56 protein-coding genes (2 of these 56 cut by a window edge) are annotated in these 57,239 nt (G+C 53.8%); 20 read left to right on the plus strand and 36 right to left on the minus strand.

The window, feature by feature from the left end; all coding sequences use genetic code 11:
• Both cmoA and cmoB read left to right on the plus strand, forming a co-directional pair.
• Positions 1-151, plus strand: partial view of a carboxy-S-adenosyl-L-methionine synthase CmoA gene (cmoA, locus tag ACQG2G_RS13265; protein ID WP_045292481.1) — the 3' end only. Its footprint begins 593 nt before the window's first position; only the last 151 of its 744 coding nucleotides appear in the window; its start codon lies beyond the left edge, outside the window; its stop codon occupies positions 149-151.
• Positions 148-1,119: a tRNA 5-methoxyuridine(34)/uridine 5-oxyacetic acid(34) synthase CmoB gene (cmoB, locus tag ACQG2G_RS13270; protein ID WP_061772746.1), complete on the plus strand. Its 972-nt coding sequence runs from the start codon at positions 148-150 to the stop codon at positions 1,117-1,119. Before cmoA ends, cmoB begins: the two co-directional genes overlap by 4 nt.
• A 262-nt stretch (positions 1,120-1,381) precedes the next feature.
• Here cmoB and cutC read toward each other — a convergent pair whose 3' ends face one another.
• Entirely contained in the window at positions 1,382-2,125 is a 744-nt protein-coding gene (cutC, locus tag ACQG2G_RS13275) for a copper homeostasis protein CutC (RefSeq protein ID WP_029882316.1), read from the minus strand.
• A gap of 77 nt (positions 2,126-2,202) precedes the next feature.
• On the minus strand, positions 2,203-2,763 hold the full coding sequence (locus ACQG2G_RS13280) for a VOC family protein (protein WP_061771653.1): 561 nt from the start codon (positions 2,761-2,763) through the stop codon (positions 2,203-2,205).
• A 238-nt stretch (positions 2,764-3,001) separates the two neighbouring features.
• Here ACQG2G_RS13280 and argS point away from each other — a divergent pair, with 238 nt between their 5' ends.
• Positions 3,002-4,735, plus strand: coding sequence for an arginine--tRNA ligase (gene argS / locus ACQG2G_RS13285; RefSeq protein ID WP_029882318.1), 1,734 nt, complete (start codon positions 3,002-3,004; stop codon positions 4,733-4,735).
• Between the two features lie 39 nt (positions 4,736-4,774).
• On the opposite strand, the gene ACQG2G_RS13290 is transcribed toward argS, so the two are convergent.
• The 5 genes from ACQG2G_RS13290 to flhB form a co-directional block, all read right to left on the minus strand.
• Complete coding sequence (locus tag ACQG2G_RS13290; protein ID WP_061773041.1) at positions 4,775-5,914, minus strand: glycoside hydrolase family 88/105 protein; 1,140 nt, start codon at positions 5,912-5,914, stop codon at positions 4,775-4,777.
• A gap of 4 nt (positions 5,915-5,918) precedes the next feature.
• The gene (locus tag ACQG2G_RS13295; protein WP_061771654.1) at positions 5,919-7,502 is read right to left on the minus strand and encodes an MFS transporter; all 1,584 of its coding nucleotides are present in this window, start codon (positions 7,500-7,502) and stop codon (positions 5,919-5,921) included.
• A 260-nt stretch (positions 7,503-7,762) separates the two neighbouring features.
• On the minus strand, positions 7,763-8,155 hold the full coding sequence (gene flhE / locus ACQG2G_RS13300) for a flagellar protein FlhE (RefSeq protein ID WP_061771655.1): 393 nt from the start codon (positions 8,153-8,155) through the stop codon (positions 7,763-7,765).
• Entirely contained in the window at positions 8,155-10,233 is a 2,079-nt protein-coding gene (flhA, locus tag ACQG2G_RS13305; protein ID WP_020687642.1) for a flagellar biosynthesis protein FlhA, read from the minus strand. The genes flhE and flhA overlap by 1 nt, the downstream gene beginning before the upstream one ends.
• Positions 10,226-11,374: a flagellar biosynthesis protein FlhB gene (flhB, locus tag ACQG2G_RS13310; protein ID WP_013096066.1), complete on the minus strand. Its 1,149-nt coding sequence runs from the start codon at positions 11,372-11,374 to the stop codon at positions 10,226-10,228. Before flhB ends, flhA begins: the two co-directional genes overlap by 8 nt.
• Positions 11,375-11,609: 235 nt before the next feature.
• Between flhB and dgt the strand changes: the two genes are divergently transcribed.
• Both dgt and ACQG2G_RS13320 read left to right on the plus strand, forming a co-directional pair.
• Entirely contained in the window at positions 11,610-13,058 is a 1,449-nt protein-coding gene (gene dgt, locus ACQG2G_RS13315) for a dGTP triphosphohydrolase (RefSeq protein ID WP_061771656.1), read from the plus strand.
• Positions 13,021-13,773 carry a hypothetical protein gene (locus ACQG2G_RS13320; protein WP_236276431.1) on the plus strand — a complete coding sequence of 251 codons (753 nt, stop codon included), beginning with the start codon at positions 13,021-13,023 and terminating at the stop codon, positions 13,771-13,773. The genes dgt and ACQG2G_RS13320 overlap by 38 nt, the downstream gene beginning before the upstream one ends.
• A 38-nt stretch (positions 13,774-13,811) precedes the next feature.
• Here ACQG2G_RS13320 and cheZ read toward each other — a convergent pair whose 3' ends face one another.
• From cheZ to ACQG2G_RS13375, 11 genes are all read right to left on the minus strand, one after another.
• The gene (gene cheZ / locus ACQG2G_RS13325) at positions 13,812-14,456 is read right to left on the minus strand and encodes a protein phosphatase CheZ (RefSeq protein ID WP_013096065.1); all 645 of its coding nucleotides are present in this window, start codon (positions 14,454-14,456) and stop codon (positions 13,812-13,814) included.
• A 10-nt stretch (positions 14,457-14,466) separates the two neighbouring features.
• Entirely contained in the window at positions 14,467-14,856 is a 390-nt protein-coding gene (gene cheY / locus ACQG2G_RS13330; RefSeq protein WP_008500431.1) for a chemotaxis response regulator CheY, read from the minus strand.
• Positions 14,857-14,873: 17 nt separating this feature from the next.
• Positions 14,874-15,923 carry a protein-glutamate methylesterase/protein-glutamine glutaminase gene (locus tag ACQG2G_RS13335; protein ID WP_003859716.1) on the minus strand — a complete coding sequence of 350 codons (1,050 nt, stop codon included), beginning with the start codon at positions 15,921-15,923 and terminating at the stop codon, positions 14,874-14,876.
• Positions 15,920-16,786, minus strand: a complete 867-nt coding sequence (gene cheR, locus ACQG2G_RS13340) for a protein-glutamate O-methyltransferase CheR (RefSeq protein ID WP_008500429.1) — start codon at positions 16,784-16,786, stop codon at positions 15,920-15,922. The genes ACQG2G_RS13335 and cheR overlap by 4 nt, the downstream gene beginning before the upstream one ends.
• A gap of 19 nt (positions 16,787-16,805) precedes the next feature.
• Positions 16,806-18,407, minus strand: a complete 1,602-nt coding sequence (gene tap / locus ACQG2G_RS13345; RefSeq protein ID WP_029882322.1) for a methyl-accepting chemotaxis protein IV — start codon at positions 18,405-18,407, stop codon at positions 16,806-16,808.
• A gap of 44 nt (positions 18,408-18,451) precedes the next feature.
• Positions 18,452-20,119 carry a methyl-accepting chemotaxis protein II gene (gene tar / locus ACQG2G_RS13350; protein WP_248766550.1) on the minus strand — a complete coding sequence of 556 codons (1,668 nt, stop codon included), beginning with the start codon at positions 20,117-20,119 and terminating at the stop codon, positions 18,452-18,454.
• A gap of 85 nt (positions 20,120-20,204) precedes the next feature.
• A complete protein-coding gene (locus ACQG2G_RS13355; protein WP_248066031.1) occupies positions 20,205-21,167 on the minus strand; it encodes a Csu type fimbrial protein in 963 nt (320 codons plus the stop codon).
• The gene (locus ACQG2G_RS13360) at positions 21,164-23,548 is read right to left on the minus strand and encodes a fimbria/pilus outer membrane usher protein (protein ID WP_248766551.1); all 2,385 of its coding nucleotides are present in this window, start codon (positions 23,546-23,548) and stop codon (positions 21,164-21,166) included. Before ACQG2G_RS13360 ends, ACQG2G_RS13355 begins: the two co-directional genes overlap by 4 nt.
• Entirely contained in the window at positions 23,524-24,285 is a 762-nt protein-coding gene (locus tag ACQG2G_RS13365) for a molecular chaperone (protein ID WP_348595898.1), read from the minus strand. Before ACQG2G_RS13365 ends, ACQG2G_RS13360 begins: the two co-directional genes overlap by 25 nt.
• A gap of 16 nt (positions 24,286-24,301) precedes the next feature.
• Entirely contained in the window at positions 24,302-24,850 is a 549-nt protein-coding gene (locus tag ACQG2G_RS13370; RefSeq protein ID WP_028027938.1) for a Csu type fimbrial protein, read from the minus strand.
• Between the two features lie 12 nt (positions 24,851-24,862).
• The gene (locus ACQG2G_RS13375; protein ID WP_013096056.1) at positions 24,863-25,435 is read right to left on the minus strand and encodes a spore coat protein U domain-containing protein; all 573 of its coding nucleotides are present in this window, start codon (positions 25,433-25,435) and stop codon (positions 24,863-24,865) included.
• A gap of 428 nt (positions 25,436-25,863) precedes the next feature.
• On the opposite strand from ACQG2G_RS13375, the gene ACQG2G_RS13380 reads away from it, so the two are divergent.
• Entirely contained in the window at positions 25,864-27,123 is a 1,260-nt protein-coding gene (locus ACQG2G_RS13380; protein WP_426769272.1) for a dicarboxylate/amino acid:cation symporter, read from the plus strand.
• 104 nt (positions 27,124-27,227) lie between these two features.
• Here ACQG2G_RS13380 and cheW read toward each other — a convergent pair whose 3' ends face one another.
• The 6 genes from cheW to flhD form a co-directional block, all read right to left on the minus strand.
• Entirely contained in the window at positions 27,228-27,731 is a 504-nt protein-coding gene (gene cheW, locus ACQG2G_RS13385; protein WP_013096054.1) for a chemotaxis protein CheW, read from the minus strand.
• A 19-nt stretch (positions 27,732-27,750) separates the two neighbouring features.
• Entirely contained in the window at positions 27,751-29,787 is a 2,037-nt protein-coding gene (gene cheA / locus ACQG2G_RS13390; RefSeq protein ID WP_028027937.1) for a chemotaxis protein CheA, read from the minus strand.
• Between the two features lie 4 nt (positions 29,788-29,791).
• Entirely contained in the window at positions 29,792-30,721 is a 930-nt protein-coding gene (motB, locus tag ACQG2G_RS13395) for a flagellar motor protein MotB (protein WP_038419941.1), read from the minus strand.
• Positions 30,718-31,605 carry a flagellar motor stator protein MotA gene (gene motA / locus ACQG2G_RS13400; RefSeq protein ID WP_008500417.1) on the minus strand — a complete coding sequence of 296 codons (888 nt, stop codon included), beginning with the start codon at positions 31,603-31,605 and terminating at the stop codon, positions 30,718-30,720. The genes motB and motA overlap by 4 nt, the downstream gene beginning before the upstream one ends.
• Positions 31,606-31,728: 123 nt before the next feature.
• Positions 31,729-32,307, minus strand: coding sequence for a flagellar transcriptional regulator FlhC (gene flhC, locus ACQG2G_RS13405; RefSeq protein ID WP_013096051.1), 579 nt, complete (start codon positions 32,305-32,307; stop codon positions 31,729-31,731).
• A 2-nt stretch (positions 32,308-32,309) separates the two neighbouring features.
• Positions 32,310-32,660 carry a flagellar transcriptional regulator FlhD gene (gene flhD / locus ACQG2G_RS13410; RefSeq protein WP_013096050.1) on the minus strand — a complete coding sequence of 117 codons (351 nt, stop codon included), beginning with the start codon at positions 32,658-32,660 and terminating at the stop codon, positions 32,310-32,312.
• Between the two features lie 794 nt (positions 32,661-33,454).
• On the opposite strand from flhD, the gene uspC reads away from it, so the two are divergent.
• On the plus strand, positions 33,455-33,883 hold the full coding sequence (gene uspC, locus ACQG2G_RS13415; RefSeq protein WP_038419943.1) for a universal stress protein UspC: 429 nt from the start codon (positions 33,455-33,457) through the stop codon (positions 33,881-33,883).
• 15 nt (positions 33,884-33,898) lie between these two features.
• On the opposite strand, the gene otsA is transcribed toward uspC, so the two are convergent.
• The 5 genes from otsA to araF all read right to left on the minus strand — a co-directional run bounded on the left by otsA (position 33,899) and on the right by araF (position 39,854).
• Positions 33,899-35,323, minus strand: coding sequence for an alpha,alpha-trehalose-phosphate synthase (gene otsA / locus ACQG2G_RS13420; protein ID WP_013096048.1), 1,425 nt, complete (start codon positions 35,321-35,323; stop codon positions 33,899-33,901).
• Entirely contained in the window at positions 35,298-36,101 is an 804-nt protein-coding gene (gene otsB, locus ACQG2G_RS13425; protein ID WP_020687626.1) for a trehalose-phosphatase, read from the minus strand. The genes otsA and otsB overlap by 26 nt, the downstream gene beginning before the upstream one ends.
• 176 nt (positions 36,102-36,277) lie before the next feature.
• Positions 36,278-37,264: an L-arabinose ABC transporter permease AraH gene (gene araH, locus ACQG2G_RS13430; RefSeq protein ID WP_013096046.1), complete on the minus strand. Its 987-nt coding sequence runs from the start codon at positions 37,262-37,264 to the stop codon at positions 36,278-36,280.
• A 14-nt stretch (positions 37,265-37,278) separates the two neighbouring features.
• Complete coding sequence (gene araG, locus ACQG2G_RS13435; protein ID WP_058682892.1) at positions 37,279-38,793, minus strand: L-arabinose ABC transporter ATP-binding protein AraG; 1,515 nt, start codon at positions 38,791-38,793, stop codon at positions 37,279-37,281.
• 71 nt (positions 38,794-38,864) lie between these two features.
• Complete coding sequence (gene araF, locus ACQG2G_RS13440; RefSeq protein WP_028027935.1) at positions 38,865-39,854, minus strand: arabinose ABC transporter substrate-binding protein AraF; 990 nt, start codon at positions 39,852-39,854, stop codon at positions 38,865-38,867.
• Between the two features lie 799 nt (positions 39,855-40,653).
• On the opposite strand from araF, the gene ACQG2G_RS13445 reads away from it, so the two are divergent.
• Complete coding sequence (locus ACQG2G_RS13445; RefSeq protein ID WP_061772217.1) at positions 40,654-41,157, plus strand: non-heme ferritin-like protein; 504 nt, start codon at positions 40,654-40,656, stop codon at positions 41,155-41,157.
• A gap of 156 nt (positions 41,158-41,313) precedes the next feature.
• A complete protein-coding gene (locus tag ACQG2G_RS13450; RefSeq protein ID WP_061772216.1) occupies positions 41,314-42,657 on the plus strand; it encodes an anaerobic C4-dicarboxylate transporter in 1,344 nt (447 codons plus the stop codon).
• Between the two features lie 47 nt (positions 42,658-42,704).
• Here ACQG2G_RS13450 and ACQG2G_RS13455 read toward each other — a convergent pair whose 3' ends face one another.
• The 3 genes from ACQG2G_RS13455 to ACQG2G_RS13465 form a co-directional block, all read right to left on the minus strand.
• Entirely contained in the window at positions 42,705-42,956 is a 252-nt protein-coding gene (locus tag ACQG2G_RS13455) for a DUF2766 family protein (protein ID WP_020687624.1), read from the minus strand.
• 107 nt (positions 42,957-43,063) lie between these two features.
• Positions 43,064-43,147 carry a stress response protein AzuC gene (azuC, locus tag ACQG2G_RS13460; protein ID WP_014832437.1) on the minus strand — a complete coding sequence of 28 codons (84 nt, stop codon included), beginning with the start codon at positions 43,145-43,147 and terminating at the stop codon, positions 43,064-43,066.
• Positions 43,148-43,270: 123 nt separating this feature from the next.
• Positions 43,271-43,909 carry an RpiB/LacA/LacB family sugar-phosphate isomerase gene (locus ACQG2G_RS13465; RefSeq protein WP_013096040.1) on the minus strand — a complete coding sequence of 213 codons (639 nt, stop codon included), beginning with the start codon at positions 43,907-43,909 and terminating at the stop codon, positions 43,271-43,273.
• A gap of 254 nt (positions 43,910-44,163) precedes the next feature.
• Here ACQG2G_RS13465 and yecR point away from each other — a divergent pair, with 254 nt between their 5' ends.
• Positions 44,164-44,502 (plus strand): YecR family lipoprotein, encoded by a 339-nt coding sequence (gene yecR / locus ACQG2G_RS13470; protein WP_013096039.1) that lies wholly within the window; start codon positions 44,164-44,166, stop codon positions 44,500-44,502.
• Between the two features lie 195 nt (positions 44,503-44,697).
• Positions 44,698-45,195 (plus strand): non-heme ferritin, encoded by a 498-nt coding sequence (ftnA, locus tag ACQG2G_RS13475; protein WP_013096038.1) that lies wholly within the window; start codon positions 44,698-44,700, stop codon positions 45,193-45,195.
• Between the two features lie 36 nt (positions 45,196-45,231).
• Here the strand turns inward: ftnA and ACQG2G_RS13480 are convergent, their stop codons facing one another.
• The gene (locus tag ACQG2G_RS13480; RefSeq protein ID WP_061772215.1) at positions 45,232-45,573 is read right to left on the minus strand and encodes a hypothetical protein; all 342 of its coding nucleotides are present in this window, start codon (positions 45,571-45,573) and stop codon (positions 45,232-45,234) included.
• Positions 45,574-45,822: 249 nt separating this feature from the next.
• Here ACQG2G_RS13480 and tyrP point away from each other — a divergent pair, with 249 nt between their 5' ends.
• Positions 45,823-47,034 carry a tyrosine transporter TyrP gene (gene tyrP / locus ACQG2G_RS13485; protein ID WP_029882588.1) on the plus strand — a complete coding sequence of 404 codons (1,212 nt, stop codon included), beginning with the start codon at positions 45,823-45,825 and terminating at the stop codon, positions 47,032-47,034.
• A gap of 31 nt (positions 47,035-47,065) precedes the next feature.
• On the opposite strand, the gene ACQG2G_RS13490 is transcribed toward tyrP, so the two are convergent.
• Positions 47,066-47,734: a YecA family protein gene (locus ACQG2G_RS13490; RefSeq protein WP_029882587.1), complete on the minus strand. Its 669-nt coding sequence runs from the start codon at positions 47,732-47,734 to the stop codon at positions 47,066-47,068.
• A gap of 422 nt (positions 47,735-48,156) precedes the next feature.
• Here ACQG2G_RS13490 and ACQG2G_RS13495 point away from each other — a divergent pair, with 422 nt between their 5' ends.
• The 5 genes from ACQG2G_RS13495 to ACQG2G_RS13515 all read left to right on the plus strand — a co-directional run bounded on the left by ACQG2G_RS13495 (position 48,157) and on the right by ACQG2G_RS13515 (position 53,163).
• Positions 48,157-49,278: a branched-chain amino acid ABC transporter substrate-binding protein gene (locus ACQG2G_RS13495; protein ID WP_029882586.1), complete on the plus strand. Its 1,122-nt coding sequence runs from the start codon at positions 48,157-48,159 to the stop codon at positions 49,276-49,278.
• 99 nt (positions 49,279-49,377) lie between these two features.
• Positions 49,378-50,292 (plus strand): ABC transporter permease subunit, encoded by a 915-nt coding sequence (locus tag ACQG2G_RS13500; protein WP_020687620.1) that lies wholly within the window; start codon positions 49,378-49,380, stop codon positions 50,290-50,292.
• Positions 50,293-50,303: 11 nt separating this feature from the next.
• Positions 50,304-51,578: a high-affinity branched-chain amino acid ABC transporter permease LivM gene (gene livM / locus ACQG2G_RS13505; RefSeq protein WP_248078757.1), complete on the plus strand. Its 1,275-nt coding sequence runs from the start codon at positions 50,304-50,306 to the stop codon at positions 51,576-51,578.
• Positions 51,575-52,450, plus strand: a complete 876-nt coding sequence (locus tag ACQG2G_RS13510; RefSeq protein ID WP_061772266.1) for an ATP-binding cassette domain-containing protein — start codon at positions 51,575-51,577, stop codon at positions 52,448-52,450. The genes livM and ACQG2G_RS13510 overlap by 4 nt, the downstream gene beginning before the upstream one ends.
• The gene (locus ACQG2G_RS13515) at positions 52,447-53,163 is read left to right on the plus strand and encodes an ABC transporter ATP-binding protein (protein ID WP_061772267.1); all 717 of its coding nucleotides are present in this window, start codon (positions 52,447-52,449) and stop codon (positions 53,161-53,163) included. Before ACQG2G_RS13510 ends, ACQG2G_RS13515 begins: the two co-directional genes overlap by 4 nt.
• 51 nt (positions 53,164-53,214) lie before the next feature.
• On the opposite strand, the gene ACQG2G_RS13520 is transcribed toward ACQG2G_RS13515, so the two are convergent.
• Together ACQG2G_RS13520 and ACQG2G_RS13525 are read right to left on the minus strand one after the other, a co-directional pair.
• Positions 53,215-53,610 carry a hypothetical protein gene (locus ACQG2G_RS13520; RefSeq protein ID WP_248078754.1) on the minus strand — a complete coding sequence of 132 codons (396 nt, stop codon included), beginning with the start codon at positions 53,608-53,610 and terminating at the stop codon, positions 53,215-53,217.
• 145 nt (positions 53,611-53,755) lie between these two features.
• Positions 53,756-53,851: a DUF1367 family protein gene (locus ACQG2G_RS13525; protein WP_248031297.1), complete on the minus strand. Its 96-nt coding sequence runs from the start codon at positions 53,849-53,851 to the stop codon at positions 53,756-53,758.
• A 294-nt stretch (positions 53,852-54,145) separates the two neighbouring features.
• On the opposite strand from ACQG2G_RS13525, the gene ACQG2G_RS13530 reads away from it, so the two are divergent.
• The 3 genes from ACQG2G_RS13530 to ACQG2G_RS13540 form a co-directional block, all read left to right on the plus strand.
• On the plus strand, positions 54,146-56,191 hold the full coding sequence (locus ACQG2G_RS13530) for an NERD domain-containing protein (protein WP_214453095.1): 2,046 nt from the start codon (positions 54,146-54,148) through the stop codon (positions 56,189-56,191).
• A 561-nt stretch (positions 56,192-56,752) separates the two neighbouring features.
• Positions 56,753-56,953, plus strand: coding sequence for a hypothetical protein (locus ACQG2G_RS13535; RefSeq protein WP_061771550.1), 201 nt, complete (start codon positions 56,753-56,755; stop codon positions 56,951-56,953).
• 116 nt (positions 56,954-57,069) lie between these two features.
• Positions 57,070-57,239 carry the 5' portion of a hypothetical protein gene (locus tag ACQG2G_RS13540; protein WP_248105119.1) on the plus strand. The gene runs 133 nt beyond the window's last position, so only the first 170 of its 303 coding nucleotides appear in the window; its start codon is at positions 57,070-57,072; the stop codon falls past the right edge of the window.

Below are 57,239 nucleotides of genomic sequence, written 5' to 3' on the forward strand. Positions count from 1 at the left end.
ACGCAGCATGCTGGAAAACGTGATGCTGACGGACTCCGTGGAAACCCATAAAGCGCGTCTGCGCCAGGCAGGCTTTGAGCACAGCGAACTGTGGTTCCAGTGCTTTAACTTTGGCTCCCTGGTGGCGCTGAAAGCTGAGGACGCGGCATGATTGAGTTCGGTAACTTCTATCAGCTGATTGCAAAAAACCATCTCTCCCACTGGCTGGAGACGCTGCCTGCGCAGATTGCCACCTGGCAGCGCGATCAGCAGCATGGGCTGTTGAAGCAGTGGTCAAATGCGGTGGAGTTTCTGCCGGAGCTGACGCCTCACCGTCTGGATCTGCTGCACAGCGTCACGGCCGAAAGCGCAGAGCCGCTGCCCGCAGGGCAGATTAATCGCATCGAAACGCTGATGCGTAACCTGATGCCGTGGCGCAAAGGACCGTTTTCGCTCTACGGGGTGAATATCAATACTGAATGGCGCTCCGACTGGAAATGGGATCGCGTGCTGCCGCACCTCTCCGACCTGGCCGGGCGTACCATTCTGGACGTCGGCTGCGGTAGCGGTTATCACATGTGGCGGATGATTGGCGCGGGCGCGCATTTAGCCGTTGGCATCGACCCGATGCAGCTGTTCCTGTGCCAGTTCGAAGCCGTGCGTAAGCTGCTGGGTAACGACCAGCGCGCGCATTTGCTGCCGCTGGGCATTGAGCAACTGCCCGCGCTGAAAGCGTTTGATACCGTCTTCTCCATGGGCGTGCTTTACCACCGCCGTTCCCCACTGGAGCATTTATGGCAGCTGAAAGATCAGCTGGTCAGCGGCGGTGAACTGGTGCTGGAAACGCTGGTGGTCGAAGGCGATGAAAATACCGTTCTGGTTCCCGGCGATCGTTACGCGCAAATGCGCAACGTCTACTTCATTCCTTCCGCGCTGGCGCTGAAAAACTGGCTGGAGAAGTGCGGATTTGTGGATGTGCGCATCGCCGACGTCTGCGTGACCTCCATCGAGGAGCAACGCCGCACGGAGTGGATGGTGACCGAATCGCTGGAGCAGTTCCTTGACCCAACCGACCACAGCAAAACCGTTGAAGGCTATCCGGCGCCAATGCGTGCGGTGTTGATTGCCACGAAGCCGTAGCCTTTTAGCCGGGTGGCGGCTGCGCCTTACCCGGCCTGGTCATCGCAGGTTTGCTCCAAAATATTTCAAGTTGCAGCAAGGCGGCAACGCAGCGAATCCCCAGGAGCTTACATCAGTAAGTGACTGGGGGGAGCGAGGCAGCCAACGCAGCTGCGGCTTGAAATATGAAGGAGAAAAAAAGGCCCCTGTGTAATTGGCAGGGGCCTGGTACAAGCAAGCATCATATTGGGCGACATGATGCGCGGTAAAAATCGGTACGTTGCTACACGTGATGACGTTCAATCAGCGATTTCATTTCCGCAACCGACTCTCCATCTACACCGTAGCGTGAGTACTCATCCGCTTCAGCATCCGTCGACATAGACAACCCTGTATTGCGATAACGCATGGGCGACGGTATCCATTTCCCGGCAGAGCTGTGCAGCTCTTCCACCCCGGCGTTTAAAAACAGTTCCAGATTGCTGGCACGGACTCCCGCACCCGCCATTATTATTGGAACACCGGAATGTGCTTTTAGTTCCGTAATTAATTGCAGTCCTTTTTCAGCCGACGACTGCTGGCCCGATGTCAGCACACGCGCCACGCCAAGTTCCGCAAGGGTATCAAAGGCTTGCAATGGGTTTTTACACATATCGAACGCGCGATGAAATGTTACCGCCATCCCCTTTGCGGCCGCCATTACCTGGCGCATCCGCGGTACATCGACGTTACCTTCTTCATTGAGCAGTCCCGTCACCAGCCCCGGAAAACCCAGATCGCGAACAAGGGCGATATCGTCAAGCATGGCATTGAACTCGCCTGCCGTGTAACAAAAATCACCGCCCCGAGGACGAATGATAGGGTGTACCGGAACGGTGACAGCCTGACGGGCAGACTTCAACACACCGTACGAGGGCGTTAACCCCCCTTCTTTCGGTGCCGCGCACAGTTCAATGCGGTCAGCCCCCCGCTGTTGCGCCGTCACGGCACACTCCACGCTGTAACAGCAAATCTCCAGCAGCGCCATCCACTCCTCCTTAATTTCGCGTAATGCACCATCATGACACGCCGCTCCCGGTCGGTCTTCGCGTGTCGTCACAACGCTTACTCTTCGCTGGCAACAATCTGTTCTATCGTCCAGGGGTGGAACTTCACCGTCACCTGTCCGTCAGTCACGGCCAGCGTAGGGTTCGGTAAACGCTCGCGCTCGCCTTTTGGTGAACTCGTTTTCACAAAGATACCCGGCTTGGTCAACCCCTCATCAGACAGCAGCGCCAGCGCGCGCGCATTCAGCGTGTCGGGCTCGCCTGGCAGCACGATTTCGATGTGCTCCCAGCCTTCATGCGGGTAACGTTTTTCTCCCGGCCACGGCAGCTCAACAACGCTAAATTGCCAGTGCGCTACGCAGACCGGCTCATGCAGTTTAAACAGACAGATAGGACGGCCGTTGATGATGTTCTCAGAGAGCAGTTCCCCGCACTGTTCAAACCCGCGACGCCAGCGCTCGGCGGTGGCGTTCTGATGACAGCGCAAGGAGATGTGATCGGCCTCAAGCGGTGCGATGTCCAGACCAAGACGGGTGGCAAGTTCTGTGAACGCCTGGGTGAAGCGCGGTAAATCTGCGGAAATATCATGCAGTTCGTCAATGGATTGCCAGTTCGCCATAAGTCAGTCTCTTATCGTGTCGCAAAGCCGCTAATTTACTCTGTTGCCCCCTTTTGACCAACCGCGGAATGACGCTTTTTATGACTGCATGATTATGCATGCTTTCTTAGCCTGGATTCTGCGCAATCTTCGCCCCCCGCAATGCTGACGCCAGAAGGCATTTGCAGTATACTCCCGCCCTCATTCTTTAACTGGCGCGGGTGGCAGTCAGCCCGCATCAAAAACGTAAGGTATCCAGGTGAATATTCAGGCTCTTCTCTCAGAAAAAGTCAGTCAGGCACTGATTGCCGCAGGTGCGCCTGCGGATTGCGAACCGCAGGTTCGTCAGTCAGCGAAAGTACAGTTTGGCGACTATCAGGCTAATGGCGTGATGGCAGTGGCTAAAAAACTGGGCATGCCGCCGCGACAACTGGCTGAGCAGGTGCTGACTCACCTGGATCTCACCGGCATTGCCAGCAAAACCGAAATCGCTGGTCCGGGCTTTATCAACATTTTCCTTGAGCCGGCCTTCCTGGCAAGCCACGTTGACGCAGCGCTGAAATCTGACCGTCTGGGCGTAACCCAGCCAGAGCCACAGACCGTGGTGATTGACTACTCCGCGCCAAACGTCGCGAAAGAGATGCACGTTGGCCACCTGCGCTCCACCATCATCGGTGACGCGGCAGTACGCACCCTTGAGTTCCTCGGTCACAAGGTGATCCGCGCGAACCACGTTGGCGACTGGGGTACCCAGTTCGGTATGCTGATTGCTTACCTGGAAAAACAGCAGCAGGAAAACGCGGGTGAAATGGCGCTGGCGGACCTGGAAGGGTTCTACCGTGAAGCCAAAAAACACTACGACGAAGATGAAGCCTTCGCCGAGCGCGCGCGTAGCTATGTGGTGAAACTGCAGGGCGGCGACCCGTACTTCCTGGAGATGTGGCGCAAGCTGGTGGACATCACCATGTCCCAGAACCAGCTCACCTATAACCGTCTGAACGTCACCCTGACCCGCGACGACGTGATGGGTGAAAGCCTCTATAACCCAATGCTGCCGGGCATTGTGGCCGACCTGAAGGCCAAACACCTGGCGGTTGAGAGCGAAGGCGCAACGGTCGTATTCCTTGATGAGTACAAAAACAAGGAAGGCGAACCGATGGGCGTGATCATCCAGAAAAAGGATGGCGGCTACCTCTACACCACCACCGATATCGCCTGCGCGAAGTACCGTTACGAAACGCTGCATGCTGACCGCGTGCTGTACTACATCGACTCCCGTCAGCACCAGCACCTGATGCAGGCGTGGACTATCGTGCGTAAAGCCGGTTATGTTCCCGATTGCGTGCCGCTGGAACACCACATGTTCGGCATGATGCTGGGTAAAGACGGCAAGCCGTTCAAAACCCGTGCGGGCGGTACGGTGAAGCTGTCCGACCTGCTGGATGAAGCGCTGGAACGCGCCCGTCGCCTGGTGGCAGAGAAGAACCCGGATATGCCAGCCGAGGAGCTGGAAAAACTGGCGAACGCCGTGGGTATCGGTGCGGTGAAATACGCGGATCTCTCCAAGAACCGTACCACCGACTATATCTTCGACTGGGACAACATGCTGGCGTTTGAAGGTAACACCGCGCCGTACATGCAGTATGCCTACACCCGCGTGCTCTCGGTGTTCCGTAAAGCGAATATCGATGAAAGCGTGCTGGCGAATGCGACCGTCACCATTACCGAAGATCGCGAAGCCCAGCTGGCGGCCCGTCTGCTGCAGTTTGAAGAGACGCTGTCCGTGGTTGCACGCGACGGTACGCCGCACGTGATGTGTGCTTACCTGTACGATCTGGCCGGTCTGTTCTCCGGCTTCTACGAGCACTGCCCTATTCTGTCTGCGGAAAATGAATCGGTCCGCAACAGCCGCCTGAAGCTGGCGCAGCTGACGGCGAAGACCCTGAAGCTGGGTCTGGATACCCTGGGTATCGAAACCGTAGAACGTATGTAATACAAAAAACCCGGCCATCATCGCCGGGTTTTTTTATGATCAGAAGTACTTCCGCAAATACTCCGTCAAACAGAGGATTGCCATTGCCTGACCGTACGGCATCGACGTCAACGGGATCTGGCGGTAAAACTCCAGATCGCTCCCCATCCCGGTTCCGAACGACGTTTGCAGCAGCTCCCCTTCCGGCGAGATGTTTTTCACAATCCCTCTGATGGCTTTCTCCGCGACATCAGCGTATTCCGCCGCCACATAGCGTTTACGCACGGCCTTAAGAATACCGTAGGCAAAGCCTGCCGTGGCCGATGCCTCCAGGTATGAGTCTGGGTCGTCGAGCAGCGTATGCCACAGGCCACTGTCGTCCTGACATGTCGCCAGCGCGGCAATCTGCGCATTGAGCACCTGCGTCAGATAGCGGCGCACGGCGTTGTTTTCCGGCAGATCGACCAGTTCGAGGAAGTCCGGGATCACAATGGTGAGCCAGCTGTTGCCACGCGCCCAGCGGGCATGGGCAAAGTTATGGTTGCCGTCATAGTTCCAGCCGTGGAACCACAGCCCGGTCTCCCGGTCCATCAGGTTCTGCACATGCAGCAGGAACTGGTACACGGCCTCCTCAACGTATTCCGGTTTGTTCAGCAGCTTGCCAATTTTGGCTAGCGGCAGGACCGTCATCATCAGCGTGTCATCCCACATCTGCTGCGCGTTCTCTTCCGCCAGGGTAATGTGCTGCATGCCGCCGTGTTCGGTACGCGGCATCTCATGCATCGCCCACTCCGCCCAGCTCTCCAGCCACGGCAGCCAGGCCGGATTTCGGGTCTCTTCATAGCGGTACGCCAGCGTCAGGAACGGCGACATGGTATTCACGTTTTTGGTGGTTGCCCCTTCCGCAAAACGGTCCGCAAACCAGCTGTCGATAATGTCGCGCATCCCGTCGTCGCCGGTCTGGCAGTAGTACTGCCAGATACCGTACAACCCGACGCCGTGCGTCCACTCCCACCCTGCCCAGCCTTTGGTATCTATGACGCGCCCGTCGTCCAGCCGCAGCAAAAATTCACCCGTTTTGTCGTGGATATTGACCAGGTTATGCGTCACCTTCTGAATCAGCGATTTCAGCTCGTCCCTGGCGATAAAACGCTCTGGCTGACGCAGCAAGGGGCTATGTTTGACAGGCCAAACTTTCATCATCTTAACCTCTGTTGTATGTCGAATTCAGTACCGCACGTCCCTTCAGCGAAGGGGCCACTGGTTTATTGCGATTGAGATAACCAATGTTGTTATTCCCCCACAAGGATTCGAACGGCATACCGGCCAGCATTTCTACGGTGGCGCGGGCGTGCGGGGTGGCCGCTTCAGGCATGGCGCGGCCCGATTCGCGCATTTTCGCGGTCTCTTCGCGCAGCGTGCTGTGGGTTTGTAGATTGAGCCTGAAGCGCAGGGAAACCAGGAAGCCACAGAACAGCACCAGAAGGGTTCCCACGCTCAAAATCAGCAGAATGGTGTGGCTGACTTCAGCAGGCTGGGTTTTCTGACCGCTGACAAAGCCGGACATCTGCATCACGATGCCCACCAGCATTACCGCACCGGCCTGAGACGCTTTTCGGGTCAGCGTCATGATACCGGCGAAGATGCCCTCACGACGCTGGCCGGTGATCACCTCGTCCACGTCAGCAATGTAGGTATAGGTGTTCCACGGCACATAGTTGATACCGCCGCGACCAAGACCGGCAACCGCGGAGATAAGTAGCAGCAGAGCGTAAACGTCGCTCAGTCCGGCGTAATACAGCACGGCGTAAGAGAGAGAGGCCAGGCCAAACAGCACCACCACCATGCGGTAAGACGGCGCAGGCCCAAAGCGAATGCACAGCGGGATCATCCCAATCACGGCAAGGAACTGGAAAATAGCCATCGTGCCCAGCAGGTTTGACGCCATTGACGCCTCCTGCATCAGCACAAACACCACGTAATAGGTAAAGACGGCGTTGAAGACGTCCTGCGCAATGTAGCCGCCGAGGTACATGCCCAGGTGCTGACGGAAAATCTTGATGCGCAGCGTCGAGCTTAACTCCACAAACAGGCGGTTCAGGCTCTGGCCCAGGGTCAGTTTTTTCTTCTCTTCTTCCGCGCGCAGGGCCGCTTCGGACCACTCCTCGCGCGGGCGTTCCCAGGTGAAGAACCAGACAAAGGTCAGCATCAGCGCGCACAGCACCGAGAAGACCAGGCTTGCGTAGAAGAAAGAGATCGCGTTGTCTTTACCAAAGTGGGTCAGCAGGATCCCCGGCAGGAACGAAGCCAGGATAGCGGACATCTGCGCCATCGAAATACGCGCACCGGAGAATTTCGTTTTCTGTTTAAAGTCATCGGTCATTTCCGGGACCAGCGTTTCATACGGCACCAGAATCATGGTGTAGACGATATCGAAGACCAGATAGGTCAGCAGGTAGTACCAGAAATTCATCTCCCCAACCCACATCAGGGAGTAGCTGAAGACGCAGGGAATACCGAGCAGAATAAAGAACTTGCGGCGGCCAAAGCGTTTGCCCAGCCAGGTGGTGCCAAAGTTATCGGTTAAAAAGCCCATCAGCGGGCTGACCACCGCGTCCAGTACCCTTGCAGCAGCAAAAATAAAGGTCGCTTCAATCGGTGTGAGTCCACAGAAGGTCGTATAAAAATACAAAAGCCAGGCCGCCGTCAGCGCGGTGGTTCCCGCGCCGAGGAAATCCCCTGCCCCGTATGCAAGATAGTTTGCGAGTCCAATTTTTCGTGTTTTCATTGCCGTCAACCCTAATCAGTTTTAGGAGACCCCCTGTAAGCAAACCTCGTCCGGGAGTTTTTACACGGCTACAGTAGAATTAACGCACTGTGGAAACCTTTCTGTTTCTGCCATCACACCGCAAAGGCTGGCAAAAATGCAAAGAGTGTCATTACGTGCATCACTGATTTATAAAACAGCGTTTCTATTACTTCAAAAGGTGAGGTCATTTTTGCGAGCCCGCTATCATAAACGTTGATAACGGACGTTGAGGCAGGCAACTAGCGGTAGTTAACGATAACGGAATTACTCTGCACCTTGAGCGCCGGGATCAACCGCCCGCCGCCCGGCACTTCCCAGATAAAGCGTAAAGGTTCTATAGCAGGTACGCCGTTAAACGCCTGGGTAGTGCCGCTCTCTCCGTCGATTTCCGTGCAATGGCTCTGGGAGCACAGACGCACCTGCAGCCCGGCGGGCGTCGGGCCAATCAGCGAGTAGTTCCACACCACCAGGCTCATCTGACCGGACACCGGTTCAGAAGGCGCCAGCGGGCGCGACGACATCGCCACGCCACGGTTGCTGAGGGTCACGCCGATACTGCTGGCCTGCCAGCTCCCTTCGCCCGCGGCCTGCGCCACCAGCGGGAAGAGTAATAGCCCTAACCACTTACGCATTATTTACCTCCAATCGTCGCCGTCATACGAATATGGCGATTATCAGACAGCTCCAGATTCGACAGCACCACCAGCTGGTTCAGGCTACGGCGCAGGAAGCGTGACAGCAGCGGACGCAGCGCATGGTTCACCAGCAGCACCGGCGGTGCCCCCAGCATCTCCTGACGCGCCAGCGCCTCCTGTGTTTGCGCCAGCAGACGGTCAGCCAGACCCGGCTCCAGCCCGCCACCGCCCTGCAGGGCCTGCAGCAGCAGACGTTCCAGCGGTGTATCCAGGCCAATCACCTGCACTTCGCCGGTGCCCGGGAACCACTGCTGGGTGATCGCGCGGCCCAGCGCCACGCGCACCACCGCCGTCAGCTCATGCGGATCGCTTTGCAGCGGCGCATGCTCGGCGAGGGTTTCCAGAATGGTGCGCATATCGCGGATCGGCACTTTTTCATCAAGCAGGTTTTGCAGCACCTTATGCAGCGTGGTCAACGTCAGCACGCCCGGCACCAGATCCTCCGTCAGCTTCGGCATCTCCTGGCTCACACGGTCGAGTAACTGCTGTGCTTCCTGACGGCCAAACAGCTCTGCTGAGAACTGTCCAATCAGGTGGTTAAGATGGGTAGCGACCACGGTACTGGCCTCCACCACGGTATACCCCTGAATTTGCGCCTGCTCTTTGAGCGCGCTTTCAATCCAGATTGCGGCCAGACCAAACGCGGGATCGATGGTCTGTTCACCCGGCAGCGTACCGGCGGCTGTGCCTGGGTTAATCGCCAGCCAGCGGCCTGGATACGCATCACCGCTGCCAATCTCAACCCCTTTCATCAGAATACGGTAGCGGGCAGGTGGAAGATCCATGTTGTCGCGGATGTGCACAACCGGCGGCAGGAAGCCCATATCCTGGGCGAACTTTTTCCGGATACTGCGGATGCGGCCAAGCAGTTCGCCATCCTGCTGGAAATCGACCATCGGGATCAGACGGTAACCCACTTCCATCCCCAGCGAATCTTCCAGCTGAACGTCGTTCCAGGTGGCTTCCACGGCCTGCGTGTTCTCCGGCATTTTTACCGGTACAGGTTCTGCCGCGGGTTTCATTTCACGGCCACGCATCCACCAGGCAAGGCCCAGCAGTGCTGCCGTGAACAGCAGGAAAACCAGGTTCGGCATGCCCGGCACCAGGCCGAGCAGACCCAGCACCGCCGCCGCCAGCAGCATGACGCGCGGGTTGCTGAACAGCTGACCAACCATCTGCTCGCCAACGTCCTGATCGGTACTGACGCGGGTAACAATAACGCCCGCGGCGGTAGAAATGACCAGCGCCGGGATCTGGGCAACCAGACCATCACCAATGGTCAGCAGCGTATAGCTTTCAGCCGCCTGGCCCATGCCCATGCCATGCTGCAGCACCCCAACAAGCAGGCCACCCACCACGTTAATCACCATGATGAGAATGCCCGCGATGGCGTCACCGCGCACAAACTTACTCGCACCGTCCATTGAGCCGTAGAAGTCTGCTTCCTGGGTCACTTCCGCACGGCGTTTTTTCGCTTCATCTTCCGCGATAAGCCCGGCGTTAAGGTCGGCGTCGATCGCCATCTGCTTACCCGGCATCCCGTCCAGCACAAAGCGCGCACCCACTTCCGCAATACGCCCTGCACCTTTGGTGATAACCATAAAGTTGATGATAACGAGAATGACAAACACCACGATGCCGATGGCAAAGTTACCGCCCACGAGGAAGTGGCCAAAGGCCTCAACCACTTTACCCGCGGCTGCCGCGCCGGTGTGGCCTTCCATCAGGATGATACGCGTGGACGCCACGTTCAGCGCCAGTCGTAACAGGGTGGTAAACAGCAGGATGGTCGGAAACGCCGCAAACTCAAGGGTACGCTGGGTGAACATCGCCACCAGCAACACCATGATGGACAACGCAATGTTGAAAGTGAAAAGCAGGTCGAGGATGAATGCCGGCAGCGGCAATACCATCATCGACAGGATTAGCAGGATGAGGATCGGCCCGGCAAGGATTTGCCATTGGGTCGATTTCAGGTTGCCGGGCAGGCGCAACATTGCCACCAGATTAGCCATCAGTGTCCTTCTCGTTCATAAAATCCAGCGCAGCAGGCACCGGAAGGTTCTCAGGTTTGACAGGTCGTTGACCGCCAGCCAGACGCCAGCGTTTCAACTGCCATACCCAGGCCAGCACTTCCGCCACGGCGGCGTAGAGTTGTCCTGGGATCTGTTGTCCAATTTCCGCGTGGCGGTACAACGCACGCGCCAGCGGCGGCGCTTCCAGTATTGGCACCCGGTTTTCCGTGCCAATCTCGCGGATGCGCAGGGCGATTAAGCCCGCCCCCTTCGCCACCACTTTCGGCGCGCTCATTTTGTTTTCGTCGTACTGCAGCGCAACGGAATAGTGGGTCGGGTTGGTGACAATAACGTCAGCTTTCGGCACATCTTCCATCATCCGTCGACGGGCGGCGGCGCGCTGCATCTGGCGGATACGCCCTTTCACGTGCGGGTCGCCTTCCATCTGCTTATATTCGTCACGGATATCCTGACGGGACATGCGCAATTTTTTGAAGTGGCTGTACAGCTGGAAGATGACGTCGAACCCCACCATCGGAATAATGCTGAGGACCACCAGCAGCGCGCAGAGTCCGACCAGATTCAATGCATTGCTCATCGCGGTCAGAGGCGACTCGCTGATAAGCCGCATCATTTCCGGCCAGTTGTGCCAGAGGTAAAACCCCGCGGCACTGCCCATCAGCGCCGCTTTGAGGATGGCTTTAAGCAGTTCTGCCCCGGTCTGTGCGGAGAACATTTTCGCGATGCCGGACAGCGGGTTCAGTTTGGAAAATTTTGGTTGCAGCGATTTGGTGCTAAAGACCAGACCGCCAAGCATCACCGGCGAGATCAGCGCGACCAGCACCACCCCGGTAATCAGTGGCAGCAGTGCGACCATGGCCCCTTTAATAAGCTGAATAATCTGGCTGAGGATAAGGTTTGGGTCGTTGACCATACTGTGGTCGAAACGTAATCCGGCAGAGAGCATCCCCGCCAGTTTTCGGGCGAGCGACTCCCCACCCCACCAGATGATGCACACACCCACAATAAGGATCAGCAGGGATGTCAGCTCTCGGGATCGGGGGATCTGCCCTTCCTCACGCGCTTTTTCAAGTCGGTGGGGTGTGGGGGCTTCTGTTTTGTCGTCGTTCTCTTCTGCCACAGTGCATGCTCAGCCCATTACGTCACGGGTATCATGCCTAAGATTCTCATTAACAATCGTGTAAATAAGCCATCAAAAAGGGGGGAATTATCCCCTTAACCCCAACGTTCTTCATTTTGCATGGACATTTGTTGCGTAGTGTCTTCCAAATTTTAAAGATTGATTGCATACCTTATCGCCGTGCCAGAGAGAGTTTGATAGGTTATCTAACATACCGTAACAGAAGGGATTTCATATGGAATGGCATAAGTTATTAAATAGTGGCAGACGGAAAGATAAGACAAAAACGATCGGGAAAAAAACCTCTGACCTCGCCTCCGGGCGACAAGAAATAGAGCGTGATTATGATCGCTTACTCTTTGCTGCACCAACTCGTCGGCTGGCAGACAAAACACAAGTATTCCCCCTGGACTTGAATGACAGTGTAAGAACACGTTTGACCCATTCGCATGAAGTAGCAAACTTTGCCCGAGGGATCGGGATGCGTCTCGCATTTGAGATGAAGGAAGAGATCTTTGGTGAGAGTTGCAAACATCTTGTTCTTGAGCGTGATGTTCCAGCACTTCTGGCTACAATCGGTTTAGCACACGATCTCGGTAATCCTCCCTTTGGGCATCAGGGCGAGTCAGCGATGCGTGCTTGGTTCAAGCGTAACCTCAAGCCATTAATTGACATGATTTCTGATTCTAACCTCAAACCTGTTTTTAATGATTTTTTGCATTTCGATGGTAACTCTCAAACGCTACGCCTCGTCACCCGACTTCAGATCATCAACGACAATTATGGTTTGAACCTGACATATGCCACGCTTGCCTCAATGATAAAATATCCGCAATCCTCCTGGACTGAGAATAAAAAGTGGAGCAAACACGGCTACTTATATTCTGAGGAACAGGTTGTTCATGATATTTGGGAAGAGACAGGGCTGTCTGAAGGACTTAGACATCCGTTTACCTACCTTATGGAAGCGTGCGATGACATTGCCTATTCAATTCTTGATGCAGAAGACACTATAAAGAAAGGTTTAGCATCTTATCAGGATCTTATCAGTTTCCTTTCCAGTTGGGAAAACGGCCAGGATCCTATGATCGCACAGCTCATCACGGATGTTGAACGCAAAAATAAAGAATGGGAGTGGCGCAAGCGAGACCTGTCTCCTTCCGAAATCAACGACCTTAGCATGCAGATGTTCCGTGTATACGCAACAAATGTTCTCATCAAAAGTGTTGTTAAAGCTTTTAGCGAATGCCATAAACAGCTTTGTGAAAAAGATTGTGCGATCAAGGATCTTATTAGTATAAGCATCGGTAACGAACTCTGTTCCGCCTTGAAAAAATTCGATAAAACCCGTGGCTATCGTCATCGGACTGTACTTGAACTTGAACTAAAGGGGTCCAACTACATTCAAGGGTTAATGGATATGCTTTGGGTGGGCATTAAAGGTCGAAAAAGCGGCGGTGACGGTTGGGATACCCCCTTTGGTCGTTACGCCTATGGACGTATATCAGAAAACTATCGACGCGTTTTCGAGGACCCGGACAATGCCTTGCCGCCTCTATATAAAGAAGCTCAACTCCTGGCGGATGCCATTTCAGGCATGACAGACAGTTATTTGATACGTCTTCACGATGAGCTAAAATCGCTTTATGAATATGAAAGTCGTCTCCAGCCATCAACGCCTTAAGCTCAGAATCGAAGATTTTTTCGACATTAGCGAAGAGCGAAAGCAAGCCAGAGCACTCATTGATGCTCTGGCTGAGCGTTCTCATGCGTGGATTTTCGGCGGGATGATCCGCGACATAGGTCTTTTTGGGCGTGGCGGATTCTCATCAGATATTGATTTGGTTATCGACTTATCACGAGATGACCTGATTAACGCTCTGAAAGCGCTAAACATTGAACATTTCAGTATGAATAAGCTAGGTGGGATCCGCTTTCATTATAAAAGTCTGGATTTTGATATCTGGAGCATCAATGACACCTGGGCATTTAAGAATCGTATCGTTGAATTTAAAGACACCTACAGCCTGCTGAATACAACGCTTATGTCCTGGGATTCCGTGCTTTACGATGTGAAGAATAGACATGTCATTAGTCCTGAAAACTATCTCCATGATTTACATCTTCGTCGGCTTGAACTCGTTCTTCAAAAAACACCCAATGAAGTCGGTTCCGTTATTAAAATCCTGCGCACAATTTACAATAAGCGAGTCCAGATTATCGGTCCCCAGCTTTCCATTTTTCTCTTACAGGCACTGCAAGAACACAGCTACGACCAGCTCAGACAGTATGAATACTGTAGCTATCGTTCATCTTCGTTTAATGATGATGACCTGCAGCGCCTAAAAGAGAATCTTTGTCATTCCGAATGCGGATTTGATATCAAAATTTGCCTTTAAAAAAGCAAAGACACCACCCGTAAGGTGGTGTCTTTATATCAGAAGCCGAGACTGTCCAGCAGGTCGTCTACCTGATCCTGGCTTGCCACAACGCCCGCTTTGGTGGCGTCGAGCTGTGGGCCATTGAGCAGGCTTTCGTTCTCGCGTTTCGGACGAGCAGCCGGTTCCGGGATGTTTTCCAGCAGCACCATCAGCAACTGACGTTCAATCTCCTGAATCACATCCATCATGCGCTTGATAACCTGACCGGTCAGGTCCTGGAAATCCTGCGCCATCATGATGTCCAGCAGCTGAGCGTTGGTGAAGCTGGTGTGGCCCGGTACATCGCCCAGGAACTGACGGGTATCCGTCACCAGTTCGCGGGCATCCGCCAGCTCGATAGGATTCTCAAACCACTCATCCCAGCGTTTGGTCAGCGCTTTCGCGCCCTTTTCCATCGCATCCTGGTGCGGTTGTGACGCTTCAACGCTGTTCAGCGCACGTTCAGCCGCTTGCGCGGTCATCTGCACAACGTAGTCCAGACGGTCACGCGCATCAGGAATCGCTTCCGCCGCTTCTGCGATTGCCTGGTCCAGCCCCAGTTCACGCAGGCTGTCACGCAGCATGCGTGTCAGGCTGCCGATGCGGGCAATGATATCGCTGGGCGAATGTTCTTCAACGGGTTTCATAGCAGGTTGCATCATAACCAACACCTCACATGCCGAGTTTCTCGAAGATCTTACCGAGCTTCTCTTCCAGGGTCGCCGCGGTGAATGGCTTCACCACATAGCCGCTTGCGCCCGCCTGTGCAGCGGCAATGATGTTCTCTTTTTTCGCTTCTGCGGTCACCATCAGCACCGGCATAGAGGCCATGCCTGCATCCGCGCGGATGGTTTTCAGCAGTTCCAGACCATCCATATTCGGCATGTTCCAGTCAGAGATAACAAAACCAAACCCGCCCGCCTGCAGTTTGTTCAGCGCATCCACGCCGTCTTCTGCTTCTTCAACGTTGTTGAAGCCCAACTCTTTCAGCAGGTTACGCACAATGCGACGCATGGTGGAAAAGTCATCCACAACCAAAAACTTAAGCTCTTTATCCGCCATAAAATAATACTCCTGAGTCAAATACGTATTGCCTGTCCGGCACTGATTTTCGCCAGCATCTGCTGGCTTACCTGGCTAAGATCGACCACTTCGCTCACGCCACCCATATTGATGGCCTCGCGCGGCATGCCGAACACCACACAACTTGCTTCATTCTGCGCAATAGTCCAGGCGCCAGCCTGGTGCATTGCAAGCATTCCGGCGGCACCATCGTTGCCCATCCCCGTCAGGATCACCCCAACGGCGTTGCGTCCCGCATGTTTCGCCACCGAATGAAACAGCACATCCACCGACGGACGGTGCCGGTTTACCGGCGGCCCGTCATGAATTTTGATTTGATAGTTAGCGCCGCTGCGCGCCAGCTCCATATGCTTATCGCCCGGCGCGATGTAAGCATGACCCGGGAGCACACGTTCGCCATCTTCCGCCTCTTTCACGCTGATCTGGCACAGCTTGTTCAGACGCTCCGCGAACGAGCGGGTAAAGCCTGGCGGCATATGTTGAGTGATCAGAATACCCGGACTGGAAAGCGGCAATGGCTGGAGTACATGGCGAATTGCCTCTGTTCCTCCGGTTGATGCGCCAATCACCAGCAGTTTTTCCGAGCTGAGTAACGGACCCGCCTTCAGGGTTGCCGGGGCAGCCGTTGGCTTATGGGCCGCGAGCTTCGCGCGCGAGGCGGTGCGGATCTTCTCGGCGATCATTTCGCTGTAGGCCAGCATGCCTTCACGAATGCCAAGCTGAGGTTTGGTGACGAAATCCACCGCCCCCAGCTCCAGCGCGCGCAGCGTAATTTCCGAGCCTTTGCCAGTCAGCGATGAGACCATCACCACCGGCATTGGACGCAGACGCATCAACTTTTCCAGGAAATCAATGCCATCCATGCGCGGCATCTCGACATCCAGCGTCAGCACGTCGGGGTTATATTTTTTAATTAAATCCCGCGCTACCAGCGGATCCGGCGCGGTAGCGACCATCTCCATGTCGCTGTGGCTATTGATAATTTCAGTCATGATCTGGCGCATCAGCGCCGAATCATCGACAGACAATACCCTGATTTTACTCATGCTTTTTCCTTACTCAGCGCATATACCGTTTGCCCACGCAGGCTAAACTCACGCACGAGGTTGCTGAAGTTTTCCGAGTGCCCGGCAAACAGTAAACCGTCAGGCTTGAGCAACGGAACAAACCGACGCAGAATGTCCTGTTGCGTCGTTTTATCAAAATAGATCATGACGTTACGGCAAAAAATGGCGTCGAAAGGCCCCGGCACGTTGTACTGCTTATCCAGCAGGTTAACCGGTGCAAACTCCACGCAGTTCGCCAGCTCCTGGCGCACGCGCACCAGCCCTTCATGCGGGCCGGTACCGCGCATGAAGTAACGCTGAAGCTGCTGAGGCGACAACGTCTTCAGCTCATCCTGGCGATAGACGCCGTTACGCGCCTTCTCCAGCACTTCGGTGTCGATATCGCTGGCGTACACTTTCCAGCGACCCGGCGCCATTCCCAGGGTATCGGCAAGGGTGATCGCCAGCGAGTAAGGCTCTTCCCCCGTCGAGGCCGCCGCACTCCAGACGCGATACTCCCCGGTGCGACGGCGGGCGTGCTCTGCCAGTACCGGGAAGTGGTGAGCTTCGCGGAAAAAGGCCGTCAGGTTAGTGGTTAAAGAGTTAATAAAAGCCTGCCACTCGGCGCTGTTCTGGTTCGCTTCGAGCATGCTCAGGTAGCGACCAAAATCATCCAGCCCCAGCGTACGCAGGCGCCGCACCAGACGGTTGTAGACCATGTCTCGCTTATGGTCAGCAAGCACGATCCCCGCACGCTGGTAAATTAACTGACATATCCGACGAAAATGCGCGTCGGACAGCGCGAGGCGCTGTGTCATCTGCAACAATAATGACGTTTGCCCTGGAGGCATTGGTGATGTCATAGCGCCTTCTTAATTACATTCAGGATACAACTGGCACGGCCTGCGACCGCCCGACTTCTGTTACTGCTTCAACGTGCTCTTTGACATTAAATACCGCGACCAGCCCGGTCAGATGATCCGCCTGACTGGCCAGCTGATCGGTTGCCGCTGCCGCTTCCTCCACTAACGAGGCATTCTGCTGAGTGACCTGATCCATCTGGCTTACCGCCTGGGCCACCTGCTCAATCCCGCGACGCTGCTCATCAGACGCCGAGGCAATTTCGCCCATGATGTCGTTCACCCGCGTAACGGAGGTGACAATCTCGTGCATGGTTTTCGCCGCCGTATCCACCAGCGCGGAGCCTTGCTGGACGCGGGAGACAGACTCTTCAATCAGCCCTTTGATCTCTTTCGCCGCGTTGGCGCTGCGGCTCGCCAGGTTACGGACTTCACCCGCCACCACCGCAAACCCGCGCCCCTGCTCACCCGCACGCGCCGCTTCCACAGCCGCGTTCAGCGCCAGAATGTTGGTCTGGAACGCAATGCCATCAATCACGCTGATGATGTCGCCAATTTTCTGCGAACTGGCGGCAATATCCTGCATGGTGCTGGCCACATGAGACGCCTGGTCGCCCCCCTTCTTCGCCGTCATCGCCGCCTGTTTTGACAGGTCTGACGCCTGGCGCGCGTTGTCGGCGTTCTGGCTTACCGTCGCAGTCAGCTGTTCCATGCTGGCCGCCGTTTGCGCCAGCGAGGCCGCCTGTTGCTCGGTGCGGGAAGAGAGATCGTTATTGCCTGCCGCAATCTCTGAGATCCCGGTGTGCATGGCATAGCTGCCCTGGCGCACATCGGAGACCGTTTCCCGTAGCGATCCTTGCATCGCCTTCAGGCTGGCAAAGATCGCCGAAATTTCGTTTTTGCCATACACTGCCACCGGACGCGCCAGATCCCCCTTCGCAATGCTGTCGAAGTGGCTGCTGATGATCGCCAGCGGCTGAACAATCATCTTGCGCGACCAGAGCAGCGCGGCACCGGTCAGCAGTGCCGCCAGAATCACCACCACGGTAAAAATCACGCCGGACATGTGGTAGCTCATGCGGCTGCTCTCCCCTGCGCGCTGCACAAACTGGTTTATGTCCTGCTGCCAGGCGTTAAAGCTGTCATCAAACGCCGCCTGTGAGGCCTGCACCGGCGCGCTCATAAAGTCCGAGAGCTGGTTGTTCTCAAGCCAGGTCGCCTGGTGATCCAGATCGCTGTGCCACTGCTCAAAGTTCTTCTTCATGGCAGCTTTCAGCGCTTTCCCTTTTTCGCTGACGTCCTCCTGCGCGGTGAACGTTTTGAACTGCGCGTCGGCCTGCTTAAGGCTGTTGCGCGCCGTCGCCATCAGCGCCTTGATATCATCCGGCGGATAACTCAGCGCGGTTAAGGTTCCCGCCTTGTTCAGCGCAGTGCTTGCCTGCAACAGCACGGCACGCGTTTGTGCCAGTGCGGAGCGCTGCTGATTACTCGCCTCAACTTCCTGCAAATTCTGATAGCCATCGCGAAACGCCCAAAAAGACAACCCGTTACTGCCAACCTGCAACACACCGCAAAGGATCAGAATCAAAAACAGTGTGGTCGAGATACGAATACGATTTAACATCCACGCTCCCATCAAGCGGCAAGCAGCCGCGGTTTAAATGTCAGTCAAAATGTTTCCCAGTTTTCATCATGTCCGGTCGTCGTGGCGCGGGTACGCGTGGCCGCCGGCTCAGCGGCGGGCGCACGATACGTGGCTTGCGGGGTGACCGTATTTCCAGCGAGTGAAGCGAGACGAAACGCCGAGACGGCCATCTTCAGACGGCTCGCCTGGTCTTCCAGCGCAGCCGCCGCCGCGGCGGACTCCTGCACCAGAGCGGCGTTTTGTTGTGTCACGCGATCCATTTCCGATACCGCCAGGGCAACCTGGTCGATACCACGACTCTGCTCATCAGAGGCAGAGGCGATTTCACCCATGATGTCCGTTACGCGGGTAACGGCATTCACGATGTCATTCATGGTCTCCCCTGCGCTTTCCACCAGCACGGAGCCGGTATCGACGCGGGAAACCGAGTCTTCAATCAGGGCTTTAATCTCTTTCGCCGCGTTAGCGCTGCGGCTGGCGAGGTTACGCACTTCACCGGCCACCACCGCAAACCCGCGCCCCTGTTCACCCGCACGCGCAGCCTCAACGGCGGCGTTCAGCGCCAGGATATTGGTCTGGAAGGCAATGCCGTCGATCACGCTGATGATGTCAGCGATTTTCTTCGAGCTGTCGGCAATTTCATGCATGGTTTTCACCACACCATCCACCACCCGACCGCCACGCTGCGCCGTTTCGGACGCGCTTTCTGCCAGCTGAGAAGCCTGACGCGCGTTATCCGCGTTCTGCTTCACGGTGGCGGTGAGCTGTTCCATGCTGGCCGCGGTCTCTTCCAGCGCGGAGGCCTGTTGTTCGGTACGGGAAGAGAGATCGTTATTGCCCATCGCAATTTCGCTGGTGCCGGTATAGATGGCATCCGTGCCGCTACGCACGTTGGCAACGGTATCGATAAGCGAACGCTGCATATGGTCTACGCTGTTAGCCAGTTCGGTGATTTCATTCCGCCCGGAGACGGTCAGCGTTTTGGTCAAATCGCCGCTCGCAATCTCGCGGATATGGGCAATGACGCGACCCAATGGGTTCAGCAGGCTATGGCGAATGCCGTACCATACCGCGATCAGCACAATGGCCAGCGCCAGCGCCATTACCGCCATCTGCCATTTGGCAAAGCGGTAATCATTCTGGCTTTCCGTAAAGGCCGAGTGGTAGAGATCTGCGCTGGCTTTGGCGTATTCACTCAGCGCCGCGCCGAGCGCGTTTTGCATTCCTTGTGTCGGCTGGGCGAAATAGGCGTCCATGTTGCCGCTCTCCAGGAACTGGATAAGCTCCGTCAGACCGGCATAGTAGGCGTTATATTTTTCGTCGATATTCTGGCTCACCTGCTCCATGGCAGGCTGCGGGGCGATCTTCTTAAAGGCGTCGTAGTGCTTTGCGGCATCCGCAAGGGTTGCGCGGGCATTTTTCAGCAGATCGGTTTTCGCGCTGCTCTGCTGGTTATTGGGATCCATCATCATGCGGGCGGAGGAGCGGCTCAGGTTGATACGCGTTTGCAGCATCAAATCCCACGTTGACGTGAGTTCACTCTGCTGCAGGCGCAGATCGTTTGAGGCGGCGAAACTGTCCTGATTCTGTTTTAACGACGAGAAAAAAAGTCCACCGGAGATAAGCTGAAGTAGTGCGAAAATGACCAGCACCATCATGAGCATTGTGACAACGCGGATACGGTTCAACATACAACACCTTCTCATAGATTTATTAACGGTGTTATCGGCACAGGCCACAGGAACTTTACATTTGCGAAAGGGAAAAGCGCGGGGGTTAGAACGCCACGTCAACAATCAGCGTATCGGTATAGGTTCCGGCGGGGGGCGTGGCCTGCCCGGTCAGGACTTTGGCGGTGTAATTGAAGGTACGCAGTAATCCGTCGGTACTGACCTGGGACGAGGTCGCACTGGTCCAGCGTTCGGTGCCGCTGCTGCCCCAGCGGTTGGTGGTGGCTTCTTTATAGATGTCGTAACTCATATAGTTACTGCCGCTCACCATGCGACGAACGTTGTTCAGCGCATTGGCACCATTGTTAATCCCTATGGTATAGGTACTGCCTTTGGTGCAGGTGACGGCGATGGCCTGCGAGACGGTGGGAAAACTTTGTACCAGCGGCGCGCTGTTGAAATTCACGTCCGGGGTGGTCATGGTGCTGCAATCGTTAGTGACGGTCATGTTGAGAAGGATCGTGGTGGTGGCCGTGCCGGTTTGCGGCGTCAGGCAAAGTCCGGCAGCGCCAACGGCACAGACGTTGTAATTAATGCTGAATGTCAGCAGCACCTGATACGGCCCGGCCGAGACGTTCTGTCCCGGCACCGTACGGAAATAGAGCGGAATGTTGTAGCGCTTCGACCCCAGCAGCCCGAGCAGCGTGTTCCCGCTCCAGGTATAGGCATTACCGATCTGCACTTCGCTGCTACCGCCACAGCCGGAGGCAGCGCACAGGCGCGTGGGTATGACATCGGTAATAGCCGCATTGTCCGTGCGCTTCAGGGTGGCGCGACTGTTGGCGAATATCGATGCCGAGGTGTAAGTCAGCGCCACCGAGTCGTTGGTAAGCAGGTTGAGGACCGTATCGCAGGCCACCACCAGCGTGCCGGTGGTTTCCACTTCCCCGGTTCCGCTCAGTGCGAACGAGGTCACGCTGCCAAACGACGCATTCACCGTACTGACGGTGCAGGCCGCGCCGCTGGCACCGGAGAAGAGCAGCAGAATCACCAGCAGATAACGCGTCACCGTGCCTCCCGACATACCAGCGGCCCGTAGGCTTGCAGCCTGTGTTCCGGGTTCGCGCCAACGGTCAGCGTCGCCTGGCACCGTTTGCCCGTCGGGGTGATCACCTCCAGCAAATTGACGTCGCTAAGATTTTCCAGCCAGGCGATCCCGTCATAACCCACCACCGCGTTGCTGCGTGAGGCACGTCTGACCTGGCTGCCCACCGGAATGGCCTGTCCCTCGGCATCATGCAGAATGACACTTGCCACCCGCTCCTGCTCCATCGGGAAGTCCACCAGATAACCGCTGTGGCGGCGGATCGCAATCCGGCGTTCGGTCTCTTTCAGGCGCGTATCGGCAGGCAGATTGAGGGTGTCAATGCGGTAACTGGCCGGGTAATAGGCCGACACGCCGCTCACCAGCAGATAGCCGTTGCGATTCGTTTTGCCGACCGGCTGATTCTCGTAGCTGACGGGTACATCCGGTTGACCATCGGTGCTGATCACCACAAAGGCGTCGTTGATTTTATTCGCCGCAAACAGCTCGCCGTCCATCAGCACAATGGAGCCCAGCGCCTCGCTCCACCAGGTCATCATGTCCTTTTCACCGTAGGCCCCGCCCTGCACTTCGATATTATTGTTACGCCAGCCCAAGGTTCCCTGCTGATAATTGTTCGCCCGCGACTGATGCGCCCATGCCATGTTCCAGCTTAACCCGCCATCGGAAGGCATGGAGTGGTTGTAGTTGATGCGCTGCGTGCTGCCTGCCTCCGGCGTGTTTTCGAAGGTGACCGCGGCGCTGTCCCGTTCCCCAAGCGGGACCTGTAGCGAGAGTGCAACCGTCCAGTCGCCCCGCTGCTGATCACGGCTTGCGGCGAGGTAAAGACTGCTCGCGCCCCACAGGTTGCGGCTCCATGAGAGGTTAAGCAGTTCTGTTTTCTGGCTGTCAAAACTCTCCACACCGATCCAGGCAGCCCCGATATTGCCGTACTGCCCAAGGTTAAAGGTCAGGGAATATTGATCGGTATTGCGGCTGAAGCTGGCGACAGGCCGGTCGTTTTCGTCATAGATCGTCGGCTGGTCATAGAGGGCCAGGTTGCCAAAGCCGCGATCGCGTCGCGTATGTTGAGTGGCAAGGCTAAAATCGCTGGTGCTGTACTGATAGCCCCAGGCGATCTGCCCGCCCTCATCGCCGCGCATCCGGCTTTGGGTATACGCGGTATTCACAACGCCAAAGTGCCCGAGCTTCACCACCGTCCCGGCCCCGCCCAGCGCCAGCGACTCCGCCCCTTCCGCGTGAGCTTCAAGGGTCAGCCAGTCCGTTACCCCGTAGCGATACGAACCGCTGCCCGCCGCCGGACCATAGTCAAAATTGTCGATCCCGTAGTTGCGCCGCAGGCTTCCCAGCGTCACCGCCCCATCGCTCAAGCCGCGTTTAAGCAGTTCGCTGGTGACATAGAACGGCAGCGTAGTGCTCACCTGCCGTCCCAGCGCATCGGTGGTGATCAGCACCGCGTCCCCGGCCCCGTTAATATAGGGCAGATTCGTCAGGGTAAAGGGGCCCGGCTGAAGCTGCGTAGAGCCAGACCGATAGCCATTAATAAAGAGATCGACCGAGGTGGGAACCGCTGCTTCCCCGGAGAACTCCGGTAGCGGCCAGGTCACCAGATCCGGGCGCAGGGAGAAGTCACGCCCGTAGCTTATCCCACCCATACGCACGCTGGAGCTCCAGCTCAGGGCATCGCTGATCACATCCCCGGCCGTCCAGGTGGTGGCGTCCTCTTCATTGGTGACCAGCAGGGTGGTGTCATAGCGCACATATCCGGCCTGCAGGCCGTCATCGCCAGCGAAATTTTTCCGCACATAACCGGTAGAAGAGAGCGAGCCGCGTTCATTGAAGTAGCGGAACTCATGCCACAGAGAAGCCTGGCCGCCCACGTGTTCCGTGTGATTAGTATAAAGATCGTAATTCAGCAGCGCCCCGCGCCCAAAGTGAGGTTTGCTTTGCGCGGTTTGCCCGCCAAAGGAGGTCACCCGGGAGGCCACCCATTCGCGGGGCACGGTGAGCAGCAGACGCTGTCCGGCGCTGTCGTACTCCACGCGAACCTGAGCAAGCGATGAGAGATCCACCTCGCCGGTCGGCACATGCTCCGGCGGCAGCCCGGCACGCAGCAAATCGGCGCTCGAGATAAAGTAAGCGCCTTTACGCTGCGTCACGGGCACCACCAGACCGGTATCGTAGTGGTTCACTATGAGGCCAAGCTGAAAAACCGCCTCATCGTTCACCGCCCGGGCCTCGGGAGGCGGCGGTAAACTGTCATCGCCGGGTTCTGCCCAGGCGCTGGTCGTGACGCAAAGCAGGATCATCATCGCCGGTTTCAGTTGACGGGCGTCGACTGCCATTGTTCATCCCTGGCGTTAATCTGCGCGCGCATCTGGTCTGGCTGCCGAATTCCGGCCGGGATGGCCCAGCTGCGGGTACTGCCCGCCAGCACGTAGCCCAGCAATCCCTCAGCAACAGGACGTTTCTGCCCGCCCTGCACCAGCGAAACCTGACTGAGCCTGACGTGTACATCTCCCCGGTTGTTAACCTCCAGGTGAGGCTGTCCGCCCTCATTTTTTACCCGCCAGCTGAGGTTGTGCGTATCCACAAACGCATGGTGCGCCCCCTCTTTGCTTGTCGGGATCCCCTGCCCATAGACAAAAAGGGGAATGGAATAACGCATCTGCAGTTTGAGGCCGATAGCCGGTTCGGCTTTATTATCCGGCTGAGGAATTTCATCGACAATAATGCGGTAGGCCTGCTCGCCCCCCACCGGAACCGTCCCCTGTTTGATAAGACGGATAAGCTGCTTGCTGCCCGCTGCGATGGTGACAATTGGCGGGCTGGCCACCACATCCTGCTGAGCACTGTAACGTTCGAACCCGCCCTCCTGCTTCCAGCGCACAATGCGTACCTGCATGGTGGTTGGGCTGTTTCCTTGATTCTGGATCCACAGCTCCGTGGCTTTGGCATCAGCCGCCAGCCACGGATCGATAGGCCATAACAGAATGGTGGCGGCGGCCTGCACCTGGCCTGCCGCCACGGCCATCACCCCCAGCAAACTTCCCAGACATATGCGCCTGAAATATGCCGTCATCGACTCTCTCCCTTTATCACCATGACAAGGTCACGGTAAGTTGATCAGAATAGGTTCCTGCCGGGCTGAACCCGGTCAATAGCGCCACGCCAAACAGCGGCAGCGCGATGTTATTGCTGTTGGTATAGGTCACCGGAATCGCCTGGTTGACCCCTATTTCGCTGTTCGCCGCAAGTGAACTGCTGCTGTAAAGCCGGTATCCCACCACGTCGTTCCCGCCGTTGCGCGTCATTCGCCGCACGGAGGCGTAATTCTGCCCGCCGTTAATACTCATACTCAGCGCCACGCCTGGCGTACAGGCGATCGAGAGTGCCCCGTTTGGTACGAAGCTGGTGCTCACCGGAGCACTCTCCACGCCGGTATGGGTACCGAAGTTCAGCGTGCCTAACAGCCCCCCACTGCCGGTGCTCACCGCGCATCCCGGCACAATGGTCGCGCTGACCTTAAAGGACTGCGACGTGACGGCCATAGCGGCCGGCACCAGCGCCAGCCCGAGGATCAGCGTAAAAAAAAGATGCACGATCCCCTCTGCGCAGTGGCGCAGACCTGAAAAAGCGGTCTTCATGGGCTAAGTGGGCTAATAGGTTACGCTGACATTTATGGTGTCGGTGTAGGTCCCCGGTACCACCGTAACGCTGTTTCCGCCGCCGGTAATACGCCCGTAGAGGGTGTAACTGTCCACCCCACCGGCCGTGGACGCGATCGGCAATGCCGCGTTATTCGCCACAACGTTATTAAATCCGCTGTCGCTATACAGGCTGTATGCCACACCCTGCGCCGTGTTGGTGGTGTTGATCAGATAGCGGGCGGGTGTCCCCGTCGTGCCAACGACGGTGCCCGGCGCAGTGGAGTTGGTATTCCCGGTTATCGCCACCGTGTAGCTGGCGGTTGTACATTGAATCGTGAAGGTGTTTCCGCCGCTGGCACCGGTCAACTGCGTCGTCAGGGTGGAAAAGGTTGCAGGATGGGTCCCGAAATCCAGTGTCCCGAAGTTAATGCCGTTTTGGGTGGGCGATCCATTAATCAGACACCCGTTTGTCAATGTCAGCGTCGCGCCGATAGTGCCACTACTGGTGACCGCCAGCGCCTGATGGGCGGTTGTCGCGGTTAACAGAATGCCAGCGCAGGTCAAAAGGCGTTTTCTTTTCATTTACCACCCTCCAGAAGACGTCTCCGTTCACGTACAACAATTTAGTTTTAACGTTCAAGATGTTAGCCCCGCTTAATGTTCCTCCGAGGGGGTTATTGAGAATTTAGTTTATGGTTATCGCTTCGACCACTGGCGGCCATGTCAGTCACCCCCTTGTCCGATTGACAGAGAAATGATTTTAGAAACATTGGGTTATTGATTTATAAACGGAATTTACCGAATGTTGCCTGAGGATATATCCCATTAAAGTGTGATAAGCGTCACAATATATCGTCGCAGCATTAGCAACAAAATTAATAAAATTTAAAAAGGAGTTGTATCTCCCCCCGCTTTACTTCAATTTATGTGCCGAATAATTTCCCGCGCAGTAATAAAAAATCCATATATATCGGCGCGGGCGACATCTACAGCGCATAGGGGTCTTTTTCGTGGCAAGTGCAAACAAACTTACGCTCTTCATCGTGATATTCATGCTGGCGGGTATTCTTTCAGGGGCGGCCATTCATGAATACGCATCTGCGGATGCCATCAAAACCTGGTCGGATAACATTACGCTTCTCACCGATATTTTCCTGCGACTGATCAAAATGGTGATTGCACCGTTGGTCTTCAGCACGCTGACGGTCGGCATTATGAAAATGGGCGAAACCTCGACTATTTGCCGCGTAGGCGGTAAAGCGATGGTATGGTTTATCAGCTCATCGGTGCTTTCTATTCTGGTGGGGCTGTTTATTGTCACTCTGGAGCATCCAGGCAGCGGTCTGAACCTGACGATCCCCACTGAAGCAGTGGATACCGGGCTGGCCGTCGGCGGCATGACCCTGAAAGCGTTCCTCTCACATACCATCCCGACCAGCATTGCCGGGGCGATGGCGAACAATGAAATTCTGCAAATTGTGGTGTTCTCCATGTTCTTTGGCATCGGCGGCGCGTCGCTGGGCCAGAAATTCAACGCCCCGCTGGTCGCGGCGCTGGATGTGGTATCCCATATCATGCTGAAGGTCACGGGCTACGTCATGTATGTTGCCCCGCTGGCGATTTTCGCCGCGATCTCGTCGGTGATTGCCACCCAGGGTCTCGGCATTCTGCTGAACTATGCCTCCTTTATTGGCGGCTACTATGTGGCGATCCTGCTCACCTGCATGGTGTTGCTGGCAGTGGGTTACATGGTGCTGAAAAAAGAGGTGTTCCGCCTGCTCAGCATGCTGAAAGATCCGGTGCTGGTCGCCTTTACCACCAGCAGCTCCGAGGCAGCGTATCCGAAAACCCTTGAGCAACTGGAGCGATTTGGCTGTTCGCGCAGCATCGCCTCTTTCGTCCTGCCAATTGGGTATTCCTTTAACCTGGTCGGTTCGATGGTCTACTGCTCTTTTGCCTCAATGTTTATCGCTCAGGCGTACAATATTCATTTGAGTTTCTCTGAGGTCACCGTTCTGATGCTGACGCTGATGCTGGCATCAAAAGGCATTGCGGGGGTACCACGCTCTTCGCTGGTGGTACTGGCGGCGACCATCCCAAGCTTTAATATTCCGGTGGCGGGTATTCTGCTGCTGATGGGGATCGACCACTTCCTGGATATGGGGCGTTCCGCCATTAACGTGCTGGGTAACGGGATTGCAACCGCGATGCTGTCGCAGAATGAAGGGGCGCGGGAAGCTGAAGCGGAGCTGGTAGAGCAGGAAATGTAAGAGTACAAAAGGGGTGTGGCCTGATGCCCTCACCCCACCCCTCTCCCACCGGGAGAGGGGGCAAACACAAAAAACGGCAACCTGGATTGCCGTTTTGCATTTACCTACGCTACATGGTTCGCCGCGATATCCAGCAACGCCATCTCTTCGCTGTTCAACAGCTTCTCGATGTTTACCAGAATCAACATACGCTCACCCAGCGCCCCCAGCCCCGTCAGGTACTCGGTAGACAGCGTGACCGCAAACTCCGGCGCCGGACGGATTTGGTCAGACGTCAGTGAAAGCACGTCAGACACGCCATCCACCACGATACCGACCACGCGCTGCCCCAGATTGAGGACAATCACCACGGTGTTATCGTTATACTCCACATCGCCCTGGCTGAACTTCACGCGCAGGTCAACGATAGGCACAATCACGCCGCGCAGGTTGGTGACGCCTTTAATAAACGCTGGCGTGTTCGCGATGCGGGTAACCTGATCGTAACCACGAATTTCCTGCACTTTCAGGATATCGATGCCGTACTCCTCATCGCCTAAAGTGAATACCAGGAACTCCTGTCCTGATGGCTCGCCCGCCAGTTTCGTTACATTACTCATACCGGTCATGTTCTTACCCTTTACTTAATCAGGCGGCTGTGTACGCCACACGTTGTTCACGATTTAATCCCTGAAGCGCCGACACGTCGACGATCAGCGCTACGCTACCATCACCCAGAATGGTGGCGGCAGAAATACCCGGCACTTTGCGGTAGTTGCTTTCGAGGTTTTTCACCACCACCTGGTGCTGACCAATCAACTGGTCAACCAGAAGCGCGTAGCGGCGACCCGCACTTTGCAGGATCACGACGATACCCTGCGTGGCCTCTGTTTTCGCCCCGTCGACTTCGAAGACTTTCCACAGTTCCACCAGCGGCAGGTATTCCCCGCGCACTTCGAGCACGCGCTCGCCACCTGCCAGTGGGTGCAGATCTTCTTCACGTGGCTGCAGTGATTCCATTACCGCGTTCAGCGGCAGAATGAAGACTTCGTCCGCCACTTTCACCGACATACCGTCGAGGATCGCCAGCGTCAGCGGCAGCAGAATACGAATGGTGGTACCAGAACCTTGCTTAGACTGGATTTCGACGTGGCCGCCCATTTCCTGAATGTTACGCTTCACCACGTCCATTCCCACGCCGCGTCCGGAGACATCCGTCACCTGCTCGGCGGTTGAGAAACCCGGGGCGAAGATCAGCATGCCCACTTCTTCATCGGTCATGTTTTCGCTGACCGCCATCCCCTGCGAAATCGCCTTCGCCAGGATACGCTCGCGGTTAAGGCCCGCGCCGTCATCGGTTACTTCAATACAGATGTTCCCGCCCTGGTGCTCCGCAGACAGGATCAGGTTACCGACCGGGGATTTTCCTGCGGCAATACGGTTTTCCGGCAGTTCGATACCGTGGTCCAGGCTGTTACGCACCAGGTGCGTTAACGGATCGATAATGCGTTCAATCAGGCTCTTATCCAGCTCGGTGGAGCTGCCCATCAGCGTCAGTTCAATCTGCTTATTGAGTTTACCGGCCAGGTCGCGCACCAGACGCGGGAAGCGGCTAAAGACGTACTCCATCGGCATCATACGGATGGACATCACCGATTCCTGCAGATCGCGGGCGTTACGCTGTAACTGCCCCATGCTGGTAATCAGATCGCCGTGCGTGACCGGGTCCAGTTCGTTAGAACGCTGGGCCAGCATTGACTGGGTGATCACCAGCTCGCCGACCAGGTTGATCAGCTGGTCAACCTTCTCTACGGCAACGCGGATGCTGGTCGATTCGCTGGAGCGCGCCGCCGGTTTTTCACCACGGCCCGGGGCAGCAGCCTCTTTAGGAACGGCTTTCAACGCCGGGGCAGCAGGGGCGACCGCGGGCGCAGCAGCCTGAGCCACAGCGGCAACCTCCTCCACTGCAGCAGGCGCGTCAACGGCAACCGCTTCCGTTTCAAAGGCGATTTGATCGGCTTCGATAACAAAGCACAGCACTGCCACGATGTCGTCCTGGCTGATACCGTCATCGAGCGTCGCAGCAAGGCTGTCTTTGCCTTTTACCACGTTGCTTAATGTCGCCAGGTTACCCAGCTCCTCTTCCAGCAGGTTGACTTCGTTCTCTTTCAGGCGTGACAGCACAACGCGCAGTTTCCCCGCTTTAGCGGCGGCAGGTGCTGCATCTTCAGCGGCTGGCGCATCAACAACACTCAGTTTGGCTGCAGGAACAACGGCTGCGGCGACCTCACCTTTTGCTTCCAGCGCAAGCTGGCGCAGCGCATTGCAGATGTATTCAAAGCTGGCGGCATCAGGCTCTGCCGAACTTTTATAGGCGTCGAGCTGTTCCTGCATAATATCTTTGGTTTCCAAAAACAGGTTGATAATGTCGGTATTGAGCTGCATCTCACCGCGTCGTGCTTCATCAAGCAGGTTTTCCATTAAATGGGTGGTTTCCTGCAGGATGGTAAATCCAAATGTTCCGGCTCCGCCTTTAATGGAGTGCGCAGCGCGGAAGATGGCATTGAGCTGCTCGGAGTCCGGCGCTTCTGGCACCAAATCCAGCAAATGTTGCTCCATATCCGCCAACAATTCGTCGGCTTCATCAAAGAATGTCTGGTAAAAATCGCTAATATCCATGCTCACGCTATCACCTCGGATTGGCTGGTGGCGATGTTGGAACGGCAGCCGAAGGAACGGCCCCAGGCTGTTTTAAATCGTCCAGTGACTCATTCTGACTTTCGGCGTTTTCATGCAGGATGGCCTGCTCCGCCTGCTGGTTCAGCACTAAAAGACTGATACGACGGTTGATGGCGTCATCCGGCCCGCGGTCAGAGACACGCATGGTTGCTGCCATGCCGACCACGCGCAGTACCTTGCCATCATCAAGCCCACCCGCCACCAGCTCGCGACGCGAGGCGTTGGCACGATCGGCAGAAAGCTCCCAGTTGCTGTATCCCTTCTCGCCCGTGGCGTACGGGAAGTCATCCGTGTGGCCTGACAGGCTAATGCGGTTTGGAATACCGTTCAGCACCGGCGCAATGGCGCGCAAAATATCGCGCATATAGGGTTCAACCTCGGCGCTACCGGTTTTGAACATCGGGCGGTTCTGGCTATCAATAATCTGGATACGCAGCCCTTCCTGCACCAGATCGATCTTCAGATGCGGTCGCAGCGCGCGCAGTTTCGGGTCCGCTTCAATCAGCTGATCGAGATCGCCGCGCAGTCTCTTCAGACGCGCCTGCTCCATCTTTCTCTTCAGCTCGTCGATGTTCGGCTCTTTTTTCACCTCACCCTGCTTCTGGGTGTAATCATCGCCGCCGCCGGGGATCGGGCTGTCACTGTTAGAGATACGCGGCCCACCGGAGACCGCAGTCGCCAACGGCGTACGGAAGTATTCCGCAATCTGAATCAGCTCTTTCGGGCTGGAGATCGAGATCAACCACATCACCAGAAAGAAGGCCATCATTGCGGTCATAAAATCGGCGTAGGCAATTTTCCAGGAGCCATGCGCACCGTGCCCATGCCCCTTATGCTTGCGCTTTTTTACGATGACGATCGGATGGGACTGGTTTTTCATGCGTCCTCAGTTGTCGTCTGTTGGTTTGGGTTTTTCACCGCACGCACGTGTTCTTCAAGCTCGATAAACGACGGACGCTCGCTGGAGTAAAGCGTTTTACGGCCAAACTCAACCGCGATCGGTGGCGCATAACCGTTGAGGTTAGAGAGCAGCGTAATCTTCACGCACTGCATCATTTTGGTGGTTTCCGCGCTCTTCTGACGCAGAACGCTGGCCAGCGGAGAGATAAAACCATACGCCAGCAAAATACCGAGGAAGGTCCCCACCATGGCGTGGGCAATCAGCGCCCCCAGCTCTGCAGCCGGGCGATCCGCCGAGGCCAGCGCGTGAACAACCCCCATGACCGCCGCCACGATACCGAAGGCCGGCAATGAGTCCCCCACCAGCGCCAGGCTGTTGGCCGGCACTTCGGATTCGCTCTCGTGGGTTTCGATCTCTTCGTCCATCAGCGCTTCAATTTCGAAGGTATTCATATTGCCGCTGATGATCAGGCGCAGGTAATCGACAATGAAATCCAGCATCATGGCATCGGCAAGGATGCGCGGGTAGCTGGCAAAAATCTCGCTCTCTTTCGGGTTTTCGATATCCCGTTCCAGCGAGAACATCCCCTGCTGGCGCGACTTCGCCATCAGGCGATAGAGCAGAGCCAGCAGATCCATATACATGCTTTTGGTGTATTTCGAGCGACGGAACAGCAATGGAATAGCTTTCAGCGTCCCCTTGATCGATTTCCCGTTGTTGCCAACGATAAAAGCCCCTACCCCTGCGCCGCCGATGATAATAAGTTCAGCCGGTTGATAGAGTGCTCCAAGGTGCCCGCCGGTCATCATGTAACCGCCGAAAACTGTACCGAGAACTACCAGGTAACCTAATAAGATAAGCACGACATCATCCTTCCGCTAGTGACTATGGCAAGGACGTTCAGCTCGCAGCGTTTACCGAATCCAGGATAAAAAAAAGCAGCGGTAATGGCTTACCGCTGCTGGAATCTTTCCCACACGTTCGGGTTAAACAGCTTGTTCGATCTGTTCATCCAGCAGTTGTGGAATAATATCGGCAGCATCCCGGGAAAGTTTACGTCTTTTTACTGCACGGGATGGAGGCTGACATAAACTACAGGCGAAGCTGCCTGCAGGCTGATGAGCATGGGTAATGAAATTGCCATCGCAGCAGTTGCAGCGCGACAATTCAAGCATTCCGCTCTCAACAAAACGCACCAGCGTCCATGCGCGGGTCAGCGCCAGCAGGGGACCCTCTTCCTGCTGTGGGCATTGTTCAAGGTAAAGTTTATACGCTTTGATCACGGCATCGACGCCGCTACACAAACCGGTTTTGAGAAGGTACTGCCAGGCATTACAGAACATGGAGGCGTGAATGTTCTGCTCCCAGGTCATAAACCAGTCCGTTGAAAACGGCAACATTCCTTTCGGTGGGGGACTACCACGTAACTCTTTGTACAGTTTGATGAGACGACCACGGCTCAACTGAGTTTCGCTTTCCAGCATTTGTAAACGAGCACCCAGTGTAATCAGCTCCATGGCCAACTGTATGTCACGCGCTTCCTGAACAATGCTTTTCTCGCTCATTTCTACGCTCTTTTTTTACGGGCTGCGTCATCAGGCTGGCTGATTTCGTTGAGCAAGCGGGTGGAGAGAAGAATACCGGTATGGATCTGTTGCAGATCGTCCACACGAGATTCCTGTGTCAGCCGCGTGATAGTCTGAGGATTATCGAAGCGGAACTGGCAAACCAGTTGATTCGTTTCAGCCAGTTTAACCATTTGCGGCAGGGTTAACCCGCCCAGCATGGTTGCCATCTCTTCGTTAATACCTAAACGAAACATCGCGGACGCTTTGTCCTGACTAATCAATCGCTGCGCGAGCAGTAAATATGACAGGTTGATGTCATAGATATGTTTTAGCAACTCGGATGTATGCATTTTTCCCATCCCGAATAACCAACTATTATTTTTATGCGGAAAGACCGCACCCCGTGATGTCGCCGGGAAAACACCCGGTATTTAAAAAAAAGGCTAAATGCATAGTTGAATTTAGGTTTGTATTCTGCAAAACGTGCACCAACGAAGCGCGGATGCGCTTCTTACATGTTTTATCATTTCTTACAAATAACTAAGATTTTTCCTAATTCGACGCAAACTCTACTCGTCAGTTTTGACACATACAATGCAGCCATCCTCAAATTTAAAAAAAATGTGATCCATGTCACATAATTTAAGTGAATATCATCCATAAATCCATCAGTGAGACTTGTAATTTGTTCATTTTTTAACCAATCAAGACCATTTTATATTCTTTATGGACGAATACTCATGCAGAAGTGCGAACAGAAGGCGCATGGCGATTGCTTTTTTGAGCAATAGCGACTACCGCAACAATTCACACGCTATACATCTCAGGGCCACATTTTCATTACCTATGAAAAACATACAGTTATGCTTGAGGGGTGAAAAATTTGTTTCAAAGCGTGATCATTCACATTGCGTCTATAACGCTTTAAAACGATTTAACATCACGCGCATCAAAATGTGTGATTTACGTTAAGTTGTTAATTTTTTTCATTTGCACGCGGTTTGCCGTTATTCTTCTTATAAGAATAATTAATGAATAATTATGAGAAGCTTCACACTAATGTCGTATTCACCTCTTGCAGAAGTGCTGATTTCGCGGTAATGCTGACTCAGACGCGGTTTTTCAGACAGCTAAGGAGTGCGTGATGAGTTACTCCCATCTTCTTGTTTCTGTTGCAGTTTCACCGGAAAGTCACCAACTCGTTGCCCGGGCGGTGTCCATCGCCCGCCCGCATAATGCGCGCATCAGCTTAATTACCCTTGCGGCCGAACCCGAGATGTACAATCAACTGGCAGCCCCCATGCTGGAAGATATTCGTGAGGTATTACAGGAAGAAACGCAGCAATTTCTGCAGGAGCTGGTGGAGAAAGCGCAATATCCCATTTATCAGACCGTCATTGCGACAGGTGAACTGAATGCGCATATTCTCGACATGTGTCGCAAAGAGAAAATTGATTTAGTGATATGCGGTAATCATAACCAAAGCTTTATTTCACGGGCGGCCTGCGCGGCGAAATCGATAGTCGCCTCAAGCCTGGTTGATGTGCTGTTGGTGCCTCTTGGGGGTCGTTAAACCCCCAGAGGAATATCACGCCAGTTTAGGGAAAGTCGCGATCTTTTTTTGCAGAACGCCTTCATGGCTCTGCGGCTCAATATTACGCAAATCGCGAATAAAACGTGCCTGCCAGTGATTAATATCGTTCTCGCGGATCGTATCCATCATTTCCGCATGACGGGAAATACGCTCCGTCAGCGGCATCGTCAGAGCACGGTTGAGCGCGTTCGCCACATCATCCCGGTCGTAAGGGTTCACGATGAGCGCTGAAGTGAGTTCGTTCGCGGCTCCCGCAAACTGAGAAAGCACCAGCACCCCCGGATCGGCCGGATCTTGTGCCGCCACATACTCCTTTGCCACCAGGTTCATCCCGTCGCGCAGCGGTGTTACGAGGCCGACGTCAGCATAGCGGAACACCTTCATCAGGATCTTACGGTCAAAGTGTTGGTTCAGATAAAACAGCGGCGTCCAGCCCAGCTGACCGTAGCGGCCGTTGATGCGCCCTGCTTCCGTCTCCAGTTGATGACGAATATCCTGATAGGCCTGCACTTCCCCACGCGACGTAGGTGCAATCTGCGTATAGCGGATTTTACCGTGGTGCTGCGGGTATTTATCCAGCAGCGTTTCATACGCCAGGAAGCGCTCCGGCAGCCCTTTGGAGTAGTCGAGACGCTCCACCGAGAAGATATTCTTCACGTGTTTCAGCTCGTTTTTAAGCTGTGCCAGCTTCGGCGGCAACGGACCAGACGCCTGCTCAGCAATCTCATCCGGCTCTATCCCAATCGGATAGACTTCGGTGTGGAACGTTTTACCCCAGGCCGTATGCGTTTTGCCCCCTTTCGTCATCAGGCGTGTTTTGCCCGATACCGAATCCAGGAACGCAATGCGGTCATTCTCAGTCTGGAAGCCCAGCAAATCGTAATCACACAGCGCTTCCAGCAGTTCTTCATGCGGCGGCAGCGCGGTAAAAATTTCCGGTGTCGGGAACGGAATATGGAGGAAGAAGCCGATGCGGTTGTTGACTCCGCGTTTTCGCAGCTCGCGGGCGAAGGGAAGCAGATGATAATCGTGGATCCATAAAATATCGTCTTCCTCGATTAAAGGCAGCAGTTTATCCGCCAGCAGCGCATTGACGCGGCTGTAGCCTTCAAACGATTCTCGCTGGAATTTGACCAGGTCCAGACGGTAGTGGAACGCGGGCCACAGCACGGCATTCGAGAACTGGGAGTAATACTCGTCATAATCTTTCTCTTTCAGGGCGAATGACGCCCAGGTGATGTTGCCGCGCGTCACCTTTTTAAGTGGTTTTTCTTCCTCACTGATGTCACCACTCCAGCCAAACCACAGCCCGCCAGCAGCTTTTAAGGCACCTAATACCCCCACCGCCAGCCCACCTGCACTGGCTTTTTTATCGTCAGGCGGTGCGATACGGTTAGAGACGACGACTAAGCGACCCATAATGGTTTCCCCCTTTGTTTTGCGCTATTTGTTGTTGTTGCTGGTTAGCGATGTCAGATATCCACTGCCAGACGCTGGCCACATTTGCCAGACGCCATTCGGCTTCAGTGTCACCAGGCCCAACCTTCACGGAGATCCCTCCGGCCTGATTCACTACACGAAACCCGGCCTCATCGGTCAGGTCATCCCCAAGAAAAACGGGCGTCCGGCCCTGGAAAGGCGGCGTTGCCATAAACGCGGCGATCGCAGCCCCTTTATTGATCCCTTTCGGTTTAAGCTCCACGACGCATTTACCCGGCTGCAGCGCCAGCTCAGGATGCGCCTGCGCGACCCTGGCGGCGAGCGCAAGCACGGCCTCTTCATGCTGCGGTGCCTGGCGATAGTGCAAGGCAAAGGCCATCCCTTTGGCTTCCAGCTCCGTGCCCGGCAGTTCAGCCAGTGCAGCAGCGAGCTGCGCCTGCAGCTTTTCGATTAATGCATCGGGGAGTGAAACGATGTGCGTGTGATCATGGATGTCGCGGCGCTCCGCTCCGTGTACACCGGCCAGCGGAAAGTGGTAAGGACTGGCGAGCAAATCCAGCTCGGCCATTGAGCGCCCTGATATCAATGCCAGTGCTCCCTCATTCATTTGCGAGAGCTGATGCAAATCCTGTAATACCGCCTCCGGGATAACCACCTGGTCGGGGTGCGGTTTTATCCCGGCGAGCGTGCCGTCGAGATCGAAAAAGAAAGCATAGTGTCCGGGCAGTACAGGCGGTGCGGTTAACAAGTCAGCCACCCTGGTCCTCCTTACGGTTTACGAGAGGTAAACGCCTTTACCTCTTTCATAGCCATGTAAGTATAGACAGTGTGACGTCGCTCGCCATTTGACAACCGCCCCGCCAGCGGAACTGGCGGGGCGGTTCAGGCGTCAACTAAGGTTATTAGTTGAGCAATTAAAAGGCAGGAAGAACGTTACACGGTACGCTTCGCTTTTTGCTTGTAACGGTCGAAAATCACGGCTGCGAGCAGGATCAGGCCACGAACCACATACTGGGAGAACGGCGAAATATTCAGCAGGTTCATGGCGTTCTCTACCGTCCCCAAAATGAGGATACCGGCCACCACATATGAGATTTTTCCGATGCCGCCTTTCAGCGAAACCCCGCCCAACACGCAGGCTGAAATGACGATCAGCTCGTACCCAATGGAGGTCATAGGCTGGCCGCTGGTCATGCGCGATGCCAGAATAATCCCCGCTGCCGCCGAGACCAGACCGGAGAGCACAAAGATAATGATCTTGGTGCGCACCACCGGTACACCCGCCAGCCGCGCCGCTTCCTCATTACCGCCGATCGCCAGGGTATTTCGGCCAAACGTGGTGCGGTTAAGCAGGAAGCCGAACAGGATCAGACAGGCCACCGTCAGCCAGATTGGCGCAGGCAACCCCAGCCAGTTCGCATAGCCAAGGGTGAAGAAGCGCTCGTCTTCAATCCCCACCGCTTTACCGTCGGAGATGATATAGGCCAGACCGCGCACAATCTGCATGGTCGCAAGCGTGGTGATCAGGGCGTTAATCTTCAGGCGGGCAATCACAAACCCGTTAACCAGACCGCTGATAACGCCCAGCAGCAGACCCGCCAGCACGCCAATCCACAGGCTTTCGGTCATGTTGATTACCACCGCCGTGGTGACGCCAGCACAGGCAATGACGGAGGCCACTGACAGGTCGAAATCGCCCGAGGCCAGACAGAACAGCATCCCGCAGGCCACCATACCGGACATGGAAATGGCCAGCCCCAGCCCTTTCATATTAATGAAGGTGGCAAAGTTGGGCACAAAGATCGCGCAGGCGACAAAGAGTGCGGCAAAGACCACCAGCATGCCGTACTGATCCCAGATGCGGCCAAAACTGAAGGCCGATTTCGATTTCGGCGCTCCGGATGTAGTAACAGAGGACATCATTAACTCCTTGCTCAGGCGACAGCCTGGCTAACTTTCGGCATGGCGAGACTCAACGCCTGTTGTTCATTCGCCTGTTCATGAAGCAATTCACCGGCGATTTCGCCCTCACGCATCACAACAATGCGGTCGGCCACGCCGAGTACCTCAGGCAGATCGCTGGAGGCGAACAACACCGCCACACCGCGTTTTGCCAGCTCATAGATCACGTTATAAATTTCGTGTTTCGCCCCCACATCGATGCCGCGCGTTGGCTCATCCAGCAAAATGACCTTCATATCCTCCGACAACCAGCGGCCTAAAATCGCCTTCTGCTGGTTACCGCCGGAGAGATTCATGATCAGCTGTTCCGGGCCCGGGGTTTTGATGTTCAGCGAACGGATATGGTGATCGGCGTTGCTCTCCTCCCAGCCGTCGTTGATCAGGCAACCGGCGCGAATAAACTTCCGCCGCGCGGAAATATTGATGTTGTCACGTACCGAGTGCACCGGAATAATGCCCTCCGCTTTGCGGTCTTCCGGGCAGAGCATCATCCCGGCCTGGATGGCATGTGCGGGCTTCTGGATATCGACCCGCTGCCCGTCAATGGATACCTGCCCTTCGGTGATGCGCGTACCGCCAAACAGGCCTTTCATTAACTCGCTACGCCCTGCGCCCACCAGACCAAACAGCCCGACAATCTCCCCGCTGCGCACCGAGAGCGAGATCGGCGTTCGCACACCCGGCGCTTTAACGTTTTCCAGCTTCAGGCGCTCAGGGCCGTATTCGCGTGGCTGCCAGTGATAGATATCTCCCAGCTCGCGGCCAACCATCGCCTGAACGAGCTGGTCATGATTGACCTGCTCCATATCGGTAAAGGTGCGCACGTAGCGGCCATCTTTAAAGACGGTGATGGCATCGCTTAAGGCAAAAATCTCTTCCATACGGTGCGAAACATACAAAATAATGCGGCCTTCTTTACGCAGCTCGCGGATCACCCGGAACAGGTTTTCGATTTCACGCGCGGAAAGCGAGCTTGTCGGTTCGTCGAAGGCAATGATCCTGGCGTTACGCGCCAGCGCCTTGGCAATTTCAACCATCTGCCACTGGCCGATGGAGAGATACTTCAGAGGTGTCTGGGGATCGACATCCAGACCCAGATGTTTCAGCTGCAGCCCCGCTTCGTAATTAAGTAGCGACCGGTTTACCACGCCGCTTTTGTGCGGGAGCTGGCCTAAATAGATGTTTTCCGCCACCGTCATCTCAGGGATCAAATGCAGTTCCTGATAGATGATGGCCACCCCGGCGTTGAGCGCAGCGGTGGTATCAGCAAACGCCACCTCTTCGCCGCGAATGGCCAGCGTGCCGGTGGTTGGCGTGTAGTTGCCGCTGAGGATTTTCAACAGCGTGGATTTTCCGGCGCCGTTTTCGCCCATCAGGGCGTGAACCTGACCGGCATAGCAGTCGAAGCTGATATCGGTCAGCGCGTTAACACCGGGAAAGGTTTTCCCGATACCGCGAAAAGAGAGATACGGATCAGACTGTCGCATAACGTCTCCGTGATTCCTGTAGTGTGTACGTCTGGCCCCTCGCGGTTCGCGAGGGGCACAATCACCGCGTATTACTTACCGCCCAGTCCTTTTTTCGCCAGCTCCTCTTTGAAGTTGTCGCGGGTGATCAGCACCACGTCGGTCACTTCAGTAAACTTCGGCGGTTCCACCCCTTTGGTGACCCAGTTGTAGAGCATTTCGCTGGATTTATAGCCGTGTACGTCCGGGCTTGGCAGCAGTGAGCCGTAGAAGCCCGTCGCCTGCGCTTTAGAGAGCTCACTCACCGCGTCAACGCCGTTGATGCCGATACCGATCACATCAGGCGCTTTGAAGCCCTGACCTTCCGTTGCGCGTACACCGCCCAGGACGGTGTTATCGTTCATGCCGACCACCAGCCAGTGCTTCACCTCTGGATGTTGAACCAGCATGGAGTTGGCGGCGTCGAAGGCCCCCGGAATGTCGTTGGATTTTGTCGGCACTTTATAGATCTGTTTTTCCGGGAAGCCGGCCGCTTTCAGCGCGTCCATTGACCCGGTGGTACGACGGCGGGCGGTATCCAGCTCGTCGGCGGTGATGGCCATCACGGCGGTATCTTTCACATCCCAGCCGCGTTTCTGCATCTCTTTATAGAGTTCCTGGCCCTGACGTTCGCCAATTTTGGTGGCCGCCATCATCACCAGCGGCACGCTGTCCATCGGTTTGCCCTTGGCGTTGACGAACTGATCGTCAACCGCAATGACCTTCATGTCGTAACCGCGCGCTTTGGCTGCAATTGCAGAGCCCAGTTTGGGATCCGGCGTACAGATAACGAACCCTTTCGCCCCGCTGGCCGCCAGGCTGTCGATAGCGTTCAGCGTTTTTTCACCGTCAGGCACGGCGATTTTAATGACTTCAAATCCTAAATCTTTCCCGGCCTTATCGGCGAATTTCCATTCGGTCTGGAACCAAGGTTCTTCCGGCTGTTTTACCAAAAAACCGAGTTTTAAATTCTCAGCGATAGCGGATTGTGACATAACGGCAGCCAGACCGATGGCCGCCAGCGCTTTAGTAAATTTGTGCATGGTAAACTCCAGCATTAGCGTTCTTTTCTGTAGGGAATATTTGCGTACTTCTTATTTAATCGGACTTAAAACAAGGCATTAGCGCTTACCTCGTCATAAGCGTTAGTGCTGGTGATAGTTTTAGCGGGAAATTAATCATCCATAAGAGAGCGCCATCACACCGCAGAATTACAGTAATTGCGTACATAAATTCAGCGAAAAATGACATAAAAACGGCAGTATTTGTCGGACAAATGAAACCGAGATAAGCAGAATTATCCATAAGATCAGCTAAGAAATCCCTGATACCCAACCCCCCGCGCTCCGGACGCGATCGCGGTACGGCGTTACCATCATCGGGAACTGTGTAGGACTGGCGTTGCCGCAAAATATATTTTATGGCGTTATTCTGCGAAAATTGATTTAGCGCAATTTAGTCGGCGCATCATATATTTGAAATAGTTAATCCTGAATTAACTATTTCTCAGAGCATTATTCCGACTCACTATTCCCAGTGGGTAAATATCGATATTAAAATAGGTAAAAACCAGTAGTTTCAAGGCATTAGATAAATCTTATTTTATAACAACATGTTGTTAGTTTTGTACTATATTAAATTTTGTAATGTATGGTAAAACGCACCAATTAAGAGTTTTCTTAAACGCCGGGCAGGGGTATGCTTATTTATATCGAACACAGGAAGTGATTATTCGGTCGACTTTTGTCACTGCAGAAATGCTTTTCTGCCACTTACTCGTCTTAACCTGCCCGTTCAGGTTTTGTTACGGACATCACACTAACAGTCTATAAGGATATTGGTATGACTACCCAAACGATGATGCAAAAACTCAATGCGCAGATGAACCTGGAGTTCTATGCGTCGAATCTGCACCTCCATTTGAGCGAGTGGTGTTCTGAGAACCGTCTCAACGGTACCGCCACTTTTTTTCGTACCCAGGCACAAAGTAACGTCACCCATATGATGCGCGTCTTTAACTTTTTGAAAGGCGCAGGGGCAAATCCTATCGTCAAAGCCCCGGATGCAATTGATGGGCACTACTCCTCTCTGGAGGAGTTATTCAGGAAAACGCTTGAAGAGTATGAGCAACGCTGCGCCACGCTGAATAAACTGGCGGATGAAGCCAGAGCACAGCATGACAGCGCAACACTGCAGTTCTTGCGCGATATGGACAAAGAGCAGCAGCAGGACGGCATTTTACTGAAGGCACTGGCGGATGAGCTCCGCAACGCGCAACAGTCCGGGTTATGCCCGGAACAGACCGACCGTCACCTGCTCGATCTGGTGACAGTACAGCACCACTAAGCTTTTCGCCTGCTCCCGTTCGGGAGTGGGCCTCTTTTTTTTACAGCCAACCTCCTGCTTTTTAAAAGATTTAGCAAATCAGATCTCGCTCTCAATGATTATCCCTACAACATGTAATGATTTATTTAATTACATAATTAATGACGAGGGAGCATCATGATCACCATTGAGTTTATTGTCATCCTCCTGTGCCTGCTGACAGGCACGCGTTTTGGCGGGATGGGACTGGGACTGATAAGCGGTATCGGTCTGTTTATTTTGACGTTTATCTTTGGTCTGCAGCCCGGTAAACCGCCGGTTGATGTGATGCTGACCATCCTCGCTGTGATCGGGTGTGCGGCCACCCTGCAGACGGCAGGTGGGCTGAATGTGATGATGCAATTTGCCGAGCGCCTGCTGCGCAAGCATCCTCAGCACATCACCCTCCTCGCCCCCTTTACCACCTGGATGCTGACCTTTCTCTGCGGTACCGGCCATGTGGTGTACACCATGTTCCCGATTATTGCCGATATCGCCCTGAAAAAAGGGATCCGCCCGGAACGTCCGATGGCCGTGGCGTCGGTGGCATCGCAAATGGCGATCACCGCCTCCCCGGTCTCCGTTGCCGTGGTGTCGCTGATTTCCATTCTGGCCGCCCAGCACGGCATTGGACACGCGTGGGGGATCCTCGAAATTCTCGCCGTGTCGGTTCCCGCCTCGCTGTTCGGTGTGACCATTGCCGCCCTGTGGAGTTTACGCCGCGGGAAAGATTTAGCCGATGACATGGAATTCCAGGAAAAGCTGAAAGATCCAAAACAGCTCGAGTTTATCTACGGCGGAACCGAGACGTTGATGAACCAACGTTTTCCGAAACAGGCCTACTGGTCAACGTGGATTTTCTTCGCCGGGATCGCGGTGGTGGTGCTGCTCGGGGCATTGCCTGAACTGCGTCCGGCGTTTGAGGTGAAAGGCAAAATGACGGCGCTGTCGATGAACCTTGTCATTCAGATGATGATGCTCATTGCGGGTGCGGTGATGCTGGTCACCTGCAAGGTCAATGCAGCGACCATTTCTAACGGCGCGGTCTTTAAAGCCGGAATGGTGGCGATTTTCTCGGTGTTCGGCGTCGCGTGGATGAGTGATACCTTTTTCCAGGCACATCTCGACGAGCTAAAACTGGCGCTGGAAGGGGTCGTGAAAAGCCATCCGTGGACCTACGCCATCGTGCTTTTCCTGGTCTCTAAACTGGTGAACAGCCAGGCGGCAGCGTTGACGGCCGTGGCGCCGATGGGGTTAATGCTGGGTATCGATCCGAAAATGCTGATCGCTTTCTTCCCGGCGTCGTATGGCTATTTTGTTCTGCCCACCTACCCAAGCGATTTGGCCTGCATCGGGTTTGACCGTTCAGGGACAACCCGTATCGGCAAATTTATTATCAACCACAGCTTTATCCTGCCGGGGATAATTGGCGTGAGCTGTGCGTGCGCGGCGAGTTATCTGCTGGTACAGACCTTCTTTTAAACGCTTTCGGGCGACAGGCACTGTCGCCCTTCTCACGTTGCGCGCTATCAGTGAGATTCACCCTGCGGCGTGAATCTCAGCTCAATCAGCGCGATGGCTTTCTGGATCGCCCGAAGCGTAACCGGGTCAGCCGCAGCGGGATGGCTGGAAAAATCGATGTTTTTCAGCTGGGTAGACATTTTCTCGCGCACTTCCACCGGCGCGATAACATCTAAGACATCAAGGATCTGTTTGATGACCAGCTGGCATGCGACAACATCAGATACCAGTTCCTGATCGGCGCTCAGGTTTTGAGACATGGGGTTTCTCCTTATTTAAAGGCCGCCATAGTAACAAAACACGCCCCCTTTCATCTCCCTTCTGGTGGTTGCAGGCATAAAAAAACCTGCCGAAGCAGGTTTTTTTATCAGAACATCGCGCCAGGCGGCACGTCTTTGAAGGTGTTGCAGTAGTTAGCCCACATGCTTTTGAGGATTTTGCGCAGTTTCATTGTGATGCTCCATTAACTTGTTATACAACTTTATCGTCAATGTGCCTATAATATGACCACCATCACAAAAATCAATATTTTTGTGACTTACATCACAATTTTTTCTGTATTCAACTACGCGTGTTAGCCGACGATCTCGCGCACGAAAGCCTCGATCTCTTTGTCCTGGCAGTTTTCAAAGAAGCACTGCTGGAAGCGCTGGCCGGAAACGGCGGTTTTTACCAGCTCAGGATCGATTGCCCGCAGCGTGTCCAGATAGTTCTCTTTGACCACAGCCGCTTTCACCTGATTCAGGATCCCCGCATTACGTACCTGAGGCTCTTTGCGCTCTGGCGGATAACCTTCTCCCTTGCGGCCGGTGAACGCTTTTTCGAAGATAAAGCGAACGTTCAGCTCTGCGCCCCAGCCAAAGCCTTTGGCAAACGGCAGGGCAAGCGCGTTACCGTTGTTAATCTGGGCGAAGAGAAACGCATCTGCAGGGTCGATACAGTAACCGCAGATCACGCCCGGGTGGATGTTCAGCGACATCAACGCCCCCTGGCCCGTTCCACACCCAGTCACCACAAAATCAACGGCCTTGGCATTGAGTAAAATGCTCGCCATGATCCCCAGATGGATATAGGTCAGATGATGGTCGTTCTCATCGCTCATGCCAACGTTATACACCGGGAACCCTTTTTCGTCGGCGACCGTTTTTAACTCTTTCAGAATCACTGGATTTTTTGCGGCCTGGCTGTTTTCCATCATCAGTGCGATTTTCATTGTCTCTCTCCTGAATGCGTTGCGGGCGAGCCCATCATGGATACCTTTTCATCTTCACCCTACTATCACACAAACGCACTTTCAAATTAAATGAAAGATTGTTTTAAAAAACCAAAGAGGACTCACATTTTTGTTGATGACAGGTCTGAGCCCGGCCCGTTGCAAAGAGAAAGGGCAGATTGTCCGGCTATTCCGGGCATTGCGGCGGACAGCGAGAGGTACGATAACGTATTTCCCTCCACTCAGAGCGAACCATGAAAAGAGTCTTCGTTGTCGGCACGGTCCTGCTGCTCGCGGGATGTAGCATCAACCGCCAGGCACAGGTGAGCAGTCTGGATGCGCCAAATGGCATAGTCCGCCTTGACTATGGTCAGGCCGCCCTGCAAAACGCCTGGTCTGATGAATATGTGAACAATGGCACCGCAACCAAAGCGTGCCAGGGCATGGGATATGCCACCGCCTCTTCCTATGGGCAGCCCATTAAAACCTGCACCCTGATTAGCGGCTCACTGTGTCTGAACGAGAGCGTGACCATTCAGTACAAATGCATGGGTTATGCTGTTAAACCAGCCACCAGTAATCCGTGGTATTAATCTGCGCTGCCAGTTTTGGCTGGCAGCCCGTTAAAATAAATAATTCTCATTTATAAATATAAATATCGCCAATGCGTTTTATTCCCATTCGTATTTTTAAATAAGCAAATATTTATTTTACGTTTTGCATATAATTAAATAACAAATTATAGTGTCGCTCATTGTGAACCAGAAATAATAAACCGGAGCGTCACCATGCTGAAAACTGAAATGATCGACAAGCTCAATGCACAAATGAATCTTGAGCTTTTTTCCTCCCTGCTCTACCAGCAGATGAGTGCCTGGTGCAGCTATCACAGCTTTGAAGGTGCCGCCGCGTTCCTGCGTCGTCACGCTCAGGAAGAGATGACCCACATGCAGCGTCTCTTTGATTATCTGACAGATACCGGCAGCCTGCCGCGCATTGATAACGTGGCATCACCCTTTGCGGAGTATGGCTCACTTGATGAACTCTTCCGCGCTACCTACGAGCACGAGCAGCTGATCACCCAGAAAATTAACGAACTGGTGCATGCGGCAATGACCAGCCAGGATTATCCAACCTTTAATTTCCTGCAGTGGTATGTGGCCGAACAACACGAAGAAGAGAAACTGTTTAAATCGGTTCTGGATAAATTATCGCTGGCCGGTAAAACCGGTGAAGGTCTTTACTTTATTGATAAAGAACTCTCTACGCTTGATACCCAGAATTAATATCGATACGGCGCTGACTTTCAGCGCCGTATTTTTTTACATGCAACCTGCGCAACTGGTGCAGCGCCAGTCATGCGGGTTAACGGCCTGGAAAAAGTACCGGTAGTTTGCCGCCTCAAGCGGGATCCCGGCGTCGAAGAATAAATCCGTCAGCCAGTCCACGTTTTCGATTATCCACTCATCCTCTTTTAACCCCTGTGCAAAGGTCTCATCCTCAGGATCGATAATCGAATAAATCGCCCATGTGCCCATATCCTTTTCACGTCGGGATTCCGGCAACGTCAGCGCCGTATTCTGCCAGCAGATGATCCAGTGGCCGTGACATAGCAAATTGCCTCCCCGGCTCCAGGCCGCTGTGAATGGATTTTCCCCCGCCATCAGACCCTCATTTTATTTTATGTTTTGCAATTTTTGTTTAAATTACGCCTGATTTTCACGCGATCCTATTGTCCTTATGAAGTAGCCTTACACCTCCGAAGGATCAGAGAGTTACCTGAAGAGCCTCGCCCGGCTAAAATTGTAAAGTTAAAGTTACACTTCTTGTAACGGTGATTTGACGAAATACGGCTTTTCCCTTACTCTGCGCCGCAGATTTTGTCGCGATCATGAAGCGTTGTAGAGGAAAGCGTGAAAAACAGAACCCTGGGAAGTATTTTTATCGTCGCCGGAACGACGATTGGCGCAGGAATGCTGGCGATGCCGCTGGCCGCCGCGGGCGTCGGATTTGGCATGACATTACTGCTGCTGGGTACGCTCTGGGCATTAATGTGTTACACCGCGCTGTTGCTGCTTGAGGTTTATCAGCACGTCCCCGCCGATACCGGGCTGGGTTCGCTTGCGGCACGCTATCTGGGCCGTTACGGACAGTGGGTGACAGGCTTTAGCATGATGTTTCTGATGTACGCCCTGACCGCTGCATATATCAGTGGTGCCGGGGAATTGATCGCTTCCAGCGTCAACGACGGGTTCGGTGCTGACATTACGCCAGCGACGGGGGCCATCTTCTTTACGCTCATCGGCGGCGGCGTAGTCTGTGTAGGTACCTCGCTGGTCGATCTGTTTAACCGATTTTTATTCAGCGCCAAAATCCTTTTTCTGATTGTGATGCTGGTTCTGCTGGCACCGCATGTTCATAAGGTTAACCTGCTGACGCTGCCGCTGGAAAAAGGCCTGGCGCTTTCCGCGATCCCGGTCATTTTTACCTCATTTGGCTTCCACGGCAGTGTGCCAAGCATTGTCAGCTACATGAACGGTGATATTCGCAAGCTTCGCCGCGTGTTTGTTATCGGTAGCGCCATCCCACTGATTGCCTACATTTTCTGGCAACTGGTGACGCTGGGCAGTATCGACTCCTCCACCTTTATTGGCTTGATGGCGGAACACGCCGGTCTGAACGGTTTCTTGCTGGCGCTGCGTGAAGTGGTGACTTCTCCACACGTGGAGCTGGCGGTGCATCTGTTTGCCGATCTGGCGCTGGCCACCTCCTTCCTGGGCGTGGCGCTCGGTCTGTTCGATTATCTGGCAGATCTGTTCCAGCGTCGCAATTCCGTCACCGGCCGCTTACAGACAGGGGCGATCACCTTCCTGCCTCCGCTGGCCTTTGCCCTCTTCTACCCGCGCGGGTTTGTCATGGCGCTGGGGTATGCGGGGGTGGCTCTATCCATCCTTGCCCTGCTGCTCCCTTCTCTGCTGGCGTGGAAGAGCCGCCAACAGCATGCCCGGCAAGGGTACCGGGTGGCAGGTGGAAAGCCGCTGCTGTGCATTGTGTTTGCCTGCGGGGTCGTCATTATTCTGGTGCAATTTTTGATTGCGGCGGGAATGCTGCCGGAAGTGGGGTAAAGAAAAGGGGCTATCAACAGCCCCTTTTTTATCAGTGTAAGCAACAGCTCTTAAACTTCTTCCCGCTGCCGCACGGACACGGATCGTTACGCCCGACTTTTGTGCCGTTAACAATCGGTTTCTTCGCTTCCGGTTGCTGTGGGTTAGCAGACCAGTAGTCGTATAAACGCAGCGCCGCTGGCTGGATACGCTCAATGCTGGCGATGTACTCCTCTTCGCTCAGCGCGTCCAGCTTCTCGCTGTTCTCTTCTGCGCCGTGAAGCGCGATGACATCCAGATCCGCTTTCAGCTCTTCTGGCAGTGCAGACCAGTCGGTCAACGACACGCCGCGCATATAGCCATAACACCACTCTTCCACCACGGTGTAGCTCTGGCCGTCCACGTCGTTATAACCAAACATCGGCTCAAACTGATCCGGGTATTCGCTCAGGCGCTCAGCAATGTCGTTCATATGCTTAAAGCAGAGATCGATAAAACGGTTCATTTCTCGATCGTTTTTCCAGCGCGGGATATATTTCTCGCCGCCCCATACCGCCACCAGCCAGGTGTCTGGCTCGACAACCACGGGGCCGGAAAGCACTGCCGTAAGCATGCCGTCCAGTTCGGACACGTCAATCACGGACGCATCGTCATGACCGTAAGACATTAACGTCTCTTCCAGCCACGCCATTTCGCTTTCATTTAATGGGCCTTCAGTCATTGCTGACACTCCTGATCAAAAAGGAAAGGATCCTAGCACATATCGTACGCCTTTCCCGGCGGAAGTTACGGGAATTATTGCTGCAAAAACGTGCAAATCGTGACCCTTGCACAACTTATGGGCTTTATTGTCAACGAGATGTGATCTCCGCTGTAATTTCAGTGCGTCCCGCAAGGCTGCGTACAACGGCGCTCTATACTCAACATGTCGCAACGCCGTCAACAGGTTAACCATTCTGGCAACGATTTTGCTTAATCTTCAGCACGCGACACTGCGCATGGAAACCTCGCCGTATTAAGCAGGATGCTGACCGTATCTTGTTCGTAACATCATTTTTCTCGCTCGTGTTTTTGATTGGCTGCGCCGTCGGGCGTTCGGGTTTACACCGTGGTGCAAAAACCTCATTGCTAAGGAACACAATAATGTCGCTGAAATTAATCAGAACTCCTCTTTCTCTTGTGTTGGCCGGTTGTCTGGTGACGGCATTTTCCGCCCGGGCAGATATTGTCATTGGCGTGGCCGGGCCATTTACAGGCCCCAATGCCACCTACGGCGATCAGTACTGGCATGGCGCAACACAGGCAGCAGAGGACATTAACGCCGCAGGCGGGATCAACGGTGAAAAAATTAAGCTGGTTCAGGGAGATGATGCCTGCGAGCCCAAGCAGGCCGTTGCCGTCGCCAACCGTTTAGTCGACCAGGATAAGGTCAACGCGGTGGTCGGTCATTTCTGCTCTTCGTCCACCATGCCCGCCTCTGAGGTGTACAGCGACGCGGGGATCATCGCCATCACGCCTGGCTCCACCAACCCGCAGATTACCGAGCGCGGCATGAGCGATATGTTCCGCATGTGCGGCCGCGATGACCAGCAGGGTCAGGTCGCCAGCGATTTCATTATCGACAAGCTGAAAGCCAAACGGGTGGTGATCATTCACGACAAAGACACCTACGGTCAGGGGCTGGCGGACGCCACCAAAGCCGCACTGGCAAAACGCGGCGTGCAGGACGTAATGTACGAAGGGTTATCCCGCGGTGAAAAAGACTTTAACGCCCTGGTCACCAAAATTGGGGCGCAAAAACCGGACGTCGTCTTCTTCGGGGGCTGTCACCCTGAAGCCGGCCCGCTGGTTCGCCAGATGCGTGAACAGGGCGTGCAGGCAAAATTCTTCTCCGGCGACTGTATTGTCAACGAAGAGATGGTGACCGCGGCGGGAGGCCCCCAATATACCAACGGCATCTATATGACCTTCGGTAAAGATCCGCGCCTGATCCCGGACGGTAAAGCGGTAATTGAGAAATTCCGCGCCGGTAAATTCGAACCGGAAGGATACACCCTCTACTCCTATGCCTCCGTGCAGGCTATCGCCGCGGCATTCAAGGCGACGGGCGGCAAGGACTCAGCCAAAGCCAGCGAATGGCTGAAGGCTAATTCCGTCGATACGGTGATGGGCAAAAAAGCCTGGGACAGCAAAGGCGATCTGAAAGTCTCTGACTACGTGGTGTATCAGTGGGACGACAAAGGAAAGTATAAGGAAGTGCCGTAACGGGACGGAGTCACGCTCAACGTCGGCAGGGCCGCCTGCCGACGCAAACAACACATCAGGCTGCGCGGTTTATGCGGCCGTTATAAAGAGCGCGCTAAGATGAGTACATTCTTCCTGCAACAGTTAATTAATGGCTTAACGCTGGGCTCCGTCTACGGACTCATCGCCATCGGTTATACGATGGTGTACGGCATCATCGGCATGATTAACTTCGCCCACGGCGAAGTGTATATGATCTCTGCCTATCTCTGCGCGATTGGCCTGGCGCTGCTCTCCTTCTTCGGCCTGCAGTCGTTCCCTCTACTGATCCTCGGCACGCTGGTATTCACCATCGTGGTCACCGGAGTGTATGGCTGGACCATCGAGCGCATTGCCTATAAACCGCTACGCAACTCCACCCGTCTGGCACCGCTGATCTCCGCCATCGGCATGTCGCTTATCCTGCAAAATTACGCGCAACTGAGCCAGGGGCCGCGTCAGCAAGGGGTGCCCACCATGCTGGATGGCGTGATTCGTCTGCATCTGGGAGAGGGGTTCGTGCAGATTACCTATACCAAAGTATTCATTCTGGTCGCCTCCTTCGCCGGGATGCTGTTGCTCACCTGGATTATCAGCCATACCCGGCTGGGACGCATGTGTCGTGCGGTACAACAGGATCGAAAAATGGCCTCCATTCTGGGGATAAATACCGACAGGATTATTTCTCTGGTATTTGTCATCGGCGCGGCAATGGCCGGTCTGGCGGGGGTGCTCATTACCATGAATTACGGCACCTTTGATTTCTACGTCGGGTTTGTGATTGGTATCAAAGCCTTTACCGCCGCGGTGCTAGGGGGGATCGGCTCTTTGCCCGGCGCGATGCTCGGCGGGCTGATTCTGGGGGTGGCCGAAGCTCAGTTTTCCGGCATGGTGAACTCGGACTACAAAGATGTGTTCTCGTTTGGGCTGCTGGTCATGATCCTGATTTTCCGCCCTCAGGGGCTGCTCGGCCGCCCTGTCGTGGCCAAAGTGTGAAGGAGAAAACGATGACATCACACGGTCTCTCCCTCAAGCGCTGCCTGCTGGACGCGATGTTTTCCGGGCTGATCGCATTGATTATTTTTGGCCCAATTGCGGGCGTGGTACTGGACGGGTATAGCTTTAACTTTGCCGGACAGCGCCTGGCCTGGATGGTTGGCACAGTGATGGTTGGGCGTTTTCTGCTGAGCGCTTTTTTAAGTACCGCTGCCGGGGCCCGTTTTCAGGCGCGGTTCGAAGCCGACAGCGCGGGGGTATATGTTCGCCCGCCGGAATACAAAAGCCGTCTGCGCTGGGTTATTCCTCTGGCGATCGCCCTTGCGATCTGCTTCCCGTTTGTCGCCACCAAATACCTGCTGACGGTTGCTATCCTCGGGCTGATTTACGTCCTGCTCGGCCTCGGCCTGAATATCGTCGTGGGTCTGGCCGGACTGCTGGATCTGGGGTATGTCGCCTTCTACGCCATCGGCGCTTACGGGCTGGCGTTGGGGTATCAATATCTGGGACTCGGATTCTGGAGCATGCTGCCGCTGGCGGCAATTATGGCTGCGGCTGCCGGTGCCCTGCTCGGCTTCCCGGTGCTGCGCATGCACGGCGACTACCTGGCGATTGTGACGCTCGGGTTCGGGGAAATTATCCGTCTGGTGCTGAACAACTGGCTAACCTTCACCGGCGGGCCTAATGGCGTGTCAGCGCCGCCGCCTACGTTTTTCGGACTGGAGTTTGGTCGACGCGCCAAAGAAGGTGGCGTGCCATTTCATGAGTTTTTCCATCTGACGTACAACCCGAATATGAAGTTTATCTTTATTTATGCGGTGCTGTTTCTGGTGGTGCTGCTGGTGCTTTATATCAAGCATCGTCTGACGCGAATGCCGATTGGCCGGGCATGGGAAGCCCTGCGGGAAGATGAAATCGCCTGCCGCTCCATGGGCCTCAACCATGTGCTGGTTAAGCTTTCGGCCTTTACGCTGGGCGCGTCAACGGCCGGGATTGCGGGCGTGTTCTTTGCTACCTATCAGGGTTTTGTGAATCCAACCTCATTCACCTTTTTTGAATCTGCGCTGATCCTCGCCATCGTGGTACTGGGCGGCATGGGCTCCACGCTCGGAGTCGTGCTGGCAGCCTTTGTGCTCACCGTGACACCCGAGCTGTTGCGCAGCTTTGCTGAGTATCGCGTCCTGCTGTTTGGCATGCTGATGGTGGTGATGATGATCTGGCGTCCGCGCGGGTTGATCCGCATTAACCGCAGCGGGTTTGCCGTGCGTAAGGGCGTGGTGCCATGAACGGAACGATATTAAGCGTAGAGCACCTGATGATGCATTTTGGCGGGATCAAGGCGCTTAATGACGTCAATCTCGACGTGCAGCGCGGTTCGATTACCGCCCTTATCGGCCCAAACGGCGCTGGCAAAACCACCGTCTTTAACTGCCTGACCGGCTTCTATAAAGCATCCGGCGGGAACATTCTGTTTAATGCACGCAACAGAACGACCAACGTCATTCAGGTACTCGGGCAAAAATTCCAGCCGGGCGACTGGATTCACCCTGCACAGTTGGGGCAGCGCCTTTTCTATAAGATGTTTGGCGGGACGCATCTGGTTAACCGCGCCGGGCTGGCACGCACCTTCCAGAACATTCGTCTGTTCCGCGAGATGTCGGTCGTGGAAAACCTGCTGGTCGCACAGCATATGCGCGTTAACCGTAATTTGCTCGCCGGGATCCTCAATACCCCCGCTTACCGACGGGCAGAGAGCGACGCCCTGGACAGGGCCTTCTACTGGCTTGAGGTGGTGGATCTTGTGGAGTGTGCCAATCGCCTGGCGGGCGAGATGTCCTACGGCCAGCAGCGGCGTCTGGAAATCGCACGCGCCATGTGCACCGGACCAGAGATGATCTGTCTGGATGAACCCGCCGCCGGGCTCAACCCGGTTGAAACGCACAAGCTGAGCAACATCATCCGTTTTCTGCGCGACCACCACGGCATTACGGTACTGTTGATTGAACACGATATGGGAATGGTGATGGAGATTTCGGACGACATCATTGTGCTCGACCATGGAGACGTCATCGCGAGGGGAAAACCCGAGCAGATCCAGCATGATGAAAAAGTGATCGCCGCGTATCTGGGCACCGATGAAAGCGAGGTCAATCTATGAGCGAACCGATGCTGGCCTTTCGCGAGGTGGACGTGTTTTACGGCGTGATCCAGGCGCTGAAACAGGTAACCCTTGAAGTAAACAAAGGGGAAACCGTGGCGCTGATAGGCGCTAACGGCGCGGGTAAATCGACATTACTGATGTCTATCTTTGGCCAGCCGCGTATTCGCAGCGGGCAGATCGTGTTTTGCGGAGAGGACATTAGCCATAAATCGACCCACTATGTCGCCTCCGAAGGCATTGCCCAGGCGCCGGAAGGACGACGCATTTTTCCCGATATGACCGTGGAGGAGAACCTGCTGATGGGGACCATCCCCATTGGCAGCCAGTTTGCAACGGAAGATATGCACACCATGTTTGACCTCTTCCCTCGCCTCAAAGAGCGGCGTAAACAGCGCGCGATGACCATGTCCGGCGGGGAACAGCAGATGCTGGCTATCGCCCGGGCGCTGATGAGCCGCCCTAAACTCCTGTTACTGGATGAACCCAGCCTCGGCCTGGCGCCGATTGTGGTGAAACAGATCTTCCAGACGCTGCGCGAACTGGCCCGCAACGGGATGACCATTTTTCTGGTGGAGCAGAATGCGCACCACGCGCTGAAGCTTTCTGACCGCGGCTACGTGATGGTTAACGGGCAGATCCGCCTGAGCGGCAGCGGAGAAGAGTTACTGGGGAATCAGGAGGTGAGGAAGGCGTATTTGGGCGGGATGTGATGTCAAAGGCTGGTCATTAACTTCTTGAACAGCAGAGCGCGCCAACATTATTTATTTGTTGAATTTCCCTTTATCCCAGCCTTCACCACGAGCAGTTAAATCGACCGATGGCACGACAGCTATTCCCTCAGCATCATAAAAAAATGCGGAGGTCGTAAAGTGGAATACGGTGCCGTGAACGGTGAAAGAGATGTTATTTCCAATTCCATCAACTTTTGCTCGTGGCGTGTTCGCTGTAAGCGTGGGGGAAATGTGCTGTTTTTCGAGTCCCTCCAGGGGATCGCCGTCAAACTTGCTCGCCAAAAAATAGCGGTATACGTCCCCTGTTGTCGTGTCCGGTTCTGCGTATTCAGTGATATATATTCGTTCGATGTTTGCGCATACATTCCGTTGTCTGGGTATCCGCCTGCGGGGCTCCGTCACTGTCCCGCCCGCCGTCACTTGCATTGCACAGTGGATTCATCAAATCCAGGGGTATCGTCGTTTGTCATGGCGATATTATTACGCGGCGTGGCTGAAAAATTGCGAGCCTGCGTTTTCTGCTGACTGCTGTGTTGTGAATGCCCGGTATAGAATGAAATTTCAGAGCGCATCACGAAACGGATTTGAAGAGCTGGGAAAATTCGATATCGTTCATTTTTGTGAACGATTTGGATTGTAGTTCTTTGCCGGTGGTGCCATCTGGCATTTCATATTTGTTGTAAAAGTCAGCATGAAGAAGATGCCCTACAATAGACGTTATTTTATTTCACCCTAACAAAAATTATCACTTTCTTTATGTTGCTAGTGAAGAACCTATCACCACTCTTTCAGTCTTTAGAGGAAATAAGTTATGAGCGAAATCAATTGCGATTCACAGTAAACAAATCTTACAATCATTATGGCTTCAATTGTGTACTGATTACAGGTTTTGTTTTTATTACGAATAATAAAAGCGAATATTACATCAAGTAACATAGTATCTTTACGAAAAGGTTTCATTATGTCACAATCACACAGTGAAAATATATTTAAAGCTTTAGAAGTTGACTATTACAAATTCAAACCCAGGAAAATTGTTAAGGAGTTAAAACAAAACCACAGCGATAAATTAGTACGTTTTCTTCTTGCAATGTTTAAAAAAAACATAAACATCCAGCCCCATAATACTAATGAACGCACAAAAAGAGACTCGTTCCTTTCTGAAATAAAGGCAGCATCGAGTGATCAAAAAATAAGAGAAAAGATAGACAAACTACAAAAATTATGTGTTTGCGCAGAAAAAATTTATGATGCCATTAAATTAAATCTATCCAATCTTGCAATCAGTAAAAAATCGCCTGAAATACAATGCTGGGCAGTAATAAGACGAGCTCAGAATGAAATACTATTTTTAAAAGATGAAACAAAAAAACATCTTGAAAATATTGATCAAGGCTCAAGAATATATGATGTATCATCAGCATTCTTGCAGAACTCTGAAGGAGAATCTTATTCTCCAGACGCTGTAATAACGAAAACTGTAGATTATTTATCACTTACTCTGAAAATGTTTAGCTTCAATCATAAACTAAACAATGGAAACTTAACTATCATCCCCGACGCGGTTGAAGTAGAAGAGGAGGATCTTGAAGACGCTGGAAGAATATTTAGCAATTCAATTCTATGGTTTGCTCTAGAAAGCGCCGTCGAAACATGCTTGCTTTTCGAATATGAATTAAATGAATATAACTCTACAAATTTACCAGAGGGATTGGAAGACTCTGGCCTAGACGTATTTTATGCGTTTGAACTGACTAAAGACATGTTTATTCGTGCAGATTTTATTTCGAATGAAAGACTTTACTCAAAGCTTTCTCAAAATTTCATCGAAGCAATGTACAAATATAACATCCATAAAACTGTTGATGACAGCATGCTTTATCTCTCGACATTAGATAATGGCCGTTCTGTCACGGTCTCAGAGTTTCCGGCATACGTAGCTCTTCTTGAAACACTATGTTTATCAGATGAGAATATGTTAATTTCAGGGCTAACATTAAGAGAATGGGTTAGATGTTACTCTACGCTTGAAAAACTAGCCAAACTATCTGAAAAGAAAGAGATATACACATTTTCTGAACTAAATGCAATATTCCTTTTGGTCGGTATATCAAGTGATAAGTCAAAAACATTCATTGATCACGTAAGCTTCAATATAGAATCTCGAGACCTTTATGATTCACCGCTACTAAAATTGAAGTCAGGAAATTATTTATTCTGCAGCGTTGGATATTTTAGCCCGGGGATAAGCAATATAATTTTATCTCAGTTCTCATCGCTGAAAGTAGATCTTTCTAAAAAAGGGTTTGGTTTTGAAAAGGAAATGCATGACATGCTCTCTGATTTGAAAATGAATTATCAACATTTTAAGTTCAAGCGTGGAACCGAAGAGTACGAATACGATGCAATCGTTGTTTTAGATGACAAAGTTTTCGTTTTAGAATGTAAAAACACTAATTTGTCTGGTGGGTCTGTAAATAAGGCATACAAGAAAAAAGTATTCTTTATTGAGACTGCACAGCAAGTAAAAAGACTTGTACAAGGTTTAAAAGATTATCCCGACGTATTTCAAGATAAGTTCAATTTAGATATCAGAGCTTTTGAAGTCATCCCTGTAATAGTTAACAACCTTCCATTTTCATTACCAGGAAAATTCAACGACGTTTATATAACAGATTTTTCCGCACTTAGTAAAATATTGCATAACAGTCATATCGGCGGTATTAGAATTCAAAATAATAATGGGGAGTTAGAATCTTCAAACACGCCACTACATCGACTATGGGAAAGTGAAACTCTTCAAGCTTCAGATTTAATAAATCAATTTGAAAGACCAATTCAATTAAGCGAGTTCTTTAATAGCACAGTAGTAGCTAGACATAGCCTTCCTATCAGTCATAATACTGCCTTTGGGATTTCCTCTTTTGAAGGCGATATAGATCGACTAAAAGAATATCGCAGAGAAAGAATTGATTCTATATACGAAACAATTTCAGTAACAGAATAATATAATCTATGAGGTTCTTAAGAGCCTCATATTCAAGATATTAATTATCTAGTTTTATCACGCCAGTATTCAAAAGGTTTCAGCAACACTCTCAGTTACACCCCCGTGTCGTGTCAATGTACTGCAGTACCATCATACGAATAAGATTTAGCTCATAAAGTTAACCGTATTAGCGCTGTGGCGCGCCTGTCATAATGCCCCATTAGTCGATACTCATGCGGCCACTTGGCATGATAGAGTTGTAAACCGGGTGGGAGAAAATCCCCTTGCCCAAGCATGCCTTAACGGTGAACGCGCAGAAGATCTCTTTCGACTGTACGCAGTCTAACTATGTAAGTGAACATGACCCGATTTGCGATGGCGAAGCGACTAAAAACCACTTACCGATGCGACTAAACAGGTGCTCACCTCCCTCGGTTTGAAGGCCGATGACTTTATGGTTCTTAATGATAACCTTTCGTTTCGGCAGAAAAACAAAGATGAATTTCCCCTTAAAAACGCCAGTGATAACGCAGAGATGCTGCACACCTGCGTCTGGAACTAAACGACAAGCTCACACAGGTGGCACACCTGCTTGCAACCGATTTATCTACCAACGAAGATTCAAAAGTATTCACATCTTTCGTCCGTAAAATGAAGATGCACCGTAAAAATCTTGATACTGTAGGTGACAGCCAGCATGCTAATAAACTGAGTAAACCAATGCGTCGCCTGACCACCATCAAAAATGAACGTCTGAAAGAACTAAACAAAGCCCAGTAGGAAACAGTATGGGCAAGGTTATTGCAGAGCGATGTCCTATCTTAAAATGAAGTGCAGATCAGCAGCACGGGGACATTTATCCGCTAGGGTAGAACTAGCATGAAGCAGATTAAGACATGGACACCAAGTTTACGCGTTGCAGTTTCGTTGGCGCTCGAGTTATCTCTAAAGCCAAGCATAAGAGTTTGTATTTAATCCATCAACCAAGCGGAAGCAAATACACCCATGATGGATTTAACTCGCGCTGGTGCGAGGCAAAACTCTCTGCCCAAGCTAAGTACCCTCA

Source organism: Enterobacter cloacae complex sp. 382A5 (genome assembly GCF_050031095.1).
GTDB lineage: Bacteria > Pseudomonadota > Gammaproteobacteria > Enterobacterales > Enterobacteriaceae > Enterobacter > Enterobacter cloacae.

What these genes read in the sequence shown, in the direction of transcription:
- dgt (WP_061771656.1), top strand. Translation starts at nt 11,610, where the DNA reads ATGGAATGGCATAAGTTATTAAATAGTGGCAGACGGAAAGATAAGACA.
- araF (WP_028027935.1), bottom strand. Translation starts at nt 39,854, where the DNA reads ATGCACAAATTTACTAAAGCGCTGGCGGCCATCGGTCTGGCTGCCGTT.
- motB (WP_038419941.1), bottom strand. Translation starts at nt 30,721, where the DNA reads ATGAAAAACCAGTCCCATCCGATCGTCATCGTAAAAAAGCGCAAGCAT.
- ACQG2G_RS13365 (WP_348595898.1), bottom strand. Translation starts at nt 24,285, where the DNA reads ATGACGGCATATTTCAGGCGCATATGTCTGGGAAGTTTGCTGGGGGTG.
- ACQG2G_RS13520 (WP_248078754.1), bottom strand. Translation starts at nt 53,610, where the DNA reads ATGCAAGTGACGGCGGGCGGGACAGTGACGGAGCCCCGCAGGCGGATA.
- ACQG2G_RS13445 (WP_061772217.1), top strand. Translation starts at nt 40,654, where the DNA reads ATGACTACCCAAACGATGATGCAAAAACTCAATGCGCAGATGAACCTG.
- uspC (WP_038419943.1), top strand. Translation starts at nt 33,455, where the DNA reads ATGAGTTACTCCCATCTTCTTGTTTCTGTTGCAGTTTCACCGGAAAGT.
- ACQG2G_RS13510 (WP_061772266.1), top strand. Translation starts at nt 51,575, where the DNA reads ATGAACGGAACGATATTAAGCGTAGAGCACCTGATGATGCATTTTGGC.
- otsA (WP_013096048.1), bottom strand. Translation starts at nt 35,323, where the DNA reads ATGGGTCGCTTAGTCGTCGTCTCTAACCGTATCGCACCGCCTGACGAT.
- ACQG2G_RS13495 (WP_029882586.1), top strand. Translation starts at nt 48,157, where the DNA reads ATGTCGCTGAAATTAATCAGAACTCCTCTTTCTCTTGTGTTGGCCGGT.
- flhA (WP_020687642.1), bottom strand. Translation starts at nt 10,233, where the DNA reads ATGGCTAATCTGGTGGCAATGTTGCGCCTGCCCGGCAACCTGAAATCG.
- cmoB (WP_061772746.1), top strand. Translation starts at nt 148, where the DNA reads ATGATTGAGTTCGGTAACTTCTATCAGCTGATTGCAAAAAACCATCTC.
- ACQG2G_RS13450 (WP_061772216.1), top strand. Translation starts at nt 41,314, where the DNA reads ATGATCACCATTGAGTTTATTGTCATCCTCCTGTGCCTGCTGACAGGC.
- ACQG2G_RS13290 (WP_061773041.1), bottom strand. Translation starts at nt 5,914, where the DNA reads ATGAAAGTTTGGCCTGTCAAACATAGCCCCTTGCTGCGTCAGCCAGAG.
- cutC (WP_029882316.1), bottom strand. Translation starts at nt 2,125, where the DNA reads ATGGCGCTGCTGGAGATTTGCTGTTACAGCGTGGAGTGTGCCGTGACG.
- ACQG2G_RS13530 (WP_214453095.1), top strand. Translation starts at nt 54,146, where the DNA reads ATGTCACAATCACACAGTGAAAATATATTTAAAGCTTTAGAAGTTGAC.
- yecR (WP_013096039.1), top strand. Translation starts at nt 44,164, where the DNA reads ATGAAAAGAGTCTTCGTTGTCGGCACGGTCCTGCTGCTCGCGGGATGT.
- ftnA (WP_013096038.1), top strand. Translation starts at nt 44,698, where the DNA reads ATGCTGAAAACTGAAATGATCGACAAGCTCAATGCACAAATGAATCTT.
- ACQG2G_RS13455 (WP_020687624.1), bottom strand. Translation starts at nt 42,956, where the DNA reads ATGTCTCAAAACCTGAGCGCCGATCAGGAACTGGTATCTGATGTTGTC.
- cheZ (WP_013096065.1), bottom strand. Translation starts at nt 14,456, where the DNA reads ATGATGCAACCTGCTATGAAACCCGTTGAAGAACATTCGCCCAGCGAT.
- flhD (WP_013096050.1), bottom strand. Translation starts at nt 32,660, where the DNA reads ATGCATACATCCGAGTTGCTAAAACATATCTATGACATCAACCTGTCA.
- azuC (WP_014832437.1), bottom strand. Translation starts at nt 43,147, where the DNA reads ATGAAACTGCGCAAAATCCTCAAAAGCATGTGGGCTAACTACTGCAAC.
- ACQG2G_RS13465 (WP_013096040.1), bottom strand. Translation starts at nt 43,909, where the DNA reads ATGAAAATCGCACTGATGATGGAAAACAGCCAGGCCGCAAAAAATCCA.
- flhE (WP_061771655.1), bottom strand. Translation starts at nt 8,155, where the DNA reads ATGCGTAAGTGGTTAGGGCTATTACTCTTCCCGCTGGTGGCGCAGGCC.
- ACQG2G_RS13370 (WP_028027938.1), bottom strand. Translation starts at nt 24,850, where the DNA reads ATGAAGACCGCTTTTTCAGGTCTGCGCCACTGCGCAGAGGGGATCGTG.
- ACQG2G_RS13295 (WP_061771654.1), bottom strand. Translation starts at nt 7,502, where the DNA reads ATGAAAACACGAAAAATTGGACTCGCAAACTATCTTGCATACGGGGCA.
- ACQG2G_RS13375 (WP_013096056.1), bottom strand. Translation starts at nt 25,435, where the DNA reads ATGAAAAGAAAACGCCTTTTGACCTGCGCTGGCATTCTGTTAACCGCG.
- ACQG2G_RS13335 (WP_003859716.1), bottom strand. Translation starts at nt 15,923, where the DNA reads ATGAGTAAAATCAGGGTATTGTCTGTCGATGATTCGGCGCTGATGCGC.
- araG (WP_058682892.1), bottom strand. Translation starts at nt 38,793, where the DNA reads ATGCGACAGTCTGATCCGTATCTCTCTTTTCGCGGTATCGGGAAAACC.
- cheW (WP_013096054.1), bottom strand. Translation starts at nt 27,731, where the DNA reads ATGACCGGTATGAGTAATGTAACGAAACTGGCGGGCGAGCCATCAGGA.
- tar (WP_248766550.1), bottom strand. Translation starts at nt 20,119, where the DNA reads ATGTTGAACCGTATCCGCGTTGTCACAATGCTCATGATGGTGCTGGTC.
- ACQG2G_RS13500 (WP_020687620.1), top strand. Translation starts at nt 49,378, where the DNA reads ATGAGTACATTCTTCCTGCAACAGTTAATTAATGGCTTAACGCTGGGC.
- ACQG2G_RS13320 (WP_236276431.1), top strand. Translation starts at nt 13,021, where the DNA reads ATGAATATGAAAGTCGTCTCCAGCCATCAACGCCTTAAGCTCAGAATC.
- ACQG2G_RS13480 (WP_061772215.1), bottom strand. Translation starts at nt 45,573, where the DNA reads ATGGCGGGGGAAAATCCATTCACAGCGGCCTGGAGCCGGGGAGGCAAT.
- cheR (WP_008500429.1), bottom strand. Translation starts at nt 16,786, where the DNA reads ATGACATCACCAATGCCTCCAGGGCAAACGTCATTATTGTTGCAGATG.
- tap (WP_029882322.1), bottom strand. Translation starts at nt 18,407, where the DNA reads ATGTTAAATCGTATTCGTATCTCGACCACACTGTTTTTGATTCTGATC.
- ACQG2G_RS13490 (WP_029882587.1), bottom strand. Translation starts at nt 47,734, where the DNA reads ATGACTGAAGGCCCATTAAATGAAAGCGAAATGGCGTGGCTGGAAGAG.
- araH (WP_013096046.1), bottom strand. Translation starts at nt 37,264, where the DNA reads ATGTCCTCTGTTACTACATCCGGAGCGCCGAAATCGAAATCGGCCTTC.
- ACQG2G_RS13525 (WP_248031297.1), bottom strand. Translation starts at nt 53,851, where the DNA reads ATGCCAGATGGCACCACCGGCAAAGAACTACAATCCAAATCGTTCACA.
- ACQG2G_RS13360 (WP_248766551.1), bottom strand. Translation starts at nt 23,548, where the DNA reads ATGGCAGTCGACGCCCGTCAACTGAAACCGGCGATGATGATCCTGCTT.
- ACQG2G_RS13515 (WP_061772267.1), top strand. Translation starts at nt 52,447, where the DNA reads ATGAGCGAACCGATGCTGGCCTTTCGCGAGGTGGACGTGTTTTACGGC.
- ACQG2G_RS13280 (WP_061771653.1), bottom strand. Translation starts at nt 2,763, where the DNA reads ATGGCGAACTGGCAATCCATTGACGAACTGCATGATATTTCCGCAGAT.
- flhC (WP_013096051.1), bottom strand. Translation starts at nt 32,307, where the DNA reads ATGAGCGAGAAAAGCATTGTTCAGGAAGCGCGTGACATACAGTTGGCC.
- cheY (WP_008500431.1), bottom strand. Translation starts at nt 14,856, where the DNA reads ATGGCGGATAAAGAGCTTAAGTTTTTGGTTGTGGATGACTTTTCCACC.
- livM (WP_248078757.1), top strand. Translation starts at nt 50,304, where the DNA reads ATGACATCACACGGTCTCTCCCTCAAGCGCTGCCTGCTGGACGCGATG.